Source organism: Xanthomonas boreopolis (assembly GCF_046529185.1).
Lineage (GTDB): Bacteria > Pseudomonadota > Gammaproteobacteria > Xanthomonadales > Xanthomonadaceae > Pseudomonas_S > Pseudomonas_S boreopolis.
On sequence record NZ_CP097162.1, the window covers coordinates 2,661,165 to 2,717,261 of the forward strand.

48 protein-coding genes (1 of these 48 cut by a window edge) are annotated in these 56,097 nt (G+C 70.1%); 16 read left to right on the plus strand and 32 right to left on the minus strand.

Annotation, left to right across the window (positions count from 1 at the left end):
- Nucleotides 1–77 precede the first annotated feature (77 nt).
- The 12 genes from M3M27_RS11920 to M3M27_RS11975 all read right to left on the minus strand — a co-directional run bounded on the left by M3M27_RS11920 (nucleotide 78) and on the right by M3M27_RS11975 (nucleotide 13,833).
- Nucleotides 78–1,991 (minus strand): CocE/NonD family hydrolase, encoded by a 1,914-nt coding sequence (locus M3M27_RS11920; RefSeq protein ID WP_434025767.1) that lies wholly within the window; start codon nucleotides 1,989–1,991, stop codon nucleotides 78–80.
- A gap of 113 nt (nucleotides 1,992–2,104) precedes the next feature.
- Nucleotides 2,105–3,361, minus strand: coding sequence for a glutamate-5-semialdehyde dehydrogenase (locus tag M3M27_RS11925; protein WP_434025768.1), 1,257 nt, complete (start codon nucleotides 3,359–3,361; stop codon nucleotides 2,105–2,107).
- A gap of 114 nt (nucleotides 3,362–3,475) precedes the next feature.
- Entirely contained in the window at nucleotides 3,476–4,630 is a 1,155-nt protein-coding gene (gene proB / locus M3M27_RS11930; RefSeq protein ID WP_434025769.1) for a glutamate 5-kinase, read from the minus strand.
- Between the two features lie 13 nt (nucleotides 4,631–4,643).
- Nucleotides 4,644–4,901, minus strand: a complete 258-nt coding sequence (locus M3M27_RS11935; RefSeq protein WP_140720468.1) for a YciI family protein — start codon at nucleotides 4,899–4,901, stop codon at nucleotides 4,644–4,646.
- A 135-nt stretch (nucleotides 4,902–5,036) separates the two neighbouring features.
- Nucleotides 5,037–6,335, minus strand: coding sequence for an argininosuccinate lyase (argH, locus tag M3M27_RS11940; RefSeq protein ID WP_140720466.1), 1,299 nt, complete (start codon nucleotides 6,333–6,335; stop codon nucleotides 5,037–5,039).
- A gap of 75 nt (nucleotides 6,336–6,410) precedes the next feature.
- The gene (gene argC / locus M3M27_RS11945) at nucleotides 6,411–7,385 is read right to left on the minus strand and encodes an N-acetyl-gamma-glutamyl-phosphate reductase (RefSeq protein WP_434025770.1); all 975 of its coding nucleotides are present in this window, start codon (nucleotides 7,383–7,385) and stop codon (nucleotides 6,411–6,413) included.
- A gap of 144 nt (nucleotides 7,386–7,529) precedes the next feature.
- Entirely contained in the window at nucleotides 7,530–8,855 is a 1,326-nt protein-coding gene (locus M3M27_RS11950) for an acetylglutamate kinase (protein ID WP_140720462.1), read from the minus strand.
- Between the two features lie 34 nt (nucleotides 8,856–8,889).
- On the minus strand, nucleotides 8,890–9,987 hold the full coding sequence (locus tag M3M27_RS11955; RefSeq protein WP_140720459.1) for an acetylornithine deacetylase: 1,098 nt from the start codon (nucleotides 9,985–9,987) through the stop codon (nucleotides 8,890–8,892).
- 7 nt (nucleotides 9,988–9,994) lie between these two features.
- On the minus strand, nucleotides 9,995–10,438 hold the full coding sequence (locus M3M27_RS11960; protein ID WP_434025771.1) for a GNAT family N-acetyltransferase: 444 nt from the start codon (nucleotides 10,436–10,438) through the stop codon (nucleotides 9,995–9,997).
- Nucleotides 10,439–10,584: 146 nt separating this feature from the next.
- Nucleotides 10,585–11,826 carry an argininosuccinate synthase gene (locus M3M27_RS11965; RefSeq protein WP_434025772.1) on the minus strand — a complete coding sequence of 414 codons (1,242 nt, stop codon included), beginning with the start codon at nucleotides 11,824–11,826 and terminating at the stop codon, nucleotides 10,585–10,587.
- 72 nt (nucleotides 11,827–11,898) lie between these two features.
- On the minus strand, nucleotides 11,899–12,918 hold the full coding sequence (locus tag M3M27_RS11970; protein ID WP_140720453.1) for an N-acetylornithine carbamoyltransferase: 1,020 nt from the start codon (nucleotides 12,916–12,918) through the stop codon (nucleotides 11,899–11,901).
- A gap of 387 nt (nucleotides 12,919–13,305) precedes the next feature.
- Complete coding sequence (locus M3M27_RS11975) at nucleotides 13,306–13,833, minus strand: hypothetical protein (RefSeq protein WP_140720451.1); 528 nt, start codon at nucleotides 13,831–13,833, stop codon at nucleotides 13,306–13,308.
- A 360-nt stretch (nucleotides 13,834–14,193) separates the two neighbouring features.
- On the opposite strand from M3M27_RS11975, the gene cysS reads away from it, so the two are divergent.
- From cysS to M3M27_RS11990, 3 genes are all read left to right on the plus strand, one after another.
- The gene (gene cysS, locus M3M27_RS11980) at nucleotides 14,194–15,567 is read left to right on the plus strand and encodes a cysteine--tRNA ligase (RefSeq protein ID WP_434025773.1); all 1,374 of its coding nucleotides are present in this window, start codon (nucleotides 14,194–14,196) and stop codon (nucleotides 15,565–15,567) included.
- A 228-nt stretch (nucleotides 15,568–15,795) separates the two neighbouring features.
- The gene (locus tag M3M27_RS11985) at nucleotides 15,796–16,236 is read left to right on the plus strand and encodes a SufE family protein (protein WP_434025774.1); all 441 of its coding nucleotides are present in this window, start codon (nucleotides 15,796–15,798) and stop codon (nucleotides 16,234–16,236) included.
- The gene (locus tag M3M27_RS11990) at nucleotides 16,233–17,477 is read left to right on the plus strand and encodes an MFS transporter (RefSeq protein WP_434025775.1); all 1,245 of its coding nucleotides are present in this window, start codon (nucleotides 16,233–16,235) and stop codon (nucleotides 17,475–17,477) included. Before M3M27_RS11985 ends, M3M27_RS11990 begins: the two co-directional genes overlap by 4 nt.
- Here M3M27_RS11990 and M3M27_RS11995 read toward each other — a convergent pair.
- The 10 genes from M3M27_RS11995 to M3M27_RS12040 form a co-directional block, all read right to left on the minus strand.
- The gene (locus M3M27_RS11995; protein ID WP_177497580.1) at nucleotides 17,425–17,811 is read right to left on the minus strand and encodes a hypothetical protein; all 387 of its coding nucleotides are present in this window, start codon (nucleotides 17,809–17,811) and stop codon (nucleotides 17,425–17,427) included. The genes M3M27_RS11990 and M3M27_RS11995 overlap by 53 nt on opposite strands.
- Nucleotides 17,808–18,365: a molybdenum cofactor guanylyltransferase gene (locus M3M27_RS12000; RefSeq protein WP_434025776.1), complete on the minus strand. Its 558-nt coding sequence runs from the start codon at nucleotides 18,363–18,365 to the stop codon at nucleotides 17,808–17,810. The genes M3M27_RS11995 and M3M27_RS12000 overlap by 4 nt, the downstream gene beginning before the upstream one ends.
- Entirely contained in the window at nucleotides 18,362–19,615 is a 1,254-nt protein-coding gene (locus M3M27_RS12005) for a molybdopterin molybdotransferase MoeA (protein WP_434025777.1), read from the minus strand. Before M3M27_RS12005 ends, M3M27_RS12000 begins: the two co-directional genes overlap by 4 nt.
- Before the next feature lie 12 nt (nucleotides 19,616–19,627).
- Entirely contained in the window at nucleotides 19,628–20,437 is an 810-nt protein-coding gene (cobA, locus tag M3M27_RS12010) for a uroporphyrinogen-III C-methyltransferase (protein ID WP_140720440.1), read from the minus strand.
- Between the two features lie 36 nt (nucleotides 20,438–20,473).
- A complete protein-coding gene (locus M3M27_RS12015; RefSeq protein WP_434025778.1) occupies nucleotides 20,474–23,401 on the minus strand; it encodes a nitrate reductase in 2,928 nt (975 codons plus the stop codon).
- Complete coding sequence (gene nirD / locus M3M27_RS12020) at nucleotides 23,398–23,757, minus strand: nitrite reductase small subunit NirD (protein WP_434025779.1); 360 nt, start codon at nucleotides 23,755–23,757, stop codon at nucleotides 23,398–23,400. The genes M3M27_RS12015 and nirD overlap by 4 nt, the downstream gene beginning before the upstream one ends.
- On the minus strand, nucleotides 23,754–26,171 hold the full coding sequence (gene nirB, locus M3M27_RS12025; protein WP_434028013.1) for a nitrite reductase large subunit NirB: 2,418 nt from the start codon (nucleotides 26,169–26,171) through the stop codon (nucleotides 23,754–23,756). Before nirB ends, nirD begins: the two co-directional genes overlap by 4 nt.
- Before the next feature lie 49 nt (nucleotides 26,172–26,220).
- Entirely contained in the window at nucleotides 26,221–27,390 is a 1,170-nt protein-coding gene (locus M3M27_RS12030) for a nitrate/nitrite transporter (RefSeq protein WP_434028014.1), read from the minus strand.
- Nucleotides 27,391–27,846: 456 nt separating this feature from the next.
- Nucleotides 27,847–28,899 (minus strand): CmpA/NrtA family ABC transporter substrate-binding protein, encoded by a 1,053-nt coding sequence (locus M3M27_RS12035; protein WP_434025780.1) that lies wholly within the window; start codon nucleotides 28,897–28,899, stop codon nucleotides 27,847–27,849.
- Nucleotides 28,900–28,903: 4 nt separating this feature from the next.
- Nucleotides 28,904–29,476 carry an ANTAR domain-containing response regulator gene (locus M3M27_RS12040; RefSeq protein WP_434025781.1) on the minus strand — a complete coding sequence of 191 codons (573 nt, stop codon included), beginning with the start codon at nucleotides 29,474–29,476 and terminating at the stop codon, nucleotides 28,904–28,906.
- 77 nt (nucleotides 29,477–29,553) lie between these two features.
- On the opposite strand from M3M27_RS12040, the gene M3M27_RS12045 reads away from it, so the two are divergent.
- The gene (locus tag M3M27_RS12045) at nucleotides 29,554–30,549 is read left to right on the plus strand and encodes an NAD(P)-dependent oxidoreductase (RefSeq protein WP_140720429.1); all 996 of its coding nucleotides are present in this window, start codon (nucleotides 29,554–29,556) and stop codon (nucleotides 30,547–30,549) included.
- Nucleotides 30,550–30,590: 41 nt separating this feature from the next.
- On the opposite strand, the gene M3M27_RS12050 is transcribed toward M3M27_RS12045, so the two are convergent.
- Entirely contained in the window at nucleotides 30,591–31,460 is an 870-nt protein-coding gene (locus tag M3M27_RS12050) for a DUF72 domain-containing protein (RefSeq protein ID WP_434025782.1), read from the minus strand.
- Nucleotides 31,461–31,555: 95 nt separating this feature from the next.
- On the minus strand, nucleotides 31,556–32,587 hold the full coding sequence (dksA, locus tag M3M27_RS12055; protein WP_140720425.1) for an RNA polymerase-binding protein DksA: 1,032 nt from the start codon (nucleotides 32,585–32,587) through the stop codon (nucleotides 31,556–31,558).
- A 203-nt stretch (nucleotides 32,588–32,790) separates the two neighbouring features.
- Here dksA and yidD point away from each other — a divergent pair, with 203 nt between their 5' ends.
- From yidD to eutC, 6 genes are all read left to right on the plus strand, one after another.
- A complete protein-coding gene (yidD, locus tag M3M27_RS12060) occupies nucleotides 32,791–33,060 on the plus strand; it encodes a membrane protein insertion efficiency factor YidD (RefSeq protein WP_140720423.1) in 270 nt (89 codons plus the stop codon).
- Nucleotides 33,057–34,409 (plus strand): dihydroorotase, encoded by a 1,353-nt coding sequence (locus M3M27_RS12065; protein WP_434025783.1) that lies wholly within the window; start codon nucleotides 33,057–33,059, stop codon nucleotides 34,407–34,409. Before yidD ends, M3M27_RS12065 begins: the two co-directional genes overlap by 4 nt.
- Nucleotides 34,409–35,257: a M23 family metallopeptidase gene (locus tag M3M27_RS12070; protein WP_434025784.1), complete on the plus strand. Its 849-nt coding sequence runs from the start codon at nucleotides 34,409–34,411 to the stop codon at nucleotides 35,255–35,257. The genes M3M27_RS12065 and M3M27_RS12070 overlap by 1 nt, the downstream gene beginning before the upstream one ends.
- A gap of 752 nt (nucleotides 35,258–36,009) precedes the next feature.
- The gene (gene eat, locus M3M27_RS12075; RefSeq protein ID WP_140720417.1) at nucleotides 36,010–37,374 is read left to right on the plus strand and encodes an ethanolamine permease; all 1,365 of its coding nucleotides are present in this window, start codon (nucleotides 36,010–36,012) and stop codon (nucleotides 37,372–37,374) included.
- Nucleotides 37,371–38,774 (plus strand): ethanolamine ammonia-lyase subunit EutB, encoded by a 1,404-nt coding sequence (locus M3M27_RS12080; protein ID WP_434025785.1) that lies wholly within the window; start codon nucleotides 37,371–37,373, stop codon nucleotides 38,772–38,774. The genes eat and M3M27_RS12080 overlap by 4 nt, the downstream gene beginning before the upstream one ends.
- Complete coding sequence (gene eutC / locus M3M27_RS12085) at nucleotides 38,771–39,577, plus strand: ethanolamine ammonia-lyase subunit EutC (RefSeq protein WP_140720413.1); 807 nt, start codon at nucleotides 38,771–38,773, stop codon at nucleotides 39,575–39,577. The genes M3M27_RS12080 and eutC overlap by 4 nt, the downstream gene beginning before the upstream one ends.
- 166 nt (nucleotides 39,578–39,743) lie before the next feature.
- Here eutC and M3M27_RS12090 read toward each other — a convergent pair whose 3' ends face one another.
- The 5 genes from M3M27_RS12090 to efp all read right to left on the minus strand — a co-directional run bounded on the left by M3M27_RS12090 (nucleotide 39,744) and on the right by efp (nucleotide 44,162).
- Entirely contained in the window at nucleotides 39,744–40,433 is a 690-nt protein-coding gene (locus tag M3M27_RS12090; protein ID WP_434025786.1) for a phytoene/squalene synthase family protein, read from the minus strand.
- A gap of 20 nt (nucleotides 40,434–40,453) precedes the next feature.
- Nucleotides 40,454–41,206, minus strand: coding sequence for a phosphoglycolate phosphatase (locus M3M27_RS12095; protein ID WP_434025787.1), 753 nt, complete (start codon nucleotides 41,204–41,206; stop codon nucleotides 40,454–40,456).
- A complete protein-coding gene (gene ubiG, locus M3M27_RS12100; protein WP_434025788.1) occupies nucleotides 41,203–41,919 on the minus strand; it encodes a bifunctional 2-polyprenyl-6-hydroxyphenol methylase/3-demethylubiquinol 3-O-methyltransferase UbiG in 717 nt (238 codons plus the stop codon). Before ubiG ends, M3M27_RS12095 begins: the two co-directional genes overlap by 4 nt.
- A gap of 126 nt (nucleotides 41,920–42,045) precedes the next feature.
- On the minus strand, nucleotides 42,046–43,392 hold the full coding sequence (locus M3M27_RS12105; RefSeq protein ID WP_434025789.1) for a TRZ/ATZ family hydrolase: 1,347 nt from the start codon (nucleotides 43,390–43,392) through the stop codon (nucleotides 42,046–42,048).
- A 203-nt stretch (nucleotides 43,393–43,595) separates the two neighbouring features.
- On the minus strand, nucleotides 43,596–44,162 hold the full coding sequence (efp, locus tag M3M27_RS12110) for an elongation factor P (RefSeq protein ID WP_140720403.1): 567 nt from the start codon (nucleotides 44,160–44,162) through the stop codon (nucleotides 43,596–43,598).
- Nucleotides 44,163–44,276: 114 nt separating this feature from the next.
- On the opposite strand from efp, the gene epmB reads away from it, so the two are divergent.
- Nucleotides 44,277–45,305 (plus strand): EF-P beta-lysylation protein EpmB, encoded by a 1,029-nt coding sequence (epmB, locus tag M3M27_RS12115; RefSeq protein WP_140720402.1) that lies wholly within the window; start codon nucleotides 44,277–44,279, stop codon nucleotides 45,303–45,305.
- Between the two features lie 190 nt (nucleotides 45,306–45,495).
- Here epmB and M3M27_RS12120 read toward each other — a convergent pair whose 3' ends face one another.
- Nucleotides 45,496–47,607, minus strand: coding sequence for a putative bifunctional diguanylate cyclase/phosphodiesterase (locus M3M27_RS12120; protein ID WP_434025790.1), 2,112 nt, complete (start codon nucleotides 47,605–47,607; stop codon nucleotides 45,496–45,498).
- 232 nt (nucleotides 47,608–47,839) lie between these two features.
- A complete protein-coding gene (locus M3M27_RS12125) occupies nucleotides 47,840–48,610 on the minus strand; it encodes an RNA methyltransferase (RefSeq protein WP_140720400.1) in 771 nt (256 codons plus the stop codon).
- 116 nt (nucleotides 48,611–48,726) lie between these two features.
- Here M3M27_RS12125 and M3M27_RS12130 point away from each other — a divergent pair, with 116 nt between their 5' ends.
- Complete coding sequence (locus M3M27_RS12130) at nucleotides 48,727–49,542, plus strand: inositol monophosphatase family protein (protein ID WP_140720399.1); 816 nt, start codon at nucleotides 48,727–48,729, stop codon at nucleotides 49,540–49,542.
- 125 nt (nucleotides 49,543–49,667) lie between these two features.
- On the opposite strand, the gene M3M27_RS12135 is transcribed toward M3M27_RS12130, so the two are convergent.
- Nucleotides 49,668–50,837 (minus strand): acyl-CoA dehydrogenase family protein, encoded by a 1,170-nt coding sequence (locus tag M3M27_RS12135; RefSeq protein WP_177497602.1) that lies wholly within the window; start codon nucleotides 50,835–50,837, stop codon nucleotides 49,668–49,670.
- Between the two features lie 147 nt (nucleotides 50,838–50,984).
- Here M3M27_RS12135 and M3M27_RS12140 point away from each other — a divergent pair, with 147 nt between their 5' ends.
- The 4 genes in view from M3M27_RS12140 to metH are tightly spaced (at most 7 nt apart) and all read left to right on the plus strand, a layout consistent with a single transcriptional unit that may run on beyond the window.
- Nucleotides 50,985–51,980, plus strand: a complete 996-nt coding sequence (locus M3M27_RS12140; protein ID WP_140720396.1) for an ArsR/SmtB family transcription factor — start codon at nucleotides 50,985–50,987, stop codon at nucleotides 51,978–51,980.
- Complete coding sequence (locus M3M27_RS12145) at nucleotides 51,977–53,107, plus strand: homocysteine S-methyltransferase family protein (RefSeq protein ID WP_140720394.1); 1,131 nt, start codon at nucleotides 51,977–51,979, stop codon at nucleotides 53,105–53,107. Before M3M27_RS12140 ends, M3M27_RS12145 begins: the two co-directional genes overlap by 4 nt.
- A 7-nt stretch (nucleotides 53,108–53,114) precedes the next feature.
- Nucleotides 53,115–53,714 (plus strand): short chain dehydrogenase, encoded by a 600-nt coding sequence (locus M3M27_RS12150; protein ID WP_434025791.1) that lies wholly within the window; start codon nucleotides 53,115–53,117, stop codon nucleotides 53,712–53,714.
- Nucleotides 53,714–56,097: the 5' portion of a methionine synthase gene (gene metH / locus M3M27_RS12155; RefSeq protein ID WP_434025792.1), read on the plus strand. Its footprint extends 385 nt past the window's final position; 2,384 of the gene's 2,769 nt are visible here — the first part of the coding sequence; the start codon lies at nucleotides 53,714–53,716; the stop codon falls past the right edge of the window. Before M3M27_RS12150 ends, metH begins: the two co-directional genes overlap by 1 nt.

The following is a 56,097-nucleotide window of genomic DNA, read 5'->3' on the forward strand; positions in this document are numbered from 1 at the left end:
GCCAGGATGGTGGACATTCGGAACGCCGGAAAGCCTCAGCTTTCCGGCGTTTTTTTGTGCCCGGGCTCCGCCCTCCCTCACAGCACCGGCAACTCGATGAAGCTCGCCCGCTCCGGCGTATGCCACACGCGCTGCGTGGCCTTGCGGTAGTCGCCGGGCTTGGCGAAGTAGATGTTCGGCACGTAGGTCTGCGGATTGCGGTCGTACAGCGGGAACAGGCTGGACTGCACCTGCACCATCACCCGGTGCCCGCGCTGGAACGTGTGGTTGGCGTTGGGCAGGTCGAAGCGGTATTGCAACGGCTGGCCGGCGGCGAGCGGCGCGGGATGCTCGAAGCTCTCGCGATAGCGGCCGCGGAAGATCGCCAGCGATACCGGCAGCTCGTAGCCGGCCATCCTGGGATCGGTCGCGTTCTCTTCGGGATACACGTCGATGAGCTTGACCACCCAGTCGCTGTCGGTGCCGCTGGTCGATGCCTGCAGGTTGACCTTGGGCACGCCGGCGATGCGCATCGGCTCGGCCAGCGGCTCGCTGACGAAGGTCAACACGTCGGGACGCCCGTCGACGAAGCGCTGGTCCTTGACCAGCCAGGTGGTCCACATGTCGCGGTCGCCGAAGCTCACTGGGCGCGGCGCGAACGGCACCGGCTTGGCCGGATCGGACACGTATTCCTCGTATTCGCCCTGCCCGGCCTTCGGCGCGTCGAACGAAAGCGCGCCGCCCGCGGCCAGGTACAGCGGCCGGGCCTTGGCCTGGCATCCCTTCTCGCAGCTCAGTGGCCACTTCTGCAGCCGGTTCCAGCGGTTGGCGCCGGTGTCGTAGACCAGCACCGGGGGCGTATCGGCCTTCGGCGCACCATCGACCAGATACTGGTCGAAGAACGGCTTGAGCACGTCGCGGCGGAACTGCAGCGCGGTGTCGCCGTCGAAGTCCAGCTCGCCGAGCGAGGCGCCGCCGTAGTTCACCTGGCTGTGGCGCCACGGCCCCATTACCAGGTAGTTGCGGTCGTTGCGAGCATCGCGGCCTTCCATCGCCTGGTAGCTGTGGTTGGCGCCGTACATGTCCTCCTGGTCCCACAGGCCTTGCAGCCACATCGTCGGCACCTTCAGCGGCGTCCTCGCCATCACCTTGTCGAGCGCCTGCTGCTGCCAGAATGCGTCGTAGGCGGGATGCTCGGTCAGCTTGTGCCACCACGGCAGCTGCTCCAGGCCCGCGGCCTTGGCGTAGTCCCCGGCCGAACCGGCGGCGAGGAAATTGCTGTAGTCGTCGCGGCCGGCGCGCGGGATCGACGTGCCTTTCCCGCGCTGGGTCAGCTGGCCGGTGAAGTAGTCGAAGTTGACCTGGCGGAACGCGCCGTAGTTGAGCCAGTCGTCGCCCATCCAGCCGTCGATCATCGGGCTTTCCGGCGCGGCGACCTTCAGCGCCGGATGCGGGTCGGTCAGCGCCATCACCACGGTGAAGCCTTCGTACGAGGAGCCGATCATGCCGACCTTGCCGTTGGACTCGGGCACGTGCTTCACCAGCCAGTCGATGGTGTCCCAGGCGTCGGTGGCGTGGTCGACCGGCGTGTCGTTGAGCGGCCCGCGCAGCGGCCGGGTCATGACGTAGTCGCCCTCGGAACCGTACTTGCCGCGGATGTCCTGGAACACGCGGATATAGCCGCCATCGACGAAGACGTCGTCGCCCTGCGGCAGCAGGTCCTTCATGTGCGGCGACAGCAGCCGCTCGGCGCGCCCGTCCGCGTTGTACGGCGTGCGCGTGAGCAGGATGGGCGCGCCGTGGGCGCCCTTGGGCACCACGATGACGGTATGCAGCTTCACGCCGTCGCGCATCGGGATCATCACCTCGCGCTTGACGTAGTCGTTGGCCGCGTCCGGTGCGACGAAAGGCTTGCCGGTGATGTCCGGCGTCATCGGCGAGGTCTGGGCGAAAGCGGCCGGGACCAGGACGGCGCAGGCGAGCGCCAGGGCGAGCGGGCGAAGAACGGGCATGGGCGGACTCCGGTGGGAACCTGCGGAGTCTAGCCAGTCAGAAGCGCATCGTTAGCGTGACGAAAGCCATAGGCGAGCGAGTATCTGCCTGTGGGAGCGGCTCCTACGAGACGCTACTGGATGTTGCGGGTCTGCCCTTCCCCGCGCACCACGAAGCGTTCCACCGTCAGCGCTTCCAGGCCCATCGGGCCATAGGAATGCAGCCGCGTGGTGGAGATGCCGATCTCCGCGCCGAGCCCCAGCTCGCCGCCGTCGGAGAAGCGCGAGGACGCGTTGACCATCACCACCGCCGAGCGCAAGGCCTGCACGAAGGCCTCGGCATTGCCGGCATCGCCGGTGGCGATCACTTCGGTGTGGTCGGAGCCGTAATGGCGGATATGGTCGATGGCGGCCTGCAGGCCGGGCACGACGCGCACGGCCAGTACCAGGTCCAGGTACTCGGCGGCGTAATCCTCGTCGGTGGCCGGCGCGATGCCCGGCACCAGCGCACGCGTGGCGTCGTCGCCGCGCAGCTCCACCTTGTAGCCCCGCAGCGCCTCGGCGGCCCTGGGCAAGAACGCGGGCGCGATGTCGGCATGCACCAGCAGCGTTTCCAGCGAATTGCAGGCCGCCGGGCGCGACACCTTGCCGTCCACCAGCAGCCGCACCGCCAGGTCGATGTCGGCCGAGGCGTCCACGAACAGGTGGCACACGCCCTTGTAGTGCTTGATCACCGGCACGCGCGCATGCTCGGCGACGAAACGGATCAGCCCCTCGCCGCCGCGCGGGATCGCCAGGTCGACGATGTCGTTGAGCTGCAGCAGCTCCAGCATGGTCTCGCGGCGCAAATCGGTGACCAGCGTCAGCGCGGCCTCCGGGACACCGGCCGCGGCCAGCGCCCGCTTCAGCGCCGCGGCGATCGCGGTATTGGAATGGATCGCCTCGGAACCGCCGCGCAGGATCACGCCGTTGCCGGCCTTGATGCACAGCGCTGCCGCGTCGGCGGTCACGTTCGGGCGCGCCTCGTAGATCATCGCTATCACGCCCAGCGGGACGCGCACCTTCTGCACGCGGATGCCGTTGGGGCGCACGTCCTCACGCGTCACCAGGCCGACCGGATCCGGCAGCGCCGCGACCTCGCGCAGCGCGGCGGCGATGCCGGCCAGCCGCTTCGGGTCGAGCGCCAGGCGATCCAGCATGGCGTTGCCGGTGCCCTTCTCGCGCGCCGCATCCAGGTCCTTCGCGTTGGCGGCCAGGATCGCATCGGCATCGTCCTCCAATGCCGCGGCCATCGACTCCAGCAAGGCCCGCTTGGCATCGGAAGACAGCGTGGCCAGCGTCTGGGCCGCGTCGCGGCATTGCAGGGCGAGGGTCTTGATGTCTGAGGTCATGGGAATACCCGGAATCGTTCCAAGGGGAGCAGCTGCGGTGGCGGGAGGGACTTCAGTGCCGGCCGACATTATCGAAAAAGCGTCGGGACTGGAGTCCCGCCCACGGGGGAACCATCACAGCAATACCAGGTCGTCGCGATGGATCACGTTCTCGCCGTAGTTGTAACCGAGCAGCGATTCGATGTCGCGCGAATGCCGGCCGGCGATGCGGCGGATGTCCAGCGCGGAATACTGGGCGACCCCGCGTGCCAGGCGTTGCCCGCCCTCTTCGCTCACCCGCACCTCGACCATGTCGCCCCGGCGGAAGTCGCCTATCGCGCCGAGCACGCCCCCCGGCAGCAGCGAAGCGCCTTTCTCGCGCAATGCCGCGGCAGCGCCCGCGTCGACCAGGATCGCGCCCGGTTCGACCGGCGCATGCCGCAGCCAGTACTTGCGCGCGGCGATGCGGGTGCTCGCCGCGCGGATGCGGGTGCCGCGCAGCCGGTCCTGCGCCAACCCGCGTACCACGTCGCTGCTGCGGCCGTTGAAGAGGTAGGTCTCGATCCCCGCCGCGCCGGCCTTGGCCGCGGCCTCCAGCTTGGTGCGCATGCCGCCGGTGCCGACCTTGCTGCCGCTGCCGCCGGCCATCGCCAGCACCTCGCCGGTCAGCTCGGGCACGTCCTGCATCGGCCGCGCCTGCGGGTCGGTGCGCGGATCGGCGGTGTACAGCCCGTCGATGTCGGTGGCGATGAACAGCGCATCGGCATCGACCAGCGCGGCGACGATCGCCGCCAGGTTGTCGTTGTCGCCGAGCTTGAGTTCGTCCACCGACACCGTGTCGTTCTCGTTGACCACGGGCAGCGCGCCGAGCGCCAGCAATTCGGTCAGGGTGGCGCGCGCGTTGAGATAGCGGCGGCGGTTGCGCAGGTCGTCGTGGGTCAGCAGCACCTGGGCCACCGGGCGCTCGAAGAAGCGCTGCCACAACGCGATCAGCTGCGCCTGCCCGAGCGCGGCCAGGGCCTGCCGCGCCGCCATCGCCGCGCCGGCTTCGGCCGCCCTCGGCAGGATCGCGCGCCCGGCCGCGACCGCGCCGGAGGAGACGATCACCAGTTCGCGCCCGGCCGCCAGGTTCGCCGAGACGAACTGCGCCAGCCCCAGCGCGAAGCGCGGCGTGAGCCCGCCGCCATCGGCCGCCAGCAGGCTGCTGCCGACCTTGAGCACCGCGCGCCGCCACGGCGGCAACGGTTGCTCGGCGAAGCATGCGGCGGCATGGGCGGTGGCGTCGGTCATGGCGTTTCCCGGCTCAACGAGCGTTCCATTCGTGCACGGTGAGTTCGGACGAACCGCGCACCGCCAGCGGATCGGTGGCGACGATCGCCCGGGCCTCGTCCAGGCTGCCCACGTTCTTCAGCACGTAGGCGCCGCCGCTCTTGTCGCTGAAGCCGCCGGTCAGCACCAGCAGCCCGCGTGCGCGCAGGTCGTCGAGAAAGGCCTGGTGCGGGGCGACGACGGCTTCGTCGAAGTCCGGTTTGCGCATGGCCAGTACGAGATAGTGCTTCATCGAATCGTTTTCCGTAGATCAATCGATTTTTGTGGGAGCGGCTTTTTGTGGGAGCGGCTTCAGCCGCGATCAGGTTTTACTGGCAAAGCCTCATCGCGGCCGAAGCCGCTCCCACAAAAAACCGCTCCTACAGGGTCAAAAGCTCAATGCATCCCAACGTGCCCGCAGCGCGTCGAGCTGCAGGTCGGCGGCCGCGCCCGGCGACACGCGCGCGGCCAGGCTGCCTTCCGGCGTGCGTCCCTGCCCCGCCGTGTCGGAGGCGGCGGCGGCGGCCTTGTAGGCCTCGCGGAACGGCACGCCGGCGACGGCCGCTTCCACGGCGACGTCGGTGGCGTACATGCCCGAGTCGATCGCCGCGCGCAGCCGGTCCTCGCGCCAGTCGAGGTTGGACAGCAGCGCCGGCAGCAGTTCCAGCGCGGCCAGGCCGCGGCCGAAGCCGTGGAAGATCGCGCCCTTGCTGGCCTGCAGGTCGCGGTGGTAGCCCGACGGCAGCGACAGCAACTGCTCGATCTCGGTGCGCGCGGCCGCGACGCTGGCGTGCGTGGCGCGCATCAGCTCGATCACGTCCGGGTTGCGCTTGTTCGGCATGATCGAGCTACCGGTGGTGTACTGCGCTGGCAGCGCGACGAAGCCGAACTCGGCGCTGGTGAACAGCGACAGGTCCCAGGCGATGCGGCGCAGGTCCAGCGTGGCGCTGCCGAGCGCCTCCAGCGCGGCCAGCTCGAACTTACCGCGCGAGAGCTGCGCATAGATCGGCGAGACCTGCATGCGCGCGAAACCGAGCGCGGCGGTGGTGTGGCCACGCTGCAGCGGCAGGTTGACGCCGTAGCCGGCGGCGGTGCCGAGCGGATTGCAGTCGACCAGGGCGAGCGTGTCGGCCGCGCGGATCGCGTCGTCGATGAAGGCCTCGGCCCAGCCGGCCCACCACATGCCCGCCGAAGACACCACGGCGCGCTGAATGTGGGTATAGCCCGGCACCGGCAGGTCCTTCTCGGCGCCGGCGCGGTCCAGCGCGACCTTGGCGGCCTCGCGGCTCAGCTCGAAGACGCGCTTGAGCTTGTCCTTCAGCCACAGCCGGGTAGCGACCAGGATCTGGTCGTTGCGGCTGCGGCCGGTGTGGATCTTGCGGCCGGCATCGCCGAGGCGCTCGGTGAGGCGGAACTCGATCGCCGAATGGCAGTCCTCGTACTGCTCGTCGAGCACGAACGCACCGCTGCGGTAATCGCCGGCCAGCGCGTCCAGCTCGCGCAGCAGCCCGGCCAGTTCGTCGGCGGAGAGGATGCCGATGCGCTGCAGGCCCTCGGCATGCGCCTTGCTCGCGGCGATGTCGTAGAGGAAGAACTCGCGATCCAGGATCACGTCGTCGCCGGCCAGGAAGGCCTGGATCTTGGCATCCACGGCAACGCCGGGTTTCTGCCAGAGGAGATTGCTCATGGTTTTTTTCTCGGGATTGGTGATTCGGGATTCGGGATTGGCGAAAGCGGATCCGCTTCGGCGGTGAGAGGGCGCTTACGAATCCCCAGCCGCCGATCCCGAATCCCGGATACTCATCAGCTCGTCCAATCCCAGCGCACGGTTCAGATTCTGCATCGCCTGGGTCGCCGCGCCCTTGAGCAGGTTGTCCAGGGTCGACACCACCACCACGCGCTTGCCGTCCGGCGCCATCGCGAACGCCCCGATCTGCACTCCGTGCCGGCCCGCGACACGGCTGACCCAGGGCGCCTCGTCGATCACCTCCACCAGCGGCTCGTACGCATAGCGCGCCTCATACAGCGCCTTGACCTGCTCGCGCCTGCGCGGCTGCTGCAGCCACAGGTTCACGGTCATCGTGATGCCGCGGAAGTGCGGCGCCACGTGCGGCATGAACTCCACCGGCACGCCCAGATGCGCGCTGACCTCGCGCTCGTGCATGTGGTTGGTCAGCGAGTACGGCATCAGGTTGTCGCGCAGCAGCTCGACGTCGTTCTTGTCCGACGGCGTGGTGCCTGCGCCGGAGTAACCGGACACGCCGAAGCACTGCGGCGGGCCGGCCAGCTGGTCCAGCAACGGCGCGATCGCCAGCTGCATCGCGGTGGCGTAGCAGCCCGGATTGCTGATGCGCTTCTGGCCGGCGTAACGCTCGCGGGTCAGCTCCGGCAGCCCGTAGTACCAGCCCGGATCGAACCGGTAATCGGCCGAGAGGTCCACGATCACCGTCTGCGGCGCGGCGTTCTCCAGCGCCTCCACGAACGGCGCGGCCTTGCCGTTGGGCAGCGCCAGGATCACCGCGTCGGCGCCCTTGGCCGCCACCGCGTCGGCGTCCAGGTTCTCGAAGCGCAGCTCGCCCGCGTAGGCGGCGTTGTGCTCGGCCACGCGCCGGCCGTCCAGCTCGCGCGAGGACACGAACGCCAGTTCGATGCGCGGGTGCGCGGCGACCAGCTTGATCAGCTCGCTGCCGGTGTGGCCGCGCGCGCCGACGATGCCCAGGGTGTATTGCTTGCTCATGCGTGTGCTTCCAGGCGGGACGGCACGCGGCGGGCCACCGCCGCGCGTCCCGCATCGAGGGTGGAGAAAACCGCGGCGGCGCATGGGCGCCACGCGATCGCGCGGGACGCCCCTGTGCTCGGCGGCAGCCGGCCCGGTGCCATCTCAGCCCACCAGCGTCGGCTGCCGCGTCGCGCAGTGCGCCACGCAACGCTGGATCTGCTCGAAGTCGTCCATCCCGTACCAGAACACCTTCCATTTCTCCTGCTTGAAGCAGCCGTCCGACTCGGCGTAGTAGAAGATGTTGACCTGGTTGTTGTGGCGAGAGCGCCAGAACAGGTCCGGGGTCTCCTCGCGCATCACGTTCCAGACCGCGCGCCCCAGGCCTTCGCCCTGGGCGTCGTCGAGCACCGCGAACTTGTCCAGGTACACGCCCTCGGCCTCGTCGGTGAGGATCACCGCGGCGCGGTAGTTCTCGCTGACGTAGGCGCGCAGCAGCCGGGTCCGCTCGAAGTAGTCCGGCAGCAGCTCGCGCCCGAAGCTGGATTCGACCAGGTTCTTCAGCCGCGGCAGGTCCAGCTCGTTCCACGCGGTGGCGCGCAGCACGCGCTCGCCGCGCCGCACCAGCGTGCCCGAGCCCTTGTGGGTGAACAGCTCCTTGGCCAGGTCGGCCGGGCGCGTGATCGAGACCGACGACTCCAGCGGCAGCTTGTCCAGCAGGTCCTTGATCTGCTCGATCTTGACCTTCATGCCGCCATGGATCCACGGCTGCTGGATCAGGTGTTCGTACTCGGTGGACAGGTTGATCGAGTCGATCACCTTGCCGTGCTCGTCGAGCAGGCCGCCGGTGCCGGTCAGGAAGATGATCTTGTACGGCTGCAGTTCGCGCACCAGCTCGTTGGCGGCGAAATCGGCGTTGATGTTGAGGATCTGGCCGCTGGCGGTCTCGCCCAGGCTGGTGATCACCGGGATCGAGCCGGCCTTCAGGCTGGCCTCGATCGGCGCCAGGTTGACCGCCTTGACCTCGCCGACCAGCCCGTAGGTGGCCTGGTCGAGGTAGCCGGCCTCGAACACGCCGCCGGTGATCGAGGTCGCGCGCGCGCCGTTCTGCTGCAAGGCCTCGACCAGGCGCAGGTTGGACGCCTGGAACACCTTGCGCACGATCGCCAGCGCCTCCGGCGAGGTCACGCGCAGGCCGTTGACGGTCCGCTTCTCGATGCCGGCCGCCGACAGCTCCAGGTCCAGCTGCGGGCCGGCGCCGTGCAGCACGATCGGCGTGAGGCCGACTTCCTGCAGGAAGGTCAGCGAGGACGTCAGGTCCTCGAGCTCGTCGCGCAGCACCGCGCCGCCGACCTTGACGACGGCGAAACGCTTGGCGTCCAGCTGCGAGAAGCGCTTGAGGTACTGGCTGATCTCCTTCGCGCTGGCCATGCTCGAAAGCAGGCGCACGATGGTCTGGCGGGTCTGTTTGGTGGCGGCGGGCAGCGACATTTCGATGTTCATGCGGATGGAGGAAGGACGCGGCTCAGCCGGCGCCGTTGATGATGCGGTGGACCGACGCGGCGTAGCGCTGCAGTTGCTCCAGCGTCACGAACTCGTCGGCGGTATGCGCCTGGGCGATGTCGCCCGGGCCGTAGACCAGCGCGGTGTAGCCGCCGGCCGAGAACAGCGAGGCCTCGGTCCAGAAATCGACCGCGTTGCCGATCGGCAGCTCCAGCGCGTCGGCGACGTCGCGCGCGGCCAGCCGGCGCTCCTCGGCACGCGCAATGTCGCCGGACGGCAGGCTCGGGCCGCGGAAGGTTTCCTCGAAATGCGCCGCGGCCGGCTCGGCGAAGCCGGCGAAGGTCGCCAGCAGCGCATCCACGTCCATCGACGGCAGCGGCCGGAAGCCGAAGCGCAGCTCGGCGGCCGGCGCGATCATGTTGGCCTTGATCCCGCCCTCGATCCGGCCGATGTTGAAGCGCAATCCGGTCAGGCCGCCGAAACGCGCGTGCGCCAGCGACTCGACGTGGTCCAGCGCGCGATCGCCCCAGCGGATCGCCTGGTGCAGCGCGCTCGCCGAAGGATCCTGCTTGCCGGACGCATGGCCGGCGCGGCCGGCGAACTTCATCAGCACCGAACTGATGCCGCGATGCGCCAGCACCGCCTCGCTCATCGTCGGCTCGGCCACCAGCACCGCCTCGTAGGGGATGCCGCGCGCCAGGAACGCCGCGATGCAGCGCGGATCGTTGGCCTCCTCGTCGGATGAGAACAGGAACGCCGCGTCGCCGTCGCCGGCGTTGGCCGCGGCGATCAGCGCGGCGGCCGCGCCCTTGATGTCGCACACGCCCAGGCCGACCACGCGGTCGTCGAGCCGGCGCATCGCGTGCGGGTCGGCGGTCCAGGCCGGCGAGTCGGGCACCGTGTCCAGATGCACGTTGAACAGATACTTCGGCTTGCCGCGCACCGCGTACAGGCTGACCGCGCCGGCGCCGTGGTCGACCACCTCGACCGCGAACCCCGGCAGTTGCCCGCGGATGTAGTCGAAGATGCCATCGGTCCCGATCGCGCGCGGCGGATTGCGGGTGTCGAAGGACACCAGCTTGTCCAGGTGCGCCAGGGTGTGTTCGAGCAGTTCGGTCATAAGGGGATCAGTGGGCCGCGTCGGCGGCCTGGTAGATGTCGGGACGCGAGATTTCCATCAGCGACTGCGGCCTGGCCGGCGCGGCGAAACCGAACTGCGCGTACAGCCCGTGCGCGTCGGAGGTCGCCAGCATGAAACGGCGCAGGTCCTGCAGGCGAGGATGCGCCATGATCGCGGCCACCAGTTGCTTGCCGTAGCCACGGCCGCGATGCTCCGGCAGCACGAACACGTCGGCGAGATACCCGAAGGTCGCGCCATCGGTGATCACCCGCGCGAATGCCACCTGCCCCGCGCCCTCGGCATAACCGCCGAAGCACAGCGCGCCGTCGATGGCGCGCTCCACCGTCGCGCGCGGGATGCCGCGGCTCCAGTAGGCTTCGGTCGAGAGGAAGCGGTGGACCAGGTCCACGTCCAGCTCGTGCTTGTCGGTGCTGATGCGTAACCGGCTCATCTTCCAGACCAGACGAAAATGTTCCCTTCCCCCGCCTGCGGGGGAAGGTGCCCGAAGGGCGGATGGGGGCGACTTCTTGCCGACATAGGGCCCTCATCCGGCGCTGCACGCCACCTTCTCCCGCGAGCGGGAGAAGAAAGCGGGCTTCAGCGGTTGACCTGCGCGTACAGCGTCGAGCTCATCCCGAACAGCTTGATGAAGCCCTCGGCCTCTTCCACGCCCCAGTCGGCCGATTGCGCGTAGGTCGCGCCCTTGGCGTTGAGGATGTGCGGCGAACGCACCGCCACCGCATCGACGCGGCCGCCCCGGGTCTCCAGCACCACCTCGCCGTTGACCTTGGCCTGCGAGGACTTCAGGAACGCCTCCAGGTCGGTCTTCAGCGGATCGTGGTAGAAGCCTTCGTACACTAGCTCCACCCACTTGCGCGCGACGTCCGGCTTGAAGCGGTTCTGCTGCTTGGTCAACACCGCGTCCTCCAGCGCGCGGTGCGCGGCCAGCAGCGAGACCAGGCCCGGCGCCTCGAACACGATGCGGCCCTTCAGGCCGATCACGGTATCGCCGGTGTAGACGCCGCGGCCGACGCCGTACGGGGCGAACAGCTTGTTGAGCCTGGCCAGGATCTGCTCGCCCGGCAGCGCCTTGCCGTCCAGCTCGACCGCCTCGCCCTCGACGAACTTGAGCGTCACCGTCAGCGGCTCGACCGGCCACGCGCTGCGCGGCGCGCACCAGCCGCGCGCGCCCTCGCCCGGCGCTTCCCACTTGTCGATCTCGCCACCGGACATGGTCACGCCCAGCAGGTTCTCGTTGATCGTGTAGGCCTTCTGCTTGGCGCGCACGCCGAAGCCGCGCTCCTCCAGGTACTTCTGCTCGTAGGCGCGGGTCTGGGTGTGCTCCTTCTGGATCTCGCGGATCGGCGCCACGATCCGGTAGTCGCCCTGCGCCTTGACCGCCAGGTCGAAGCGCACCTGGTCGTTGCCCATGCCGGTGCAGCCGTGCGCGATCGCGTTGGTGCCCAGCTCGGCGGCGCGCTTGAGCACGGCATCGACGATCAGGTAGCGGTCGGACACCAGCAGCGGATACTGGCCCTGGTAGCCCTCGCCGGCCCAGACGAACGGCTTGACGAAGCCGGCCCAGATCGCCGGGCCGCCGTCGACGGTGACGTGGCTGGCCACGCCCAGCTCGGCGGCGCGCTTCTCGATGAACTCGCGCTCCTCGTCGTCCACGCCGCCGGTGTCGGCGAACACGGTGTGCACGTTCCAGCCGCGCTCCTGCAGGTAGGGCACGCAGAAGCTGGTGTCGAGGCCGCCACTGAAAGCAAGCACGATGTGCTTGCTTTCGTGATTGGCGATTGGTGATTGGTGATTCGAAGAAGCGGTTTGCTGCGACATGGGGGTATCTCTCTACGATTGAACAGTTAAGGGCAGGAGTCGGGCTTGCCTTTACGAATCACCAATCCCGAATCACGAATCACGGCCGCGCACCAGCGCGGCCATGATCGCCTTCTGGACGTGCAGGCGGTTCTCGGCTTCTTCGATGGCGATGCAATTGGGTGAATCCATCACCGCGTCGGTGGCCTTGACGTTGCGGCGCAGCGGCAGGCAGTGCGAGAACACGCCGTTGTTGGTCAGCGCCATCTTGCGTTCGTCGACGATGAAGTGCTTGTACCGGTCGCGGATCGGCTTCTCCGGCTCCCAGTTGCCGAAGTACGGCAGCGCGCCCCAGCTCTTGGCGTAGACCACGTCGGCGCCGGCGTAGGCGCTGTCGATGTCGTGGCTGACCTGCAGCGAACCGCCGCTCTCGGCGACGTTCTGCCGGGCCCAATCCATGTAGCGCTCGTCCAGGATGTAGTCCGGGGTCGGGCACAGCAGGGTCACGTCCATGCCCAGGCGGGTGGCGATGGTCAGCGCCGAGTTGGCGACCGCGGTGTTGAGCGGCTTGGGATGGTAGGTCCAGGTCAGCACGTACTTCTTGCCGCGCAGGTCGGAGGTGCCGAAGTGCTCCTGCAGCGCCAGCGCGTGCGCCAGCTCCTGGCACGGATGGGTGATGGTCTCCATGTTGATGACCGGCACCGGCGAGTACTTGGCGAAGGACTTCAGCACGATGTCCTCGCGGTCGTACTTCCAGTCGACGAACTTCGGGAACGCGCGCACGCCGATCAGGTCGACGTAGCGGCCCAGCACCCGGGCGACCTCTGCGATGTGCTCCTCGGTGTCGCCGTCCATCACCGTGCCCAGGTTGAACTCGATCGGCCACGCGTCCTTGCCCGGCTGCAGCACCACCGCATGCCCGCCCAGCTGGAACGCGCCCAGCTCGAAGCTGGTGCGGGTGCGCATGGACGGGTTGAAGAACACCAGCGCGATCGATTTGCCCTTCAACTCGTTGCCGAGCCTGTTCTGTTTGAACAGCGCGGCCTGGGTCAACAGCGCGTCGAGTTCGGCGCGGCTCCAGTCCTGGGTGTTCAGGAAATGCTTGAGGGACATCGATCGATCCTTTGTTGCGTGGGGCCGACGCGGCTGCGGCGGGTGCGCGGGATGCGCGGTTTTATTGCGGTTGAAACCTTGCCGGCCCGAAAACGAAAAAACCCAGCCTCAGGCTGGGTTTTCCGAACGGACAGCACGACGCTCCGGTTACCCAGCGGAAATGTGGGGTTCCGGTCGACGCGCGCGCGAGGTCATGCCGGAGGCCATCCGGGCGGCGCTGGTGTCGTGCTGGTAAGCGGTCGGCTTCATAGGGCGCGAATCCTCGCACGCATGGCGGGCGGGCGCAAGCGCCAGCCGGATCTCTTCACATGGAAACGCGGCTCTCGGAGGGGCTCGCCGTTCAAACCCCGGCGCATGGCTGTGCCGTGCCCTCGCGAGGGACTCGCCCTACCGCGCCGGCGCCAGGATCGCGTCGGGGATGTAGGGCGTCACCGACACCCGCACCCGCAGCCGGTTGCCCGGGTCCTCGGGCAGGCGCGAGCGGTACTTGGTGCCCTTGTAGACATAGTCCACGTCGTAGGCGATCGGCCGGCGGAACTCGCGGGGGACTTCGACGATCTTGCAGTTGCGCCGGGTGCTGGTCGGCGGCGGGGCCGGCGACTGCGCCGGCTCGGGCGTCGTGGGACGCTTGCTGAAGATGTCCTTCACCGAATCCATCATCCGCGAGAACCGGCCCTCTTCGGCCGGCGCCTGCCTGGCCTGGACCTCGGGCTCGGGTTCGCACTGCTCTTCGGTGCGCGTCGCGCGCAGGGTCTGGTAGACCGGCTCGACGTTGAGCACCTGCGCGTAATCCAGCTTGACGTTCTCGACCACCACCACCCGGTTCTTGACCGCATCGTCCTGCCCCGCCGCCCAGGCGCAAAGCGGTAGGCAGGCCAGCGAGCAGAGCATGAGGAGCAGGATGGAAGAACGCATCAGCACCGGCAGGCGGATGTAAGTAATTCCTTAAGTGTAGGGACGGACCCGCGCCCGGGGCTGAACGCCACCCGTCCGGGGGCACCAACCCGGCGCGGAGTGTGCTATGGCACGGCATCGCGACGGCACACGCCGGGACCAAGGGGAAACGAGCCGCTCCTCCACGACCGTGCGACTACGGTGCGGACACGCGCGGCGGTCCGCGGGTTGGAAGATCCCCAACCTGGCCGCGCGGCTCGTCCCGGCGGCCAGGCCGGCCTGCCCCCGCAGGGCTCCGGGCCCGGCGCGAACCGCTCCGGGAGCGATGGCATGCCCCAGCCCCTTCCCTGAGCGTAGAATCGTCGGGCTTTTCCACCCCCGATGCCGATGAGCCTGCGCCTGCACAACAACCTGACGCGGCGGGTCGAACCGTTCGCGCCGCTCGATCCCGCCTGCCCCACGATGTACGTCTGCGGGCCTACCGTCTACAACTACGTCCACATCGGCAACGCCCGCGGCCCGGTGGTGTTCGGCGTGCTGGCCGCGCTGCTGCGCCGGCGCTACGGCGCGCTGCGCTACGCGCGCAACATCACCGACGTGGACGACAAGATCAACGCCGCCGCCAAGGAACAGGGCGTGCCGATCTCGGCGATCACCGAGCGCTTCGCCGCCGCCTACCGCGAGGACATGGCGGCGCTCGGCGTGGCCCCGCCGGACATCGAGCCGGAAGCCACCGCGCACATCCCGCAGATCGTGGCGATGATCGAGGGCCTGATCGAACGCGGGCACGCCTATGCCGCCGAGGGCCACGTGCTGTTCTCGGTCGCCAGCTTCGACGGCTACGGCAAGCTGTCCCGGCGCGATCCGGAGGAGATGCTTGCCGGCGCGCGGGTGGAAGTCGCCCCCTACAAGAAGGACCCGGGCGACTTCGTGCTGTGGAAGCCGTCCTCCGACGACCTGCCCGGCTGGGATTCGCCCTGGGGCCGCGGCCGCCCGGGCTGGCACATCGAGTGCTCGGCGATGGCCGCCGCGCACCTGGGCGAGACCATCGACATCCACGCCGGCGGCGTCGACCTGCAGTTCCCGCACCACGAGAACGAGGTCGCGCAGAGCGAATGCGCCCACGGGGGCAAGACCTTCGCGCGGTTCTGGCTGCACAACGGCATGCTCAACTTCGGCGGCGCCAAGATGAGCAAGTCGATCGGCAACATCGAGCGCGTCCACGACCTGGTGCGCAAGCATCCGCCCGAGGCGCTGCGCTACGCCCTGCTCTCCGCGCACTACCGGCAGCCGCTGGACTGGTCGGACGCGCTGATCGAGCAGTCCAGGAACACGCTGGACCGGCTCTACGGCACCTTGCGCGACCTCGCCGGCGCACCGGCCGAGCCCGCCATCCCGGCGTCGGTCGAGGCGGCGCTGGACGACGACCTCAACACTCCGCAGGCATTGGCCGAGGTCGCCCGCATCGCCGCGGAAGCGCGCAAGGCCGAGGACGCGGAAGAAAAGGCGCGGCTGAAGTCGCAACTGCTGGGCGCAGGCCTTGCGCTCGGCCTGCTGCAGCAGGCGCCCGAAGCCTGGTTCAACCGTGGTGCCTCCGGCGAGGACGACGCCCGCATCCAGGCCTTGATCGACGAGCGCGCCGCCGCCAAGAAGGCACGCGACTTCGCCCGCGCCGACGCGATCCGCGAGCAGTTGGCCGGCGAAGGCGTTGTGCTGGAGGACACGCCGCAGGGCGTACGCTGGAAGCGTGCTTGAAGCTGTTGCCTTCTCCCCCTGGGAGAAGGTGCCCCGCGGGGGCGGATGAGGGTACGGGCGAAGCCTAGTGCAGTTCAGCAGTAGGGGCTGCGCCCTCGTACCCTCACCCCCACCCGTGCACCGGCCCGCGCCACTGGCGCTCCCGGGCACGCACGCCAGTGGCGCGCAAACCGTGCCTTCTCGCCCCAAAGGGAGAGGGGCCCAGATCGCAAGATTCCGAGTTTTCCAATGACCGATTCCCCCTTCCCGCTCGAACCCACCGCCGCCGAGGCCCAGGCCGCCATCGCCGAGGAATTCTCGTTCTTCGGCGACTGGTCCGAGCGCTACCAGTACCTGATCGACCTCGGCCGCAAGCTGCCCGCCTTTCCCGACGAGTGGAAGACCGAGGAACACCGCCTGCACGGCTGCCAGTCGATGGTGTGGATCGTGCCGGAGGGCAACGCCGAGCGGCTCGTGTTCCATGCCGTCAGCGACTCGGCCATCGTCTCCGGGCTGATCTACCTGGCGCTGCGCGTCTACTCCGGGCGCAGTGCGGCGGAGATCCTCGCCACCGAGCCGAGCTACATCGCCGACATCGGCCTGTCCAAGCATCTCTCGCCGACCCGCAGCAACGGCGTGGCCGCGATGTTGGGCTTCATCCGCGATACCGCCCAGGCGCAGGCCCGGTGAGCGGGGCGGCCCCCGCCGACGGCGGCATCCGTGGCCTGCTCGCCCATCCCGGCTTCGTGCTGGTGCTGGCCTACCGCATCTGCGGCATGCTCTCGTACCAGATCGTCGCGGTCACGGTCGGCTGGCACATCTACCAGATCACCGGCAACCCGTTCTCGCTGGGGCTGATCGGGCTGGCGGAGATCCTGCCGTTCTTCTGCGTGGCGCCGTTCGCCGGCTACCTGGTCGACCACCTGCCCCGGCGCCGGCTCGGCATGGCCGCCACGCTGGGGCTGGTCGCCACCGCCGCGATCCTGCTGGCGGTCGCCCGGGGATGGATCCCGATACGGGGAGTCTGGCCGATCTACGCGGCGATCGCGCTGACCGGCATGGTGCGCTCGTTCCTGAGCCCGATCTACAACGCGCTGTTCGCGAAGACGCTGCCGCGCGAGGCCTACGCGCGCGGCGCCAGCCTGGGCAGCGTGGTGTTCCAGGCCGGCATGGTGATCGGCCCGGCGCTGGGCGGCGTGCTGGTCGGCTTCGGCGGCAGTGCGCTGGCCTATGCGGTCGCGGCGGGCGTCGCGCTGGCGGCGATGCTGGCGTTGCTGTTGCTGCGGATCGAGGAACCGGCGCACTCGGGCACGCGCGCGCCGATCTTCCGCAGCATCGCCGAGGGCGCGCGCTTCGTGTTCTCCAACCAGATCATGCTCGGCGCGATGGCGCTGGACATGTTCTCGGTGCTGCTCGGCGGCGCGGTGTCGATGCTGCCGGCCTTCATCCACGACATCCTGCACTACGGGCCGGAAGGGCTGGGCATCCTGCGCGGCGCGCCCGCGCTGGGCTCGGTGCTGGTCGGCCTGTGGCTGGCGCGGCATCCGCTGCAGCGCAATGCCGGCCGGGTGCTGCTGTGCGCGGTGGCGGGCTTCGGCCTGTGCACGATCGCGTTCGGCCTGTCGCGGCATTTCTGGCTGTCGGCGGCGATCCTGCTGGCCTACGGCATGTGCGACGGCGTCTCGGTGGTGGTGCGCCAGACCATCCTGCAGTTGGCCACGCCGGACGAGATGCGCGGCCGGGTATCGTCGATCAACGGCATCTTCATCGGTTCGTCCAACGAGCTGGGCGCGTTCTACGACGGTACCATGGCGCGGCTGATCGGCCTGGTGCCGGCGGTGGTGCTGGGCGGCTGCGTGACCCTGGCCGTGGTCGCGGTCACGGCCTGGAAGGCGCCGAGGCTCCGCCGCCTCGACCTGCGCGACCTGTAGCGGGGGCTTGCCGCGGCAGGCGCTTGCGCGCGCTGTCGCGCACGTCCACCTCGAACGCCAGCGCGAGACCCTGGACCTGGTACTCCAGGCCGTCGCGGCACGGCAGCCGCGCGACGTAGGCTTCCACGTCCGCGCGCGGCAGGCTCAGGCGCCAGTGGCCGGCACCGCAGTCCAGCGCCGGCGCGGATCGCGCGCCCAGGACGAGGGACTGCACGAGCTCGCCGGCGCCGGGCAGCACCGTCCGGTTGACCGCCTCGGTCCCCGCCAGCAGGGCGGCAAGCTCGGCCTCGTCGATGCGGAAACGCACGCCCTGCCCTTGCATCTGTACTTTCATGCGCGAAGCGCCTCCCATTGCTCCGGGGTATTGCAGTTGGCCAGCGCGGCTTCGGCACCGGCGTCGAGCGCGAGTTCGGCGCATCCCAGCGCCTGCTGCAGCGCGCGCAGCGAACGTTCGCGTTCCGCGACCGCGACCAGGCGGTCCAGCGTCGCGCGGCTCGCCTCGTCCAGCCGCATCCGCATCGGCAGGCGCTGCCCGGAAAAGACCGCGCACTCGGCCGGCGCGGCCAGCAGGCGGCACAGCAGCGCGGTCGTCAGCCTCGGCATGTCCACCGGCACCACCAGCAGCGTTCCGTCCGGCAACGCCGCCGCGGCGCTGTGCAGGCCGCCCAGCGGGCCCAGGCCGGGCCGCCGGTCGGCGATCGCGTCGTACTGCGGATAGTCGCCGCTGACCACGACCCGATGCGCGCCGGCGCTGCGCAGGAGGTCCTGCATGTGCTCGATCAGCGGCCGCCCCTGCCAGTCCAGCCCGGCCTTGTCGCGGCCCATGCGCGTGGAACCGCCGCCGGCCAGCACCAGCCCGGTCCAGGCTTGCCGGTCCGGCAGGCTCATGCGTGCGACTCCTGGAACCGCACCGGCTGCCAGTGCCCGGGCCCGAAGACGTCCACGCAATCGCCCTCGGCGGCTTCGGCCACGCCTTCGGGCAAGGCCGCCCAGGCATTGGCGGCCAGCATCGGCATCAGCCGGAACGACTCCTGCCCCGGCAGGACGCCGACGCGCAGTTGTCCCCCGTCGTCGCAGCGCAGGTGCGCGCGCGCGTAGAAACGCAGGCCCTCGCGCTTGCCCACGCGCCCTTCCAGGCGCGCGCGCAGCGGCGTTTCCGCAGGCAGGCCGAGCATCTCGCGCAACGCCGGTTCGACGAAGAAGCGCGATCCCACCGCGCTGGCGACCGGGTTGCCCGGCAGGCCGAAGAACAACGGGCCTTCGTCCAGTTCGGCGAACAGCAACGGCTTGCCGGGCCGGATCGCGACCTTGTGGAAGCCGATCCGCGCGCGCCGGGCGCGCAATGCCTCGGGCACGAAGTCGTAATGCCCCATCGAGACCGCGCCGGTGCTCACCACCAGGTCCACGCCCAGCGCCAGCACGCGGTCGAGGATGCGCTGGAACGCCGGCGCGTCGTCGTCGACCACGCCGTGCCATGCCACGTCGGCGCCGGCCGCCTGCAATTGCGCGACCAGGAAAGGCCGGTTGCTGTCGCGGATCTGGCCTGGCTGCAGCGCCGCCGCCGGATCGGCCACCAGCTCGCGGCCGGTGGCGATCACCGCGACCCGCGGCCGCCGCCGCGCGGCCACCTGCGCCACGCCCAATGCCGCGAGCAACATCAGCTGCGGCGCGAGCACGCGCGTGCCGGCATCGATCACGGTACTGCCGGCGGCCACGTCCTCGCCGCGCCGGCGCAGGTGCTGGCCCGGCGTCGCCGGGTCCAGCAGCCGGATCGTCCCCGGGCCGGCCCCGGTCTGCGCCAAGACCTGCACGCGCTCCACCGGCACCACCGTATCGAGGCCGTCCGGCAACTGCGCCCCCGTCATGATTTCCCATGCGCCGCCGGTGGCGGCACGCCCGCGGTCGCCGGCCGCCTGGCGGCCGTCCACGCGCAGCTCGGTGCCCGCCGGCACCACCAGCCCACGGGCCTGCAGCGCGAAGCCGTCCATCGCGGCGTTGTCGAACGGCGGCAACCAAGCGCCGCTGACCACCGGTTCGGCCAGTACCCGGCCCTGCGCCTCGGCCGGCGCCAGCGATTCCGCCGGCATGCGCGGCGCGGCGCGGCGCACGATCGCCAGCGCTTCGTCGCAGCCGATCATCGGCGGTCGGCGTCATCGCGCCCGTGCAAGGCCTGTCCGGACCGCTCGTTCCTCGCCTGCAACTCCATCGTTCTCCTCCGATCGCATCGCCAGCGGCCACGCCTGCGCCAACGCGCCCCCTACCAGGATCACGCCGGGCGAGCCGGTGTCCAGCCCTTCGGCCAGCGCCGCCAATCCGTCCAGCGTGGTCAGGTGCGCCTGCTGGTCGGGCCGGCTGGCATTCTGCACCACCGCCGCCAGAGTGCTGCCCGGGAGATGCCGGCGCAAGCCGTCGGCCACGGCGCCGGCGCGGCGCATGCCCATGTAGATCGCCAGGGTGGTGCCGGTGGCGGCCAGCACGCCCCAGTCCGGCTCGCCATGGTCCTGGGTATGCGCCGTGACGAAGGTGACGCCATGGCAATGCTCGCGATGGGTCAGGGAGATGCCGAGCCCGGCGGCGGCGGCGAACGCCGCGCTGACGCCGTTGACGATGCGCACCCCGATGCCGGCGCGGCGCAGGAACTCGATCTCCTCGCCGGCCCGGCCGAACATCAGCGCATCGCCGCCCTTGACCCGCACCACGCGCAGTCCCTGCAGGGCATAGCGGCGCATCAGCCGGCAGATGAAGTCCTGCGGCGTGGAACGGCAGCCGCCGCGCTTGCCGACGCGGATCACCCGCGCCCGGGGCGCCAGCTCGACGATCTCCGGATCGACCAGTTCGTCCAGCAGCAGCACCTGCGCCGCGGCCAGCGCCTTGGCCGCCTTGAGCGTGAGCAGTTCCAGGTCGCCGGGGCCGGCGGACAGCAGCACGACCTCGCGCGGACGGGATTCGGTGATCGGCATGGCGTTATTCCTGGCGTAGGGGCTTGGACTTGGGGATCAGGCCGGCTGGGCCTGCTGCTGGTACATCCGTGCGAGTTGCGGGACGCAGGAGCCGCAGACGCTGCCGCAGCCCAGGCGTTGCTTGAGCGCGGCGACATCCGCGCCGCGCTGCAGTTCGGCCTGGATCGCCGATTCGGTGACCTGGCGGCAGCTGCACACGACCGGGTCGCGGCGCGCGCCGGCGCCCTGCGAGAACACCGACAGCCGTGTGCCTTGCCATGGCTGCCCGGACAGCGCGGCGTCGAGCAGGCCCTGGCTGGCGGCGCTGCGCTGGGGCTCGGCCAGCAGCAGGCCGTCGATATGGCTGTGGCCGTCGTGCACGCGCCAGCCGACGCGGCGGATCAGGCCGCGGCGCGCGTCGCGGTATTCCAGCGTGTCGGGGCCGGCCGGCAGGTCCAGCGCATCCACCAGCCGCTGCATCCAGGCCGCATCCGGCGCCGTGGCGCAGGCCGCGCGCAGCACCGTCCAATGGCCGAGCTCGGGCGCGCCCGGCTCGGCATGCAGGCCCAGGCCGGCGTAGCCGCACTCGCGCAGCAGCGGTTGCAGCGCGCGTTGCAGCGCCAGCGCGTCGCCGCGCCGCGCCGCCAGCAGGTGCCAGCCGAACTCGGCCTTTTCCACGCGCACTGCCGCATGCTTGAGCTCGGGCTGTTGCGAGCGCGCGTCCACCGCCGGGATGCTGACCTCGTTGATGCCGCCGCTGGACAGGAATTGGCCGCTCCAATGCATCGCGGCGAACACGCACCCCGAGCGCACCTCGTCGGACAGCTCCAACGGCAGCACCAGTTCGCCGCGCTTGCTGCTCACGCGCACCAGTTCGCCGGCCTGCAACCCGCGTCGCGCAGCGTCCTCCGGGTGCATGCGCAGGCCCGGCTCGGGGCTGTGCGCGAACAGCGCCGGCACGCGCCCGCTGCGCGACATGCCGTGCCACTGGTCGCGCAGGCGGCCGGTCAGCAGGCGCAGCGGATAGCGTGCGGAGGTCGCCTCGGCGACCGGACGGTAGGCGGTGGCGTGGAAGCGCGCGCGGCCGTCGGCGGTGGCGAAGATCCCGTCGGTATAGCGGCGTGCCAGGCCCTGGCGGGCGCCGGCGGGGAACGGCCACTGCTGCGGGCCGTCGCTCTCCAGCCTGGCGTAGTCGAGCCCGCCGATGTCGAGGTCGCGGCCGAGGGTGAGGCTGCGGTGTTCTTCGAAGATCGCGGCGGGCGTGTCGAAGCCGAACAATGTCGGCGCGGCTGAGGTGCCGTCCCACGAATTTCTGGTCTCGTCATTCCCGCGAAAGCGGGAATCCATGGACGTTGGCGCCTTGCAAGTGAAGTCCATGGATGCCCGCTTTCGCGGGAATGACGAAGAAGAAGCATTGGGGTTCTCCAGCTTCGCCTCCATCCGCCGCGCCACTTCGCGCGCGATCCACCAGTCCGCGCGCGCCTGCCCCGGCGGCGCGACCGCGGCGCGCACGCGGGTGATGCGGCGCTCGGAGTTGGTCACCGTGCCCTCCTTCTCGCCCCAGCTCGAGGCCGGCAGCAATGCATCGGCGTAGGGCACGGTGTCGGTGCCGGCGAAGGCCTCCTGCACCACCACGTATTCGGCCCGTTGCAGCGCCTCGCGCACGCCGGCGATGTCCGGCATCGAGTGCACGGGGTTGGTGCAGGCGATCCAGACCGCCTTGATGCGCCCCTCGCGCAAGCCTTCGAACAGCTTCACCGCGGCCGCGCCCGGCCGCGGCGAGATCCGTCCTTCGGGCAGGCCCCACAGGCGTTCCAGCTCGGCGCGGTCCGCGTCGCTGCCGATCTCGCGGTGCGCGGCCAGCATCGTCGCCATCCCGCCGACCTCGCGCCCGCCCATCGCGTTGGGCTGGCCGGTCAGCGAGAACGGCCCGGCGCCCGGCTTGCCGATCTGGCCGGTGGCCAGGTGCAGGTTGATCAGCGCCAGGTTCTTGTCGGTGCCGTGGGCCGATTGGTTCAGGCCCATGCAGTACAGCGACAGCGCCGCGGGGCTGCGCCCGAACCATTCCGCCGCCTGGACCAGGTCTTCCGGCGGGATGCCGCAGATCTCCGCGCTCATGCGCGGGGTGTAGTCCCGCAGCAGGCGCTTGAGGTCGGCGAACCCTTCCGTATGCGCGGCGACGAATTCCGCGTCCACCAGGCCCTCCCAGACGAGGTGGTGCAACATGCCGTTGAACAGCGCGACATCGGTGCCCGGCTGGATCGCCAGGTGCAGGTCGGCCATCGCGGCGGTGTCGGTGCGGCGCGGATCGACCACGATCCAGCGCACCTGCGGATCCTCGGCGCGCGCCTGCTCCAGGCGGCGGAACAATACCGGGTGGGCATAGGCCATGTTGCTGCCGGCGAACAGCACGGTCCGGGCCCGCTCCAGGTCCTCGTAGCAGGTCGGCGGGCCGTCTGCGCCGAGCGCGAGCTTGTAGCCGGTCACCGCGCTGGACATGCACAGCCGCGAGTTGGTGTCGATGTTGTTGGTGCCGACCAGGCCCTTGGCCAGCTTGTTGAAGACGTAGTAGTCCTCGGTCAGCAGCTGGCCGGAGAGATAGAACGCGACCGCGTCCGGCCCGTGCCGGCGCACGATGCCGGCCAGCCGCGCCGCCACCGTGTCCAGCGCTTCGTCCCAGTCGACCGGCCGCCGCGGCGCCTGGCGCTGCGAACGCAGCTCCGGCACCAGCACCCGCCCGGCGTGGCCGTCGACGGTCTGCGGCAGGCTGCGGCCCTTGCTGCAAAGCCGGCCATGGTTGGCCGGGTGCTGCGGGTCGCCTTCGATCCCGACGATGCGCTCCCCCTGCGCATCGGCCTCGCTGTGGATCAGCACGCCGCAACCCACGCCGCAGTAGCAGCAGGTCGAGCGCGTGGTGCGGCGGACCGCGACCGCCTCCCCTACGGCCGCCTCCGGCGGCGCTGCCGGCGTGGCGCCTTCGCTCATGCCGGTTCCAGCGCCTGCGGCTGCAGCGCTTCGCGCGGCACGATCCACACCGCGCCGTGCTCGACCTTCACCGGGTAGCGCGGCGTGCAGCCCACGTCCGGCGCGCAGGCCTGGCCGCTGTCCAGCCCGATGTTCCAGCCGTGCAGCGGGCAGGTCACGCTCTCGCCGCTGACGATGCCCTGCGACAGCGGCCCGCCCTTGTGCGGGCAGCGGTCGCGCAGCGCGAACACCTTGTCGCCCGCGGTGCGGAACAACGCGATCGGCGCCATTCCCTCGATCTCCAGCACGCGCGCGCCCAGCGGCGGCAATTCGTCCAGCGCGCACACGCGTATCCAGCGGCCCGTGCCCATGCTCATTCCTCCACCGTCGCGGCCGGTGCGGCGATCCGCAGCGGCTGGTATTCCCGGTTGCGCTCGCCGGCGACGCGCGCGCTCCACGGATCGGCCAATCCGTCCAGCGAATACAGCAGGCGCTCGTAGAGCGCGCGCCGGCTCCCGGCGTCGTCGACCACCTTCTGCTTGATGTAATCCAGCCCCACCCGCGCGATGTAGTGCACGGTACGGTCGAGGTAGTACGCCTCCTCGCGGTACAGCTGCAGGAACGCCCCGGTGTACTCCTTCACTTCCTCGGCGGTCCTGACCTTGACCAGGAAGCGCGCGACCTCGGTCTTGATGCCGCCGTTGCCGCCGACGTGGATCTCCCAGCCCGAGTCCACCGCGATGATGCCCACGTCCTTGATGCCGGATTCGGCGCAGTTGCGCGGGCAGCCGGACACCGCCAGCTTGACCTTGTGCGGGCTCCACATGTTGGCCAGCATCGTCTCCAGGTCGATGCCCATCTGCGTGCTGTTCTGGGTGCCGAAGCGGCAGAACTCGCTGCCCACGCAGGTCTTCACCGTGCGGATCGACTTGCCGTAGGCGTGCCCGGACTTCATGCCGAGGTCGCGCCAGACGTCGACCAGGTCCTCCTTCTTGACCCCGAGCAGGTCGATGCGCTGGCCGCCGGTGACCTTGACCATCGGGATCGCGTACTTGTCGGCGACGTCGGCGATGCGGCGCAGCTCGGAGGGGTTGGTCACCCCGCCCTTCATCTGCGGCACCACCGAGAACGTGCCGTCCTTCTGGATGTTGGCGTGCGCGCGCTCGTTGATGAAGCGCGACTGCGGGTCGTCCACCGCCTCGTGCGGCCACGTCGAGAGCATGTAGTAGTTCAGGGCCGGGCGGCAGGTCGCGCAGCCGTTGGGCGTGCGCCATTCCAGGAACGCATAGGCCTGGACGTGGCTGAGCAGCCGGTGCTCGCGCACGGCCTTGCGCAGTTCGCCGTGGCTCAGGTCGGTGCAACCGCACACCGCCTTGGTCTTGGGCGTCTCCTGGAAGTTCGAGCCCAGGCAGTTCATCAGGATCTGCTCGACCAGGCCGGTGCACGAGCCGCACGAGCTGGCGGCCTTGGTGTGCTTCTTGACCTCGTCCACCGTGAACAGGCCCTGCTCGCGCACCGCCTTGACGATCGTGCCCTTGCACACGCCGTTGCAGCCGCAGACCTCGTCGCCGTCGGCCATCGCGCTGGCGCGGTCCTGGCCGGCGGTGCCGGCATCGCCGAGCGCGGTCTCGCCGAAGATCAGCTGGTCGCGCTGGTCCTGCACCGGCGTGCCGTCCTTGAGCAGCTTGAAGTACCAGCCGCCGTCGCCGGTGTCGCCGTACAGGCAGGCGCCGACCAGTTTGTCGTCGCGGATCACCAGCTTCTTGTAGACGCCGCCGGCCGGGTCGGACAGCACGATCTCCTCGGCGCCGTCGCCGCCCATGAAATCGCCGGCCGAGAACAGGTCGATGCCGGTGACCTTGAGCTTGGTCGAGGCCACCGAGCCCTTGTAGATGCCGATGCCGAACTGCGCCAGGTGGTTGGCGCAGACCTTGGCCTGCTCGAACAGCGGCGCGACCAGCCCGTAGGCGATGCCGCGGTGATTGGCGCACTCGCCGACCGCGTACACGCGCGGGTCGAAGCTCTGCAGGCTGTCGTTGACCACGATGCCGCGCGAGCAATGGATGCCGGCCTCCTCGGCCAGCCGGGTGTTCGGACGGATGCCGGCGGCCATCACCACCAGGTCGGCCGGGATCTCGCTGCCGTCGGCGAAACGCACGCCGACCACTTCGCCGGCCTCGTTGCCGAGGATCGCGCTGGTGGACGTCTCCAGGCGGAAACGCAGGCCGCGCTCGCTCAAGGATTTCTGCAGCAGGCCGCCTGCGACCGGATCGAGCTGGCGCTCCAGCAGCCAGCCGGCCAGGTGCACGACGGTCACGTCCATCCCGCGCAGCTTCAGGCCGTTGGCGGCCTCCAGCCCGAGCAGGCCGCCGCCGATCACCACCGCGTGGCGCTTGCTGCGCGCGGTCTCGATCATGGTGCGGGTGTCGTGCATGTCGCGGTAGCCGATCACGCCCTTCAGGTCCTTGCCCGGCACCGGCAGCACGAACGGCAGCGAGCCGGTGGCGATCAGCAGGCGGTCGTACTCGGCCTCGGTGCCGCCGGCGGCGATCACCCGCCGGCGCACCCGGTCGATCCGCACGACCTCCTTGCCCAGGTGCAGGCGGATGCCGTTCTCGGCGTACCACGACAGGGGGTTGAGCACGATGTCGTCGAAGTCCTGCTCGCCGGCCAGCACCGGCGAGAGCAGGATGCGGTTGTAGTTCGGGTGCGGCTCGGCGCCGAACACGGTGATGTCGTACATGCCCGGCGCGAGCTTGAGCAGCTCCTCCAGCGTGCGGATGCCGGCCATGCCGTTGCCGATGACGACCAGTCTGGGTTGTTTCATTGGCGTCCTCACCTCAGACCCGCGCCGCGCCGGCGGCGGCCCACTGGCTGCGCCATTCGCGCTTCACCCCGGCCAGCAACGCCCAGCCGCCGAGCGCGAACAGCGCGAACAGCCACATGCCGGGCGCGTAGCTGCCGGTGTGCTGCTTGAGCACGCCGAGCCCGGCGGCGAGCGCGAAGCCGCCGATGCCGCCGGCCATGCCGATCAGCCCGGTCATCACCCCGATCTCCTGCCCGAAGCGCTGCGGCACCAACTGGAACACCGCGCCGTTGCCTGCCCCCAGGCACAGCAGCGTGAGCACGAATAGCGCGAGGGTGATCCATGCGCCGCCGACGCCGAACCCGGCCAATGCCACCAGCACGGCCACCAGCAGGTAGACGCCCAGCAGCGACCGCGTGCCGCCCACGCGGTCGGCGATCACCCCGCCCAGCGGCCGCATCACCGAACCGGCCAGCACGCAGGCGGCGGTGGCCCAGCCGGCATGCTTGGCATCGAAGCCGAACTGGTCGTGGAAGTAGCCCGGCAGCGCACTGGCGAATCCGGCGAAGCCGCCGAAGGTGATCGCATAGAAGAACATGAAGCGCCACGAATCGCGGTTGCCGACCAGTACCCTGCCGTAGTCGGCCCAGTGCTTGCGCGCCACCGGCACCGGCGCGTCCTTCGCCGTCAGCACGAACACCAGCAACGTCAGCGCCAATGGGATGCAGGCCAGTCCGAACACGTCGCGGTAGCCGAACATCGCCGCCAGCACCGGTGCGAACAACGCGGCCAGCACCGTGCCGGAGTTGCCCGCGCCGGCGATGCCCATCGCCGTGCCCTGGTGCTCCGGCGGATACCAGCGCGAGGCAAGCGGCAACGCCACCGCGAACGACGCGCCGGCGATGCCCAGCAGCATGCCCAGCACCACCACCTGGCCCAGGCTGTGGACGCCGAGCTGCCATGCGCCCAGCAGGCTGGCGATCACCGCCACTTGCGCCAGCACGCCGGCGCGCTTGGCGCCGATGCGGTCGGCCAGCATGCCCAGGAACAGCCGCAGCACCGCGCCGCACAGGATCGGCACGGCGACCATGAAGGCGCGCTGCTGCGTATCCAGCCCCAGCGCCTCCGCGATCGGGACCTGCAGCGGACCGAGCAGGTACCAGACCATGAAGCTCAAGTCGAAGTACAGGAACGACGCGAACAGCGTGGGCGTATGCCCCGATCGCCAGAAAGAGCGATTCATGCATGCATCTCCGGATCAGCGTTGGCGAAAAAAAAGGCGCCCCTCCGGTTCGCACCGGAAGGACGCCGTTGTCCTGGACACCCCGGACCGCCGTTGGCCTGGTGCGTCGAATGGTTTGTATGCGCAGACGCCGTTGCCTGCGCAGGACGTATCAAGCAATCAGCGTGCCAAGTTTTCGCGCCTTGGCGGCAGCGGCTCAATTCGTTGATTCACAAGGCTTTCAAGATGCCTCTCTGAATCGGCCAGCATGTTTCGCCTGCATTCCACGCCCCGTATTCGGGCTAACGCACCATATTTGTGCGCCGCAGAATGGCAGCCCCGTGTGCTTCCGCCCCCGGCACGCTCGAACTCGTCATTCCCGCGAAAGCGGGAATGGCGAATCAAAGTTTTCTGTGAATCGCCTCAAGCCAGACACGATCAATTAACCCAATCGAACAACCGCACCACCCGCCTTTCCTCATTCGGCACGGCCACCCCCACGCGCTCGGCAGCATGTCGATAGTTTTCCAATCGATGGATATCGCGCAGCAATCCATCTTCGTCCAGCAACGGACCACACCAGCCCCAGCGCCGGAACTGAGCCAGGAACCATTCGCCGTCCGAAAGCCACGGCATGTTCACCCTGCCGCCACGATGGAACGCCAATGCCGCCGGGTCGTCACCGCCCACCAGGCAGGCGGCCAGATGCTCCACCGGCCGGCCGATGACCTCCGCCTCGGAAAGCCACTGTGCGCAACGCACGCGATTGGCCGGATCGGCATCCAGCCAGCGGCAGGCCGCCAGTACACAGGCCGTCAGACGTTCGACCAGCTCCGGCTGCAGCGCGGCGAAATCGCGCCGGCAAGCCAGTACTTTTTCTGGATGCCCCGGCCAGAGTTCGCCGCTGCGGATCACCCGCCGGCCCACGCCCTGCATCTCCGCGACCGCAGCCCACGGCTCGCCCGAGCAATAGCCGTCGATCGCACCCGCCGCCAGCGCTCCAGGCATCTGCGGCGGCGGGATCGTCACCACCTCGACGTCCCGCATCGGCGCCACGCCCGAGGCTGCCATCCAGTAGTACAGCCACAGCGCGTGCGTGCCGGTGGGAAAGGTCTGCGCGAACACCGCCGGCCGGCCCAGGTCCCGCAGCGCCTGCGGCAAGCTACGCCCGGCCGCCAGCGCATCCGCCAGTCCCGAGGACAGCGTGATCGCCTGGCCGTTGTGGTTGAGCGTCATCAGCAGCGCCATCGGCGCACGCGGCCCGGCCACGCCCAGTTCGATGCCGTAGACCAGGCCCGCCAGCGCATGCGCCGCCTCGACCTCGCCGGACAGCAGGCGGTCGCGCACCGCGGCCCAGGAGGCCTGGCGGTGCAGTTGCAGGCGCAGGCCCTGGGCGCGGTCCAGACCGAGCCGGCTGGCCGCCACCAGGGGCGCGCAGTCGATCAACGGCATGTAGGCCACGCGCAGCAGGGGCAGATCGATTTCGCTCATGTCCTCATCCCAACAGGTCGGCCATGGCCACGATGCGGCGCGCCACCTCGGCCAACTTGAGTCCTTGCTGCATCGCCTGCTGGCGCAGCGCCGCGTAGGCATCGGCCTCGGACAGGCCGCGCTTGTGCATCAGCAAGCCCTTGGCGCGCTCGATCAGCTTGCGGTCCTCCAGCGCCTGCTGCACCTCGTCCAGGCGGCGGCGCATGCCGCTTTCCTGCTCGAAGCGCGCCAGGGCCACCTGCACCACCGGCGCCAGCCGCGCCGGCGACAGGCCGTCGACCACGTAGGCCGTCACGCCGGCGCCGACGGCGGCGCGGATCAGCTGGTCGTTGCCGTCGCCGGAGAACATCACCACCGGACGCGGCGCATGGCTGTGCAGCATCGCCAGTTGCTCCAGGGTGTCGCGCGAAGGGGATTCCACGTCGATCACCACCACGTCCGGCTGGCACTGCTGCACCGCGTGCAGCAGCGCGGCCGTGGTCGCGACGTCCTCCAACACCTCGTAGCCGGCCCGCTCGAGCGCCTCGCGCAACTGCCCGATCGGCTTTTCGGTATCGTTGACCAGCAGGACACGCATTGGCGAAGGGCGGAGGCGTGGACGTCGCTCGATGGTGCCATGCAACATAGCGTCCGCGCGAGCACCCCGGAGTCCGCATGCCCCTGTTTCCCCTCTTTGCCGACCTGCGCGGCCGCACCGTGCTGGTGATCGGCGGCGGCGAGGTCGCCAGCCGCAAGATCAAGGCGCTGCTGCACGCAGGCGCGCACGTCGTGGTGCATGCCCGCGAGTGGATCCCCGAACTGCAGGACCTGCTCGACCGGCGGCAGTTGCAGCGCCTGGACGGCGAGTTCGATCCGGCCTGGATCGACGCGGCCTGGCTGGTGGTGGCCGCGACCGACGACGCCGCGCTCAACCGCCGGGTGGCCGAGGCCGCGGGCGCGCGCAGGCGCTGGGTCAACGTGGTCGACGACGCCGAGCTGTCCAGCTACCAGGTCCCGGCGATCGTCGACCGCGACCCGATCCTGGTCGCCATCTCCTCCGCGGGCGCCGCGCCGATGCTGGCGCGGCGCCTGCGCGAGCGGCTGGAGACCGAGCTCGACCATTCGCTGGGCGCGCTGGCCGAACTGTTCTCCCGCCATCGCGCGCGCATCCGCGAGCGCCTGCCGGACATGGCGCTGCGCCGGCGCTGGTTCGAGCGGGTGCTCGACGGCGAGGTGCCCGTGCTGTTGCGCAATGGCGACGCCGAGCGGGCGCGGCAAGCCTTCGAGGCCGCCCTGGACGCTGCCGGCGACCTGCCCGTGCGCGGCAGCGCGGCACTCGTGGGGTGCGGCGACGGCGATCCCGGCCTGCTGACCTTGAAGGCGCTGCGCCAGTTGAACCTGGCCGACCTGATCCTGGCCGCTCCCGACGTCGCGCCCGCGATCCTGGACCTGGCGCGGCGCGATGCCGAGGCGCATCGCGTCGCCCCTGACGCGGCGACGCTGCTGCCGCAGGTGCTGGCCTCGGTCGAGGCCGGCCGCAAGGTGGTCTGCCTGCGCGCGGGCGCCGGCTTCGTCGACGAAGCCGGCCGTGGCTTGCTGCTCGCCCTGCAAGAGCGCGGCATCGCCTGCGAACTCGTGCCCGGCGCGGCCGGACCGGCCACGATCGATTGAGACGGCTCCCGGCCTTCGGTCCCTTGCGAAGGCCGGCGCGTTCAGAGCAGGCTCGGCTGCACCGCCGACGAAGGCGCCGTCAGTTCCGCCAACCCCGGCAGGCGCTCGCGCAGGCCCGCGTGGAAACGCAGCGCCTGTTCGGCGGCGCGATGGTTGTCGGGCGTATGCAGGAACACGTAAGGGCAACGCCCCTCCTCGATCCAGCCGGCCACCTTGTCCAGCCACGGTTCCAGCCAGGGCTGGTTCGCGTCCAGGTCGGGGCCGCCGATGAAGCGCACCTGCGGCAACGTACCGAAAGCCGCCGCGCGTACCGGCAGCCTCGGCTTGCGGGCCTGCGCATGCGCCACCGCCGGGTCTTCCGGGCTGCACGCGAACAGCGCGCGCGAATCGAAGCAAATGCGTTCCACGCCACGCGCATGCAGCATGCGGTTGAGCGCCCGCTCCTCGTCGCCGCGGGCATAGAACGCGGGATGGCGCACTTCCACCGCGAGCGCATGCGCGGCGAAACGGTCGAGCCAGGCCGCCAGCTCGTCCAGCCGCGCCGGGCCGAACCCGGCCGGCAGCTGCAACCACAACGGCGCCACCCGCGCTCCCAGCGGCGCCAGCAATGCCAGGAACCGCTCCGTCGCCTCGAACCGCTCGCGCAGGTCGCCCTCGTGGCTGACGTCCCGCGGCAGCTTGGCGCAGAAGCGGAAATCCCCCGGCATGGTCGCCGCCCAGCGCTGCACGGTGGCCGCTGCCGGCCTGGCATGGAAGGTGGTGTTGCCTTCCACCGCGTTGAAGGTGTGCACGTAGTGGCCGAGGCTATCGGCCATCCGCAGGCCGGCCGGGTAGAGGCTGCCGCGCCAGGCCGGCTCGTTCCACGACGGGCAGCCGAGGCGGTAAGGCAGGCTATCGGGGGCGTCGGGCACGGCGAACGGTGGGCTGGATCGAGCCTGGGATCATCCTGCAACGAAAAAGCCCCGCGCAAGGCGCGGGGCTCGGTTGTACCGCAGCGACGGCGCGATCAGTCGCCCTGCTGCTTCTGCATGTGCTCCCAGCGTTCCTGCGCGTCGATGGTGCGCTCGGCGGTCAGGCGCGCTTCCAGGCGCTCCAGGCCGATTTCCTCGCCGGTGTCGACGCAATAGCCGTAGTCGCCGGCATCCAGGCGCTTGAGCGTGCTGTCGATCTTGCCGATCAGCTTGCGGTAGCGGTCGCGGGTACGTAGTTCCAGCGAGTTCTCGGTCTCGCGGGTCGCGCGCTCGGCCTCGTCGCCGATGTCGCGCACTTCCTCGCGCAGGTTCTCGATGGTCTGCTTGGACTCCTCGACCAGGTCGGCGCGCCACTGCAGCAGCCGCTGGCGGAAGTACTCCTGCTGCAGCGGGCTCATGTATTCCTCGTCCGGCGCGGGCTTGTAGCCGGCGGGGAGGATCGGACGGCCGGTGGCCTCGTCGATCTTGTACTCGACCACCCTGAACTTGCTGGGCCGGGCCGGGGTATTGGGCTTGGAGGTCACCGCGACGGCGACCTTGCCGACCGGACGGGTCGCGGCGGGCTTGGCGGACGATTCGGTCTTGCTGGGGGTTTTCGCTGAGGATTTCGAAACAGGCACGGGATTCTTGCTTGAGGGGGTTGCAGGCTTGGCGGACGGCTTGGCGGCTTCGACCGCCTTGGGAGCCGGGGCGGGAGCCTTGGCCGGAACGGACTGGACCGGCGCAGGCTTGCTGGCCGGCTTCGGTGCGGGTTTGGCAGCCACCGGCTTGGCGATGGTAGCCGGGGCCGGTGTCGCCTTCTTGACCGCCGGCTTCTTGGCGGCGGGGGCGACCTTGGTCGCGGTCTTCTTTACGGGCTTGGCCGGTGCGGCCGCCGCCTTCTTGGCGGGAGCGGCCTTCTTCGCAGGCGCCTTCTTGGCGGCCGGTTGCTTGGCGGCAGCCGGCTTCTTGGCCGCCTTGGCGACCGGCTTGGAAGCGGACTTCACCGCCGCGACCTTCTTCACAACAGGCTTGGCGGGCTTCTTGGCGGCCTTGGCGGCCTTCTTTGCAGGTGTTTTAGCAGCCACGAAACGCTCTTCCTTGTTTCCCCCGGGGCCCGGGAAAGCGGGACTTTATAGCCCACCGCGAGCAGTGACGGCAACCTCGCATTTAGAGCGTGTTGCGGAATCCCGCGCCGGCCACCGGCGCCGCGGCGGCGGCCGCGCACGCCTGGTCCCGACGCGCCCCGGCCCGCTCGCGGCGGCCCCGGAGTCCATGACGCGCTGCGGGAGTGGCATATCATGGCGCGGTGATCGCTCGCCTGCTCATCGCCCTGCTGCGTTTCTATAAACGCTTCATCAGCCCCCTGCTGGGGCCGCGCTGCCGTTTCGAGCCGAGCTGCTCCCAGTACGCGATGACCGCCATCGGCCTGCACGGGCCGCTGCGCGGCAGCTGGCTCGCCGCACGCCGCCTGGCGCGCTGCCACCCGTTCCACCCGGGCGGCTTCGATCCGGTACCCGAGCATCTTCCCCCTTGCCGCTGCACAGGAAAACACCCATGACCCGCACTCTCATCCTCAATGCCCGGCTGGTCAACGAAGGCCGGCAGTTCGAAGCCGACCTGCGCATCGGCCGCGACGGCCGGATCGAGCGCATCGATTCGCAGATCACGCCCGGCCAGGACGACGTCGTGGTCGACGCCGGCGGGCGCTGGCTGCTGCCCGGCATGATCGACGACCAGGTGCACTTCCGCGAGCCCGGCCTCACCCACAAGGGCGACATCGCGACCGAGTCGGCCGCGGCGGTCGCCGGCGGCCTGACCAGCTTCATGGACATGCCCAACACCAACCCGCCCACGCTCGACGCCGCCGCGCTGCAGGCCAAGTACGACGCCGCGGCCGGCCGCGCCTGGGGCAACTACGGCTTCTACCTGGGCGCCAGCAACGACAACCTGGCGGCGATCCAGGCGCTGGACCCGAAGACCGCGCCCGGCATCAAGGTGTTCATGGGCGCCTCGACCGGCAACATGCTGGTGGACGATCCCGAGACGCTCGACGCGATCTTCCGCGACGCGCCGACGCCGATCATCACCCACTGCGAGGACACGCCGACCATCGACGCCACGCTGGCCGCGTTCAAGCAGAAGCACGGCGACGCGCTGACCCCGGACATGCACCCGGACATCCGCTCGCGCGAGGCCTGCCTGAAATCCTCGCAGCTGGCCACTTCGCTGGCGAAGAAGCACGGCACCCGCCTGCACGTGCTGCACATCTCCACCGCCGACGAACTGGCCCTGTTCGAACGCGGCCCGCTGGTGGACGGCAACGGCAAGCTGCGCAAGCGCATCACCGCCGAGACCTGCATCCATTTCCTGCGCTTCGACCGCGCCGACTACGCGCGCCTGGGCAACCTGATCAAGTGCAACCCGGCGATCAAGGACGCCGCCGACCGCCAGGCGCTGACCGCCGCGCTGGCCGAGGACGTGATCGACGTGCTCGCCACCGACCACGCCCCGCACACCTGGGAAGAGAAGCAGAAGCCCTACGTGCAGGCGCCGTCCGGCCTGCCGCTGGTGCAGTACGCGCTGGTCGCCGCGCTGGAGCTGGTGCACGAGGGCAAGCTCGACATCGCCACGGTGGTGCGCAAGTTCGCGCACGCGCCGGCGCAACTGTTCGACGTGGCCGAGCGCGGCTTCCTGCGCGAGGGCTACTGGGCCGACCTGGTGCTGGTGGAGGACATCCCGTTCACGGTGAAGCGCGAGGACGTGCTGTCCAAGTGCGGCTGGTCGCCGTTCGAGGGCACCACGTTCCGGTCGCGCGTGGCCTCCACCTGGGTCAACGGCCAGCAGGTCTGGAACGGCCGCGAACTGGTCGGCGCGCCGGCCGGGCAGCGCCTGACGTTCGCGCGTTGATGCGCCGCCGGTTCGTGCTGGCCGCGCTGGCGGCCGCGACGCTGGCCGCTCCGCTCGCACCCGCCGTCCATGCGCAGGTGGCGCCGGCCGACGCGCGCGTGGTGTTCCCGGCCAGCGCGTCGCAGGGTGCGCTGGTGATCGGCAAGGTACCGCCCGGCAGCCGGGTCGAATACGCCGGCCGCAGCCTGCGCGTGAGCGGCTATGGCAGCGTCGTGTTCGGCATCGGCCGCAACGAGCAGGGACCGGTGCAGGTGCGCATCGTCCGTCCCGACGGCGGCAGCGAGACCGCCAGCATCGCGGTCGCGCCGCGCGACTGGCCGGTCGAGTACGTCAACGGCGTGCCGCCCAAGACGGTCAATCCGCCGCCGGAGATCGCCGAGCGGATCCGCCGCGAGCAGGCCCAGGTCACCGCGGCGCGCGAGCGCGACGACGCGCGCACCGACTTCGCCCAGCCGTTCATCTGGCCGGTACGGGGCCGGATCAGCGGCCGCTTCGGCAATGCGCGCGTCTACAACGGCCAGGCCGCCGGTTCGGGACACTCGGGCATGGACATCGCGGCGCCGGCCGGCACGCCGGTGAAGGCCCCGGCCGCCGGCGTGGTCACCTTCGCCGCGCCCGACCTCTACCTGACCGGCGGCACGCTGCTGCTCGACCACGGCTTCGGCGTCAGCTCCAACTTCCTGCACCTGTCGCGCATCGACGTGAAGGTCGGCGACCGTGTCGAACAAGGCCAGGCGATCGGCGCGGTCGGCGCGACCGGGCGCGCGACCGGGCCGCATCTGCATTGGGGGATGAATTGGTTCGATGTCCGAATCGACCCTTTGCTGGTGCTGGAACGCACCAAGTAACCGTTCACCATCGCGGCGCGCGGCGGCGCGTTCATCATCCCCATCGCCATACCTCTGCCTGGCGCGGTTCGATGTCCGAATCGACCCTTTGCTGGTGCTGGAACGTACCAAGTAACCGTTCACCATCGCGGCGCGCGGCGGCGCGTTCATCATCCCCATCGCCATACCTCTGCCTGGCGCGGTTCGATGTCCGAATCGACCCTTTGCTGGTGCTGGAACGCACCAAGTAACCGTTCACCATCGCGGCGCGCGGCGGCGCGTTCATCATCCCCATCGCCATACCTCTGCCTGGCGCGGTTCGATGTCCGAATCGACCCTCTGCTGGTGCTGGAACGCACCAAGTAACCGTTCACCATCGCGGCGCGCGGCGGCGCGTTCATCATCCCCATCGCCATACCTCTGCCTGGCGCGGTTCGATGTCCGAATCGACCCTCTGCTGGTGCTGGAACGCACCAAGTAACCATTCACCATCGCGGCGCGCATTTGTGGGAGCGGCTTCAGCCGCGATGAGGCTTACTCATTGAACCCCAGCACAGGGATGTGCAGGCTGTTGCAGAGGGAAGCCGCTCCCACAGACTTCCGCCCCCTACCCGCCTCTTCCGGACCTACCCGCCGGCGCCGGCATCCTGCGCCCATAGCGGGCTTATAAGCGAGGGGTTGCCTTCACGCGGCAATGACCAAGTCCGTATCTCGGTGGCGAACCCGCGCCCCGCATCGGAATGCGTCCCCACCGTCCGCCGGAGATCCGCACGATGACCCTCGAAAAGCTCAAGCCCACCCTCGGCACCTGGCAGTTGTGGGGCATCGCCGTCGGCCTGGTGATCTCCGGCGAGTACTTCGGCTGGAGCTACGGCTGGGGCACCGCCGGCACGCTGGGCTTCCTGGTCACCGCGCTGATGGTGGCGGTGATGTACACCTGCTTCATCTTCAGCTTCACCGAGCTGACTACCGCGATCCCGCACGCCGGCGGGCCGTTCGCCTACAGCCTGCGCGCGTTCGGCAGGACCGGGGGCATGGTCGCCGGCATCGCCACGCTGATCGAGTTCGTGTTCGCCCCGCCGGCGATCGCGATGGCGATCGGCGCCTACCTCAACGTGCAGTTCCCGGGGCTCGACCCGCGCGTGGCCGCGATCGGCGCCTACGCCGTGTTCATGACCCTCAACATCCTCGGCGTGGCGATCGCCGCGACGTTCGAGCTGGTCGTCACCCTGCTGGCGGTGATCGAGCTGCTGGTGTTCATGGGCGTGGTCGCGCCCGGTTTCAGCTTCGCCAACTTCGCCGCCAACGGCTGGGCCGGCAGCGACGCGTTCGGACCGGCGGCGATCGGCGGCATCTTCGCCGCGATCCCGTTCGCGATCTGGTTCTTCCTGGCCATCGAAGGCGCGGCGATGGCCGCCGAGGAGGCCAAGGATCCCAAGCGCACCATCCCGCGCGCCTACATCGCCGGCATCCTGACCCTGGTCGCGCTGGCGATCGGCGTGATGGTGTTCGCCGGCGGCGTCGGCGACTGGCGCCAGTTGTCCAACATCAACGATCCGCTGCCGCAGGCGATGAAGGCCGTGGTCGGCCACGGCTCGGCCTGGCTGCACATGCTGGTGTGGATAGGCCTGTTCGGCCTGGTCGCCAGCTTCCACGGCATCATCCTCGGCTACTCGCGGCAGTTCTTCGCCCTGGCGCGGGCCGGATTCCTGCCGCACGGGCTGGCCAGGCTGTCGCGGTTCCGCACGCCGCACCGGGCGGTCCTGGCCGGAGGCGTGATCGGCATCGCGGCGATCCTCAGCGATGGCGTGGTACAGATCCAGGGCATGTCGCTGACCGCGGCGATGATCACCATGTCGGTGTTCGGGGCGATCGTGATGTACGTGATGAGCATGCTGAGCCTGTTCAAGCTGCGCCGCAGCGAGCCCGGCCTGGAACGCAGCTTCCGTGCGCCCGGCTACCCCGTGGTGCCGGGGATCGCGCTGGCGCTGGCGCTGGTCTGCCTGGCGGCGATGGTCTGGTTCAACCCGCTGGTGGCGGCGATCTTCGCCGGGCTGATGCTGCTGGGCATCGGCTGCTGCGCGATCAGCCTGCGCCAGGACGCGCCGGTCGTCGCCGAGGCCACCGAGCCGGCATGAGTTTCGTCCATGCCGTCGGCGGCGAGCGTTTCGCGTTCGCCGACCTGAAGGACCTGCTGGCCAAGGCCTCGCCGGCGCGCTCCGGCGACGCCCTGGCCGGGATCGCCGCCGACAGCGCCCGGCAGCGCGTCGCGGCGCAGATGGCGCTGGCCGACCTGCCGCTGCGGCACTTCCTCGACGAGGCGGTGATCCCCTACGAGGACGACGAGGTCACCCGCCTGATCGTCGACGGGCACGACGCGGCGGCATTCGCCCCGGTCGCCCACCTCACCGTGGGCGGCCTGCGCGACTGGTTGCTGGGCGAAGAGGCGGACGAAGCGGCCCTGGCCGCGCTCGCGCCCGGCCTGACCCCGGAAATGGCCGCGGCCGTGTCCAAGCTGATGCGGGTCCAGGACCTGGTGCTGATCGCGCGGAAGATCCGCGTGCGCACCGCGTTCCGCAACACGCTCGGCCTGCGCGGACGGCTGAGCACGCGCCTGCAGCCCAACCACCCCACCGACGATCCGGCCGGCATCGCCGCCAGCGTGCTGGACGGCCTGCTGTACGGCAACGGCGACGCGGTGATCGGCATCAATCCGGCCAGCGATTCGCTGCCGGCCACCTGCGAACTGCTGCGCCTGCTCGACGGCGTGATCCAGGGCTACGGCATTCCCACCCAGGCCTGCGTGCTGGCGCACGTGACCACCACCATCGAGGCGATCGCGCGCGGCGCGCCGGTCGATCTGGTGTTCCAGTCGATCGCCGGCACCCAGGCCGCCAATGCCAGCTTCGGCATCGACCTGGCGCTGCTGCGGGAAGGCCACGAGGCCGGGCTGTCGCAGCGGCGCGGCAGCGTCGGCCAGAACGTCATGTACTTCGAGACCGGCCAGGGCAGCGCGCTGTCGGCCGGCGCGCATTTCGGCGTGGACCAGCAGACCTGCGAGGCGCGCGCCTACGCGGTGGCGCGCCGGTTCGAGCCGCTGCTGGTCAACACCGTGGTCGGCTTCATCGGCCCGGAATACCTGTACGACGGCAAGCAGATCGTCCGCGCCGGGCTGGAGGACCATTTCTGCGGCAAGCTGCTCGGCGTGCCGATGGGCTGCGACATCTGCTACACCAACCATGCCGAGGCCGACCAGGACGACATGGACGTGCTGCTGACCCTGCTCGGCACGGCCGGGATCAACTTCATCATGGGCATCCCCGGCTCCGACGACGTGATGCTCAACTATCAGACCACCTCGTTCCACGATGCGCTGTATGCGCGCCAGGTGCTGGGACTGCGGCCCGCGCCGGAATTCGAGGCGTGGCTGGAGAACCACGGCATCCTGCGCCTGCAGGATGGACGCTTCGAGCTGGGCGGCAGCCTGCCGCCGGCGTTCCGCCAGGCGTTGCAGCGCGGCGAGGACGAGGCCGCATGAACCCGCGCCCCGATCCCTGGACGCGCCTGCGCCGGCTCACTCCCGCCCGGATCGCGCTCGGCCGTGCCGGCACGAGCCTGCCGACCGCCGCGCACCTGGACTTCCAGCTCGCGCATGCGCAGGCGCGCGATGCGGTGCACCTGCCGTTCGATCCGCAACCGCTGTGCGAGGCGCTGCAGGCCCGCGGGCGGCCGTACCTGCGCCTGCACAGCGCGGCGGCGGACCGCCACGCATACCTGCAGCGTCCCGACCTGGGCCGGCGGCTGGACGCGGCGTCGGTCGAGGAACTGCGCGCCCACGTGGCCCTGCGCGGCGGCGGCGCCGACCTGGCGGTGGTGGTGGCCGACGGGCTGTCCGCGCTGGCCGTGCACCGGCATGCGCCGGCGATGTTGGAACGGATCGAGGCGCTGGCCGCGCGCCGCGGCTGGTCGCTGGCGCCGGTGGCGCTGGTCGCCCAGGGCCGCGTCGCGGTCGGCGACGAGATCGGCGAGCTGCTGGCGGTGCGCGCGACGGTCGTGCTGATCGGCGAGCGCCCCGGCCTGAGTTCGCCCGACAGCCTCGGGCTCTATCTCACCTGGGCACCGCGCGTGGGTTGCAACGATGCGCTGCGCAACTGCATCTCCAACATCCGCGGCGAAGGCCTGGGCCATGCGGAGGCCGCGCACAAGCTCGACTACCTGCTGTGCGAGGCATTCCGGCGCAAGCTGTCCGGCGTGCAACTGAAGGACGAGGCGAGCGCGCCGATGGCGGCGCTGGAAGGCGATGGCGCGCGCGCGGGCAATTTCTTGCTGCCGGATTTCTGATTCCCGAAGATCGCGGTCACCTTCCAGATCGTCATCCCCGCGTAGGCGGGGATCCAGGGACTTTCAACCCGACCGCCAGGCCGTCGCGGGAGTCGCTGGATCCCCGCCTGCGCGGGGATGACGTGGATGGATATCCGGATCGTGGAGACGACGGCGGAAACCGCTGCTACGCCCCACCACTGCCTGCACGCCAGCTATGCCACAGCTGCGACAACGGCGGCGCGAACGGCGGCTTGCCATCACGCTCGCGCTGCAGCCGCAGCCGCGCCAGCCGCGACCAGATGCGATGCGGCTGGGCGATGGCGGGCTTGGCCGGCCATGCCTTCAGCAACTGGCCGCGCCATTCGGCCTCGCCGACGCCGGCCGGACGTGCCGCCGGGCCGGCCGCCGCATGGCGCGCCTGCAGCCACTGCACCGCGATCGCGCGCGCGTCGTCGCGCGGCGAGCGGCGCTCGAACAACGCCCGCTCCACCGCGGCCGCGGCCCCGGCGAACGGCAGCAGGAGCTGCACGGCCTGCTCCAGCGAGGCCGGTGGCGTGCGCGCCTCCTGCACCGCCGGCAGGGCTTCGGCCAGTTCCGCCCACGGCGCCCGCACCGGCTCGAGCATCCGGCCCAGCGGATGGCGCGAGCGCTGGTTGCTCCAGTCGCGCAGTTCCTGCTGCCACCAGGCCAGCTTGGCGTCGGCCGGCAGCGGATCGCCGGCGATGTTCATGATGTCCTCGAATTCCTGCAGCAGCGCGAACCAGGCCAGCGCCAGCTTGCGCCGGGGTTCGGGCACGAACGGCTCGGCCACTTCCCACTCGGGCCAGCGGCTGCGCCATTTGTCGAGGAAACTGTCGAGTGCGGATTGGCTCATGGCGGGTCCGTAGGCGTCGATCAGGCGCGATCGGCCACGGCCGGCCAGGCTTCCGGCCGCAGCAACTGCGACGGTCGTTCGGCGAGCACGTCGGCGCGCCACGCCAACGGATCGTCCCCGTCCAGCCGGTAGCCCCACAGCGCCGCCACCGACGGCATGCCGGCCGCCTGCGCGGCCAGGACGTCGCGCTCGTCGTCGCCGACGTAGACGCACTCCCCGGCCGCCATGCCGATGCGCTCGGCGGCGACCAGCAGCGGCAACGGATGCGGCTTGCGCTCGGCCAGCGTGTCGCCGCCGATCAGCACCGCGCAGCGTGTCTCCCAGCCCAGTTGCGGCAGGATCAGCCGGGCCAGGTACTCGGGCTTGTTGGTGACGATGCCCCAGGTCGTCCCGTGCGCTTCCAGCGCATCGAGCATCGCCGCCACGCCGTCGAACAGCACCGCGTGGCGGCCGAGCAGCGCCTCGTAGCGGTCGAGGAACTCCGGCACCAGCGCGTCGCGCTCGTCCTGCGGCAACTCGGGGAACGCCACGCCGAGCATCGCCCGCGATCCCTTGGACACCACCGGCCGCAGCCGTTCCAGCGCCAAGGGCCCGCGGCCGCGCTCGGCGAGCATCAGGTTGGCGGTCGCCAGCATGTCCGGCGCGCTGTCGAGCAGGGTGCCGTCGAGGTCGAACAGCGCCGCGCGGGGAAAACCGGGGCCCGGACCGGCCAACGCCTGGGCCGGGAGGTCGCCGCGCCCGCCTTCGCCCGGCTTCCCGGGACTCGGCTTCATGCCTTCACCGCGCAGGCCAGATAATTCACCTCGGTGCGCGACGACAGCCGCGCGCGGTTGCGCCACGGCTCGTAGGCCATGCCGCTGACGTCCTCCAGCTGCAACCCGGCCTGGCGCAGCCAGGAGGCCAGCTCGGCCGGCTTGATGAAGTCCTGGTAGCGGTGCGTGCCCTTCGGCAGCAGCCGCGCCACGTACTCCGCGCCGACCACCGCCAGCGCGAACGCGGCCGGCGTGCGGTTGATCGTCGACAGGAACAGGCGTCCGCCGGGCTTCAGCAGGTGCGCGCAGGCATCGACGATCGAAGTCGGGTCCGGCACGTGCTCGAGCATCTCCATGCAGGTGATCGCATCGAACGAGGCCGGCTCGGCGGCGGCCAGTTCTTCCACCGCCTGCACGCGGTAGTCGACCTGCACGCCCGATTCCAGCCCGTGCAGGCGTGCGACCTTGACCAGCTCGGGCGCCAGGTCGATCGCGGTCACCTGCGCGCCCTGCCGGGCCAGCGCCTCGCTGAGCAGGCCGCCGCCGCAGCCGACATCGAGCATGCGCGCGCCGGGCAGCGCCACGCGCCCGGCCACGTACTGCAATCGCACCGGGTTCAGCGCGTGCAGCGGTTTCTGCGGGCCGTCCTCGTCCCACCAGCGGTTGGCCAGCGCGGCGAATTTGTCGAGCTCGGCCTGGTCGAAGTTGGCGCTATGGGAATGAGGGCTGTTCATTTCGTCATTGTTCTCTTGGTTCGTCATTCCCGCGAAAGCGGGAAGCCATGGACTTCCGCGACGGCTTCCGGCGATCTGCACGAACGTCCATGGCTTCCCGCTTTCGCGGGAATGACGAGAATTGGTTCAACTCGCCCGGATCGTAGCAATCCGCGCCCGCCACTGGCGTGCATTGGCGACCAGCGCCGCCACGTCCATGCCGACCAGCTCGCGCCGGTCCAGCTTGCGCTTGCCGGCGATCCAGACGTCGCTGACCTGCTGGCGGCCGGTCGCGTAGACCAGCTGCGAGAGCACGTGGTGCAACGGCTGGGTCTCCAGCGCGGACAGGTCGACGCAGACCAGGTCGGCCTGCTTGCCGACCTCGATCGAACCGATCCTGCCGTCGAAGCCGAGCGCGCGCGCGCCGCCCAGCGTGGCCGCGCGCAGCGTGGTGGCCGCATCCAGCGCGGTGGCGTCGTTGGCCACGGCCTTGGCCAGGATCGCCGCGGTGCGGTTCTCGCTGAACATGTCCAGGTCGTTGTTGCTGGCGCAGCCGTCGGTGCCGATCGCCAGGTTCACGCCGGCGCGCACCAGCGCACAGGCCGGGCAGAAGCCCGAAGCCAGCTTCAGGTTGGATTCCGGGCAGTGCACGACGTGCACGCCGCGCTCGGCGCACAGGTGGATCTCGCCCTCGGTCAGCTGGGTCATGTGCACCGCGATCAGGCGGTCGTTGACCAGGCCGAGCCGGTCCAGGCGCGCCAGCGGGCGCTGGCCGTGCTGGCCGAGCGAATCGGCGATCTCCTGGGCGGTCTCGTGGGTGTGCAGGTGCACCGGTATGTCGAGCTGGTCCGACAGCATCCGCACCCGCTCGAAATTGGCATCGCTGACGGTGTACGGCGCGTGCGGCGCGAACGAGGTGCCGATCAGCGGGTCGCCGCGCCACTGGTCGTGCAGTTCGGCGGCACGGTCGAAGTACTCGTCGTCGGACTTGGCCCACGCCGTGGGGAAATCGATGATCACCGCGCCGACCAGCGCGCGGAAACCGTGCTTCTTGTAGACGGCCGCCTGCACGTCGGCGAAGAAGTAGTTCTCGTTGGCGCAGGTGGTGCCGCCGCGCAGCATCTCGGCGATCGCCAGGGTGGTGCCGTCGGCGACGAATTCCGGCCCGATCACCGCGGTCTCGACCGGCCAGATGTGCTCGCGCAGCCAGGTCATCAGCGGCAGGTCGTCGGCGACGCCGCGCAGCAGCGTCATCGGGTTGTGGGTATGCGCGTTGACCAGGCCCGGGATCAGCGCCGCCTCGGGACGCGACACCGTCTCGGCCGGCGCGAAGCGCGCGCGCGCCTGTTCGCGCGGCAACAGCGCGACGATCTCGCCGCCGCGCACGGCCACCGCATGGTCTTCCAGCACCACCGCATGCGGCTCGACCGGGACGACGTAGCCGGCCTCGATCAGCAGGTCGCAGGGCTCGGGAATGCTGTGCGGTTCGGTCATGCTGGGGCCATCGGTTGTGGGAGAGGCCGCCGCCGGAAACCGGCGGGGCGATGCGTCCACCGGCGCCCCCGCGCAGGCGGGGGCCCAGGGACTCCTGCTTCAGGGCTTGCGGAACGGCTGCTCGGCGGCAGCGACGCAAGTCCCCGGGGCCCCGCCTGCGCGGGGACCGCGATCCGGCAAAACCGCGGCCGCGGGCCGGATCGTCACTTCACGCGCGAGACGTACTCGCCGGAGCGGGTGTCCACGCGGATCACTTCGTCCTGGCCGACGAACAGCGGCACGCGCACGACCGCGCCGGTCTCCAGCGTGGCCGGCTTGCCGCCGCCGCCCGAGGTGTCGCCGCGGACGCCGGGGTCGGTCTCGGTGATCTTCAGCTCGACGAAGTTCGGCGGCTGCACGGCGATCGGCGTGCCGTTCCACAGCGTCACCACGCACTCCTCCTCGCCCTTGAGCCACTTCTCGGCGCCGCCCATGCCGGCCTTGTCGGCCTGGACCTGCTCGAAGGTCTCCTGCTGCATGAAGTGCCAGTACTCGCCGTCGCTGTACAGGTACTGCATGTCGGTGTCGACCACGTCCGCCGCCTCGACCGAGTCGGTCGACTTCATGGTGATTTCCTGCACGCGGCCGCTCTTGATCAGGCGGTACTTCACGCGGGTGAACGCCTGGCCCTTGCCCGGCTTGACGTACTCGGTGTCGGTGATGATCGCGGGTTCGCCGTTGATCAGGATCTTCATCCCGTTCTTGACGTCGTTCATGCCGTAACTGGCCATGCTGTAGCTCCTCGGATAAGCAAAACCGCCGCGGGGAGCGGCCGGCCGGATGGGAATTGTTTAAACTCAGCGCCAGCCCGCCGCGACCGGCGGGCGTTCGTTTTCTGACCGCACATGATAACCGCAGCCCCGATTTCCTTGCAGCCTTCCCCGCTCCGCGCCGCCGCCAGCCGTTGGCAGCAGGCCTGGCGCGAGGCCGTGCGCGACCCGCGCGAACTGCTCGGCATGCTGGGCCTGGACGCCGCGGCGGCGGGCATCTCCGACGAAGCGGCGGCCCAGTTCGCGCTGCGGGTGCCCCGCGGCTTCGTCGCGCGCATGCGCCATGGCGACCTGAACGACCCGTTGCTGCGGCAGGTGCTGCCGGTGGTCGAGGAGACGCGGGTGGTCCCGGGCTTCGCCCTCGACGCGGTCGGCGACGGCGCGGCGAAGAAGGCCACCGGCGTGATCCAGAAGTACCGCGGCCGCGCCCTGCTGGTCGCCACCGGCAGCTGCGCGGTGCACTGCCGCTATTGCTTCCGCCGGCACTTCCCGTATGCGGAGGAGACCGCCGCGCGCGACGGCTGGCGCGAGGCGGTGGCCGCGATCGCCGCCGATCCCGGCATCGACGAGGTGCTGCTGTCCGGCGGCGACCCGCTGTCGCTGGCCACGCCGAAACTGGCCGAGCTGACCGAGGCCCTGCGCGCCATCCCGCACCTCAAGCGCCTGCGCATCCACAGCCGCTTGCCGGTGGTGCTGCCCGAGCGCGTGGACGGCGCGCTGCTGGACTGGCTGTCCGCGCTGCCCTGGCCGGTGGCGTTCGTGATCCATGCCAACCATGCCAACGAGTTCGACGGTTCCGTCGACGCCGCGCTCGCGGCGCTGCGCGGCACCGGCGCGCAGTTGCTGAACCAGGCGGTGCTGCTGCGCGGCGTCAACGACGACGTGGAGGCGCTGGCCGCGCTCAGCGAGCGCAGCTTCGCCGCCGGCGTGCTGCCCTACTACTTGCACCAGCTCGATCGCGTCGCCGGCGTCGCGCACTTCGAGGTCGACGACGAACGCGCGCGCGCGCTGCACGCCGAACTGGCCGCGCGCCTGTCCGGCTACCTGGTGCCGCGGCTCGTGCGCGAGATCCCCGGCGACACCGGCAAGCGGCCTCTGGCGTAGGGCTGCCGGGATTCGGGATTCGGGAAAAGCATCTTTGCCCGGCTCCAGTCGTCAGGCGGCCCGGCGCTTTTCGCGGGTTCTTGCTTCCTGTTTCCCGTAGGAGGGACCCCAGTCCCGACAGGGCCTTGCCGGCCATCCGTCGGGACAGAAGTCCCTCCCACAACACGGCCCCAGACCCGGGCCCCGCCCGCTACGACAGCAGCCGCACCAGCTCGCCGTTGCTCAGCGGATGGCTGAACCAGTAGCCCTGGCCGAGGTCGCAGCCGCGTTCGCGCAGCAGGTCGAACTGGCCTTCCCGCTCGATGCCCTCGGCCACCACGGTGATGCCCAGCGAGTGCGCCATCGCGATGATCGCGGTGGTCAGGGCCAGGTCGTCCGGGTCGCGTTGCAGGTCGGCCACGAAGCTCTTGTCGATCTTCACCCCGTCCACCGGCGCCTGGCGCAGGTGGCTGAGGCCGGAGAAGCCGGTGCCGAAGTCGTCCAGCCAGACCTTGACCCCGGTGCGGTGCAACTGGTCGAGCAGGCTGGCGGCCAGCATCTCGTCGCCGATCAGCGCCGTTTCGGTCAGCTCCAGGTGCAGGCGCGAAGGCGGCAGGCCGGACTCGGCGAGGCAGCGCGCCACCATGTCGGTCAGGTCGCCGCCGCGCAGCTGGCGCGACGACACGTTGACCGAGATGAACAGGTCCGGCAGGCCCGGCCGCTGCGGCCAGCGCACCGCATCCAGGCAGGCCGCGCGCAGCACCTTCAGGCCGATCTCCTCGATCAGCCCGCTCTGCTCGGCGACGTCGATGAAGGTGGACGGCGGGATCATGCCCAGCGCCGGATGCTTCCAGCGCAACAGCACCTCCGCCCCGACCATGGCGCGGTCGGAAGTGCGGTGGATCGGCTGGTAGACCAGCCGCAGCTCGCCGCGCTCCCACGCGCCGCGCAGCTCCTGCTCCATGTGCACGCGGCGCTCGAGCGCGTGGTCCATCGCGCGGCTGTAGAAACGATGGCAGTTCTTGCCGGCCATCTTGGCCTGGTACATCGCGATGTCGCCCTTCTTCAACAGCGCGGTGGCGTCGTGGGCGTCGTCCGGGAACAGCGCGATGCCGATCGAGGTGCCCAGGAACACCTCGCGCTCCTGCACCTGCAGCGGCTTGCGCAATTCCTGCACCAGGCGCTCGGCCAGCCGTGCCGAGGCCGCCTGCGCCTTCCCGGTCCCGACCAGCATCACGAACTCGTCGCCGCCGAAGCGCGCGAGCACCGCGTCCTCGCCGCCGATGTCGCTCACCGCGGCGCCGATGCGGGCGGCGAACTGCAACAGCACTTGGTCGCCGGCCTCGTGCCCCAGGGTGTCGTTGACCCGCTTGAAGTCGTCGATGTCGGCGAACAGCAGCGCCAGCTGGCCGCCGCAGGCGCGTGCGGCCTCCAGCCGCAGGTCCAGCGACTGGCGGAACGCCAACCGGTTGGATAACCCGGTCAACGCATCGGTGTAGGCCATCCGCCGCACTTCGCGATCGTGGCGCTCGATGCCCTCGCTCATCCGCCCGAACGCGCGCAGCAGCTCGCCCAGCTCGTCGCGGCGCGACGTCGTCCACGGCTTCACCGAGTAGTCGCCGCTCTCGATCCGCCGCGCCGCGCCGGCCAACCAGCGGATCGGCGCCACCAGCGTGCGCTGGACATAGAACGCGACCGCCACGCCGCCGGCGACCAGCCCCGCCAGCAACAGCAGCAACCAGATCATGTCGCGCTTGCCGACTTCGTCCAGGCGCCGGCGCAGGCGCTCGTTGGCCTCGGCCTCGATCTGCGCCGCCTGCGCCAGCGACATGCCGACCCGCACGCAGCCGATCAGGCGCTTGCCGCCCAGCACCGGCACCGCCACGTCCAGCACGTCGCCCACGGGGCGCACCTGCTGCTGCCGGTCCACCATCGCCGACAGGGCCAGCGGGTCCGGCAACGACGGCTCCACCGAGCGTCCGCTCTCGTCGATGAGCAGGCGGCCTTGCGCGTCGTACAAGCGCGCGTAGCTCACCAGGCGCTGCCGCGCCGCGTTGTGGACCAGCCGCCCGGCCTCCTTCATGTTGGATTCCAGCAACGGATCGTCCATCACCTCGGCCAGCGCATTGGCGATCGACTCGCCGCGCGCGCGCAGGCCGTGCTCGAACAATTCGTGGATGGTGCCGCCGCTGAGCGCGCGCACCTCGCGCTGCATCGAGGCCTGGCGCTGCAGCAGCAGCGCCAGGATCCCCGCCAGCAGCACGAAGCCCAGGCCCATCCCCAGCAGGAAGCGGGCCTGCATGCCGAACCGGAACCGGGTCATCGCACCTGCGCCGTCAAGCATCGACGCCGCCGGCGCATGTCGTCGGGACAGCACGGGCCGCACCTGGCCGCCCGCTCAATCGTGGAACCAACAAGAGCGATATCCCCCCGGAAAAATCCGCCAGAGCCTAGCGGAAACCCGATGGCGGTGGAACGGCAAAGGAGCGCGCAGCCTTCGCTTCCCCGTGCGCAGGCGTTCCGTACCCGGCCGCATTCGACGCCGAGGCCGCCGCCTATTCCTCGGAAGGCATGTACTTGCGCGCCAGTCCCGCCATGCGCTGGGCGTCGGACAGGATGCCCCGCAGCAACCGGACTTCCTGCTCGGTCGGCTCGGCCTTGGCGAACAGCCTGCGCAGCTTGCGCATCGCCGAGTCCGGCGAGCGGCCCTTGTGGAAGTCGATCTCGTCGAGCGTTTCGCCGAGCTGGCCGAACAGGCCTTCCATCTGCGCATGGCTGGCCGGGCCCTCGCGGAACCCGGGCTCGCTCGCCTGCACCGGCGCGTCCGCGGCCGCCAGCATCGCCAGCCGCACCTCGTAGGCCAGCACCTGGACCGCCGCGGCCAGGTTGAGCGAGCTGAAGTCCGGATCGGAGGGGATGTGCACCGCCAGGTGGCACAGCTGCAGTTCCTCGTTGGTCAGGCCGGTGCGTTCGCGACCGAAGACGACCGCGACCTCGCCGCCGGCCTGGGCCCGGTCCACGGCCCGCTTGCCCGCCACCGCCGGCAGCAGCTCTTCCAGTTGCACGCGCCGCGAACGCGCGGTGCAGCCGAGCACCAGGGTGCAATCGGACACGGCCTCGGCCAGGGTCGCGAACACCGGCGCGTCCCCGAGCAGGTCCTCGGCCCCCGCCGAGCGCCGGTAGGCCTCCTCGTCCGGCAGGCGCTCGGGCGCCACCAGCACCAGCCGCGCCAGGCCCATCGTCTTCATGGCCCGGGCGGCGGCGCCGATGTTGCCCGGGTGCTGGGTGCCGACGAGGACGAAACGGATGCGACGCGAGACAGACATGAACGGCCATTCGGGAGCGGATCGGCCGTAGATGGTAAACTGCGCGGCCGGCCCCGCGCCGGACCGCTCTTTTCCCCCGCCAGTCCTGTCCTTCTGCCTTCACGGGAGTCTTCGCCATGCAGAAACCCGCCGTCACCGTCATGGTCAAGGCCGCCCGCCTCGCCGGCAACGTCCTGTTGCGCAACATCAACAAGCTCGAAGCCCTGAACGTGGTGCAGAAGGGACGCATGGACTACGCCAGCGAGGTGGATGCCGACGCCGAGAAGGTGATCGTCAAGGAACTCAAGCGCGCCTACCCCGACTACGGCATCTTCGGCGAGGAAGGCGGCCTGCAGGGCAACGGCCGGCAGATGTGGGTGATCGACCCGCTCGACGGCACCAGCAACTACCTGCGCGGCTTCCCGCACTACTGCGTCTCGATCGCGCTGGTCGAGAACGGCGAGCCGACCGACGCGGTGATCTTCGACCCGCTGCGCAACGAGCTGTTCACCGCCAGCAAGGGCGCCGGCGCGGTCCTCAACGACCGCCGCATCCGCGTCACCGAACGCAAGGACCTGGAAGGCACCGTGATCAACACCGGCTTCCCGCCGCGCGAGCGGGCCCGGGCCAGCGCCCAGCTCAAGTGCGTGGACGCGCTGCTGGCGCACGCCGAGGACATCCGCCGCACCGGCTCGGCCGCGCTCGACCTGGCCTATGTCGCCTGCGGCCGCGCCGACGCCTACTTCGAGGCCGGCGTGAAGGCCTGGGACATCGCCGCCGGCGTATTGCTGGTGCGCGAGGCCGGCGGCCGCGTCTGCGATTTCAAGGGCGCCGCGCCGGCGCGGATGGACAACAAGGGTCCGGAAACGCGCCAGATCGTGGCCGGCAACATCAAGGTCGCCGATGCGCTGCAGAAGGTGATCGTCAACAGCGGCTACGCGCGCGAGTTCTGAGGGGCACGGGATTCGGGATTGGGGATTCGTAAAAGCGATGCCCGGTCCCTGTAGCAGGAAGGCCGCCACGAGGGCGGCCTTCCTGCCTTTACCGAATCTCGAATCCCGGATCCCCAATCCCAGTCTCACCGCAGCCCGGTCTCGTTGCGCGCGATCACCAGGCGCTGGATCTCCGAGGTGCCTTCGTAGATCTCGGTGATCTTGGCGTCGCGGAAATAGCGCTCCAGCGGCATTTCCTTCGAATAGCCCATGCCGCCGTGGATCTGCACCGCTTGGTGGGTGATCCACATCGCCGCCTCCGAGGCCACCAGCTTGGCCATCGACGCCTCGGTGCCGAACTTCCGCCCCTGCCCCTTCAGCCAGGCCGCGCGCAGCGTCAGCAGCAGCGCCGCGTCGAGCTTGCACTTCATGTCGGCGATCTTGGCCTGGGTCATCTGGAAGCTGCCGATCGCCTGCCCGAAGGCCTTGCGGTCCTTCACGTATTCCAGCGTGGCCTCGTAGGCGGCGCGGGCGATGCCCACCGCCTGCGAGGCGATGCCGATGCGGCCGGCGTCGAGCACGCTCATCGCGGTCTTGAAGCCCTCGCCCTCCGCGCCCACCACGTCCTCCGGACGGGCCACGTAGTCGACGAACTCGATCTCGCAGGTGGCCGAGGCGCGGATGCCGAGCTTCGGCTCGGTCTTGCCGCGCGAGAACCCCGGCCGGTCGGTATCGACCATGAACGCGGTGATGCCGCGCGAGCCCTTCTCCGGCTCGGTCATCGCGAACAGGATGATGTACTTGGCGACCGGGCCGGAGGTGATCCAGCTCTTCTTGCCGTTGATGACGAAGCTGCCGTCGGCCTGCTTCACCGCCCGGCAGCGCATCGCCGAGGCGTCCGAGCCCGATTGCGGCTCGGTCAGCGCGAACGCGCCGACGTGGGCACCCTCGGCGATCGCGCGCACGTAGGTCTGCTTCTGCGCCTCGGTGCCGTTCTTGAGGATGCCGGTGCAGAACAGCGAGTTGTTGACCGACATGATCGTCGAGTGCGCGGCGTCCCCGGCGGCGACCTCCACCATCGCCAGCACGTAGCTGACCGGGTCCATGCCGGCGCCGCCGTACTCGACCGGCACCTCGATGCCCATCAGGCCGTTCTCGCCGAGCAGCCGGATGTTTTCCAGGGGGAACTCGCCGGTCCGGTCGAAATGCTCCGCGCTCGGCGCGATCTTCTCCTGGGCGATCCGGCGCGCGACGTCCTGGATCATCAATTGTTCTTCGGTAAAGCTGAAATCCACGTGGGGACCCTCCCGGGGCATGGGCGACGACCCCGCTCGAGCCGCCCATGGAGGCGCCGCCCTGCGGGGAGGCCGCAATTCTAACCACAACCATTCGCATGCGTATGTAGGTTGACCCCGGCCGCCTGCCCCGCGAAAATATCTCGATATCGCGATACAGAGATATTTATGGACCTGGAAGACTGGTCGACCCGCCTGAAGGTCTTCGCCGACGCCACCCGCGTGCGCCTGCTGGCCCTGCTCGAGCAGGAGGAGCTGACCGTGGCCGAGCTGTCGGCGATCACCCGCCTGGCGCAACCGCGCGTGTCCACCCATCTCGCCAAGCTCAAGGAAGCCGGCCTGGTCCGCGACCGTCGCGCCGGCGTCTCGGCCTACTACCGCTTCGACGAGGCCCAGCTCGACCCCGCCCAGCGCGCGCTTTGGCAGGCGCTGAGCACCGGCAGCGACGATCCGCTGCTGCGCCAGGACGCCGAGCGCGTCCCCGCCGTGCTGGCGATGCGCGCGGCCGACCAGAACTGGGCCGACACCGTGGCCGGCGACATGGAGCGCCACTATTCGCCGGGCCGGACCTGGGAGGCGCTGGCGCGCACCGCGCTGCCGCTGCTGGAGACCGGCGACGTGCTCGACATCGCCTCCGGCGACGGCGTGCTGGCCGAACTGGTGGCGCCGCATTCGCACCGCTACGTCTGCATCGACACCAGCGCGCGCGTGGTCGCCGCCGCCAGCGAGCGCCTGCGCAAGCTCAAGAACGTGGAGGTGCGCGAGGGCGACATGCACGCGCTGCCGTTCGCCGACCGCAGCTTCGACCTGGTGGTGCTGATGCACGCGCTCACCTATGCGGCCAAGCCCGCCCAGGCCGTGGCCGAGGCCGCGCGCGTGCTGCGCCCCGGCGGCCGGTTGCTGCTGTGCTCGCTGGCCAAGCACGAACACCGCGCCGCGGTGGAGGCCTACGGCCACGTCAACCTCGGCTTCACCGACAAGGAACTGCGCAAGTTCGTGGACAAGGCCGGGCTGGAGGTCTCCAGCCTGGAGACGGTCACGCGCGAAAAGCGCCCGCCGCACTTCGAGGTGATCTCGCTGATCGCGGTGAAGCCGGGACCGGGGAACGGGGATCCGGGACTCGACAGAGGCAAGAGCGGTTCGCCGCGGAGATCGGGATCATGACGCCCTCCCCTATCCCCGATCCCCAATCCCCAATCCCGGCTTCTCCGCCCTGGCTGCAGCCGCGGCGCGCCGAGAAACTGATCCAGGCACTGGGCGAACGCATCCTGGTCATCGACGGCGCGATGGGCACGATGATCCAGCGCTACCGGCTGGAGGAAGCCGACTATCGCGGCGAGCGCTTCGCGCACGGCTACGACGGCGCGCACGTCCATGGCCCTGGCTGCGACCATGCCCCGCAGGGCCATGACCTGAAAGGCAACAACGACCTGCTGCTGCTGACCAGGCCGGAGCTCATCGCCGAGATCCATCGCGCCTACCTGCAGGCCGGCGCCGATCTGGTCGAGACCAACACCTTCAACGCGACCTCGATCAGCCAGGCCGACTACCACCTCGAACACCTCGTCTACGAGCTCAACAAGGCCGGGGCCCGGGTCGCGCGCGCCGTCTGCGACGAGATCGAGGCCGCCACGCCGGACAAGCCGCGCTTCGTCATCGGCGTGCTCGGCCCGACCAGCCGCACCGCCTCGATCAGCCCGGACGTCAACGATCCCGGTTGCCGCAACACCAGCTTCGACGAACTGCGCGCCACCTATCGCGAGGCCATCGAAGGCCTGATCGACGGCGGCGCGGACACGCTGATGGTCGAGACGATCTTCGACACGCTCAACGCCAAGGCCGCGCTGTTCGCGATCGAGGAAGTCTTCGACGAGCGCGGCGGGCGGCTACCGGTCATGATCTCCGGCACGATCACCGATGCCTCCGGCCGCACCCTGTCGGGGCAGACCGCCGAGGCGTTCCACGCCTCGCTCGCGCACGCCCGGCCGCTGTCGATCGGGCTGAACTGCGCGCTCGGCGCCAAGGACCTGCGCCCGCACGTGGAAACGCTGGCCACGGTCGCCGACTGCTACGTCAGCGCGCACCCCAACGCCGGCCTGCCCAACGCCTTCGGCGAGTACGACGAAAGTCCGGAGGAAATGGCCGCGACGCTGAAGGAATTCGCGCAGTCCGGCCTGCTCAACCTGGTCGGCGGCTGCTGCGGCACCACGCCGGACCACATCCGCGCGATCGCGCAAGCGGTGGCGGGCATCGCGCCAAGGCATCCCGCCGCCCTCTCCCATGCAGCATGAGGTAGCCATGAAGATCCTCCTCGTCGGTGCCAGCGGCACCCTCGGCCAGGCCGTCGCCGGCCTGCTCTCGCGCAAGCACGACGTGATCGCGGCCTCGCGCCGCAGCGAAACCCATCCGGTGGACCTGCGCGACGACGCCAGCGTCAGGGCGCTGTTCGAAAGGACCGGCCCGCTTGACGCCATCGTCGCCACCACCGGCAACGTCCACTTCGGCCCGCTCGACGCGATGGACGCCGCCCAGTTCGACGCCGGCCTGCAGGACAAGCTGCTCGGGCAGGTGCGCCTGGCGCTGGTCGGCCAGCACCATCTCCGCGACGGCGGCTCGATCACGCTGACCACCGGCATCCTCGCCGAACAGCCGATCGCGCACGGCGCCAACGCCACCGCGGTCAACGCCGCGGTCGAGGGCTTCGTGCGCGCGGCAGCCTGCGAGCTGCCGCGCGGGCTGCGCATCAACGCGGTCAGCCCGAACGTGCTGCAGGAAGCCTGGGACGCCTACGCCGACTATTTCCCCGGCTTCGAGCCGGTATCCGCCGCGCGCGCCGCGATCGCCTACCAGCGCAGCGTCGAGGGCATACAGAGCGGCCAGGTATTCAAGGTCTGGTGATGTCCTCCGCGAACGCCGTCCCCCGCTACACCCGCCTGTCCGGCCTGGAACCGCTGGTCATCACCCCGGACCTGCTGTTCGTCAACGTCGGCGAGCGCACCAACGTCACCGGCAGCGCGCAGTTCCGCAAGCTGATCAAGGAAGAACGCTACGAGGAAGCCGTGGAGGTGGCGCGCCAGCAGGTCGCCAACGGCGCGCAGATCCTCGACGTGAACATGGACGAGGGCCTGATCGATTCCGAGAAGGCGATGACGCGCTTCCTCAACCTGATCATGTCCGAGCCGGACATCGCCCGGATCCCGGTGATGGTCGACTCGTCCAAGTGGAGCGTGATCGAGGCCGGGCTGAAGTGCCTGCAGGGCAAGAGCGTGGTCAACTCGATCTCGCTCAAGGAAGGCGAGGACGTCTTCGTCGAACACGCGCGCAAGGTGCTGCGCTACGGCGCGGCGGCGGTGGTCATGGCGTTCGACGAGGCCGGCCAGGCCGACACCTGCGCGCGCAAGGTCGAGATCTGCACGCGCGCCTACCGCATCCTGACCGAGCGGGTCGGCTTCCCGCCGGAAGACATCATCTTCGACCCCAACATCTTCGCGGTCGCCACCGGCATCGAGGAGCACGACAACTACGCGGTGGACTTCATCGAGGCCACCCGCATCATCAAGCGCACGCTGCCGCACTGCCACGTTTCCGGCGGCGTCTCCAACGTCTCGTTCTCGTTCCGCGGCAACGAGCCGGTGCGCCAGGCGATCCACTCGGTGTTCCTGTACCACGCCATCGCCGCGGGCATGGACATGGGCATCGTCAACGCCGGCGCGATGCCGATCTACGACGAACTCGATCCGGAGCTGCGCGAGCGCGTGGAGGACGTGATCCTCAACCGCCGCAAGGACGCCACCGAGCGCCTGCTGGAGATCGCCGAGCGCTACAAGAAGGCAGGTTCCCGGGACTCGGGTTCCGGGGCCCGGGAAAAGCTGGCCTGGCGCGAGAAGCCGGTACGCGAGCGCCTGTCGCATGCGCTGGTGCACGGCATCGACGAGTTCATCGAGGCCGACACCGAGGAAGCGCGGCTGCAGGCCGCGCGCCCGCTCGACGTGATCGAGGGCCCGTTGATGGACGGCATGAACGTGGTCGGCGACCTGTTCGGCGCCGGCAAGATGTTCCTGCCGCAGGTGGTGAAGTCGGCGCGGGTGATGAAGAAGGCGGTGGCCTACCTGCTGCCGTTCATCGAGGCGGAGAAGCTGCGCACCGGCGATTCGGGCAAGTCCAACGGCAAGATCGTGATGGCCACGGTCAAGGGCGACGTGCACGACATCGGCAAGAACATCGTCGGCGTGGTGCTGGCCTGCAACAACTTCGAGGTGGTGGACCTGGGCGTGATGGTGCCGGCGCAGACCATCCTCGACCGGGCCCGCGCGGAGAACGCCGACATCGTCGGGCTGTCCGGGCTGATCACGCCGTCGCTGGAGGAAATGAGCCACGTCGCGCGCGAGATGCAGCGGCAGGGATTCGACATCCCGTTGATGATCGGCGGCGCCACCACCTCGCGCGCGCACACCGCGCTGAAGATCGACCCGCACTACGCCGCGCCCACGGTATGGGTGAAGGACGCCTCGCGCGCGGTCGGCGTGGCGCAGTCGCTGATCTCGCGCGACCTGCGCGAGGCCTTCGTCGCCGCCAACGATGCCGACTACGCCGAGATCCGCCAGCGCCACCGCAACCGGGGCGACGCCAAGCGGCTGGTGCCGCTGGCCCAGGCGCGCGCGCAGAAGTTCGACGGCGGCTGGGACGCCTACGTCCCGCCGGAGCCGAAACGCCCCGGCCTGCACGTGTTCGACGACTACCCCTTGCAAGAGCTGGTCGAGTACATCGACTGGACCCCGTTCTTCCAGGCCTGGGAGCTGGCCGGCAAGTTCCCGGCGATCCTGGACGACGAGATCGTCGGAACCCAGGCCAGCGAGCTGTACCGCGACGCGCGCGCGATGCTGGAAAGGATCGTCGCGGAGAGATGGCTGACCGCGAAGGCGGTGTTCGGGATCTGGCCGGCGAACAGCGTCGGCGACGATGTGGAGGTGATCCTGGCGGATCACCGGGATTCGGGATTCGGGATGGGGGATTCTCAAAACCAGAATCCCGCCTCTCCCGGATCCCGGCTCCTCCTGCACTTCCTGCGCCAGCAGGTCGACAAGCCCGTCGACCGCCCGGACTTCTGCCTGGCCGACTTCATCGCGCCGAAGGATTCCGGCGTGCGGGACTGGATCGGCGCGTTCGCGGTCACCGCCGGCATCGGCATCGAGCCGCACGTTGCGCGCTTCGAGGCGGCCCACGACGACTACAACGCGATCCTGCTCAAGGCCCTGGCCGACCGCCTGGCCGAGGCATTGGC

What these genes read in the sequence shown, in the direction of transcription:
- cysS (WP_434025773.1), top strand. Translation starts at nt 14,194, where the DNA reads ATGCCGATGAGCCTGCGCCTGCACAACAACCTGACGCGGCGGGTCGAA.
- M3M27_RS12015 (WP_434025778.1), bottom strand. Translation starts at nt 23,401, where the DNA reads ATGAGCGAAGGCGCCACGCCGGCAGCGCCGCCGGAGGCGGCCGTAGGG.
- M3M27_RS11975 (WP_140720451.1), bottom strand. Translation starts at nt 13,833, where the DNA reads ATGCGTTCTTCCATCCTGCTCCTCATGCTCTGCTCGCTGGCCTGCCTA.
- M3M27_RS12065 (WP_434025783.1), top strand. Translation starts at nt 33,057, where the DNA reads ATGACCCGCACTCTCATCCTCAATGCCCGGCTGGTCAACGAAGGCCGG.
- cobA (WP_140720440.1), bottom strand. Translation starts at nt 20,437, where the DNA reads ATGCCGATCACCGAATCCCGTCCGCGCGAGGTCGTGCTGCTGTCCGCC.
- nirB (WP_434028013.1), bottom strand. Translation starts at nt 26,171, where the DNA reads ATGGCCGGCATCCGCACGCTGGAGGAGCTGCTCAAGCTCGCGCCGGGC.
- eat (WP_140720417.1), top strand. Translation starts at nt 36,010, where the DNA reads ATGACCCTCGAAAAGCTCAAGCCCACCCTCGGCACCTGGCAGTTGTGG.
- M3M27_RS12095 (WP_434025787.1), bottom strand. Translation starts at nt 41,206, where the DNA reads ATGAAGCCGAGTCCCGGGAAGCCGGGCGAAGGCGGGCGCGGCGACCTC.
- M3M27_RS11995 (WP_177497580.1), bottom strand. Translation starts at nt 17,811, where the DNA reads ATGAAAGTACAGATGCAAGGGCAGGGCGTGCGTTTCCGCATCGACGAG.
- epmB (WP_140720402.1), top strand. Translation starts at nt 44,277, where the DNA reads ATGATAACCGCAGCCCCGATTTCCTTGCAGCCTTCCCCGCTCCGCGCC.
- M3M27_RS12145 (WP_140720394.1), top strand. Translation starts at nt 51,977, where the DNA reads ATGACGCCCTCCCCTATCCCCGATCCCCAATCCCCAATCCCGGCTTCT.
- M3M27_RS12120 (WP_434025790.1), bottom strand. Translation starts at nt 47,607, where the DNA reads ATGACCCGGTTCCGGTTCGGCATGCAGGCCCGCTTCCTGCTGGGGATG.
- M3M27_RS12040 (WP_434025781.1), bottom strand. Translation starts at nt 29,476, where the DNA reads ATGCGTGTCCTGCTGGTCAACGATACCGAAAAGCCGATCGGGCAGTTG.
- M3M27_RS12135 (WP_177497602.1), bottom strand. Translation starts at nt 50,837, where the DNA reads ATGCCCCGGGAGGGTCCCCACGTGGATTTCAGCTTTACCGAAGAACAA.
- nirD (WP_434025779.1), bottom strand. Translation starts at nt 23,757, where the DNA reads ATGAGCATGGGCACGGGCCGCTGGATACGCGTGTGCGCGCTGGACGAA.
- M3M27_RS12090 (WP_434025786.1), bottom strand. Translation starts at nt 40,433, where the DNA reads ATGAGCCAATCCGCACTCGACAGTTTCCTCGACAAATGGCGCAGCCGC.
- M3M27_RS12080 (WP_434025785.1), top strand. Translation starts at nt 37,371, where the DNA reads ATGAGTTTCGTCCATGCCGTCGGCGGCGAGCGTTTCGCGTTCGCCGAC.
- M3M27_RS12000 (WP_434025776.1), bottom strand. Translation starts at nt 18,365, where the DNA reads ATGAGCCTGCCGGACCGGCAAGCCTGGACCGGGCTGGTGCTGGCCGGC.
- M3M27_RS12140 (WP_140720396.1), top strand. Translation starts at nt 50,985, where the DNA reads ATGGACCTGGAAGACTGGTCGACCCGCCTGAAGGTCTTCGCCGACGCC.
- eutC (WP_140720413.1), top strand. Translation starts at nt 38,771, where the DNA reads ATGAACCCGCGCCCCGATCCCTGGACGCGCCTGCGCCGGCTCACTCCC.
- argH (WP_140720466.1), bottom strand. Translation starts at nt 6,335, where the DNA reads ATGAGCAATCTCCTCTGGCAGAAACCCGGCGTTGCCGTGGATGCCAAG.
- M3M27_RS12125 (WP_140720400.1), bottom strand. Translation starts at nt 48,610, where the DNA reads ATGTCTGTCTCGCGTCGCATCCGTTTCGTCCTCGTCGGCACCCAGCAC.
- M3M27_RS11955 (WP_140720459.1), bottom strand. Translation starts at nt 9,987, where the DNA reads ATGACCGAACTGCTCGAACACACCCTGGCGCACCTGGACAAGCTGGTG.
- M3M27_RS11965 (WP_434025772.1), bottom strand. Translation starts at nt 11,826, where the DNA reads ATGTCGCAGCAAACCGCTTCTTCGAATCACCAATCACCAATCGCCAAT.
- M3M27_RS11935 (WP_140720468.1), bottom strand. Translation starts at nt 4,901, where the DNA reads ATGAAGCACTATCTCGTACTGGCCATGCGCAAACCGGACTTCGACGAA.
- M3M27_RS12005 (WP_434025777.1), bottom strand. Translation starts at nt 19,615, where the DNA reads ATGATCGGCTGCGACGAAGCGCTGGCGATCGTGCGCCGCGCCGCGCCG.
- M3M27_RS11920 (WP_434025767.1), bottom strand. Translation starts at nt 1,991, where the DNA reads ATGCCCGTTCTTCGCCCGCTCGCCCTGGCGCTCGCCTGCGCCGTCCTG.
- M3M27_RS11960 (WP_434025771.1), bottom strand. Translation starts at nt 10,438, where the DNA reads ATGAGCCGGTTACGCATCAGCACCGACAAGCACGAGCTGGACGTGGAC.
- proB (WP_434025769.1), bottom strand. Translation starts at nt 4,630, where the DNA reads ATGACCGACGCCACCGCCCATGCCGCCGCATGCTTCGCCGAGCAACCG.
- M3M27_RS12130 (WP_140720399.1), top strand. Translation starts at nt 48,727, where the DNA reads ATGCAGAAACCCGCCGTCACCGTCATGGTCAAGGCCGCCCGCCTCGCC.
- M3M27_RS11925 (WP_434025768.1), bottom strand. Translation starts at nt 3,361, where the DNA reads ATGACCTCAGACATCAAGACCCTCGCCCTGCAATGCCGCGACGCGGCC.
- M3M27_RS12035 (WP_434025780.1), bottom strand. Translation starts at nt 28,899, where the DNA reads ATGAGCGAAATCGATCTGCCCCTGCTGCGCGTGGCCTACATGCCGTTG.
- M3M27_RS11985 (WP_434025774.1), top strand. Translation starts at nt 15,796, where the DNA reads ATGACCGATTCCCCCTTCCCGCTCGAACCCACCGCCGCCGAGGCCCAG.
- M3M27_RS12070 (WP_434025784.1), top strand. Translation starts at nt 34,409, where the DNA reads ATGCGCCGCCGGTTCGTGCTGGCCGCGCTGGCGGCCGCGACGCTGGCC.
- M3M27_RS12150 (WP_434025791.1), top strand. Translation starts at nt 53,115, where the DNA reads ATGAAGATCCTCCTCGTCGGTGCCAGCGGCACCCTCGGCCAGGCCGTC.
- M3M27_RS11970 (WP_140720453.1), bottom strand. Translation starts at nt 12,918, where the DNA reads ATGTCCCTCAAGCATTTCCTGAACACCCAGGACTGGAGCCGCGCCGAA.
- M3M27_RS11950 (WP_140720462.1), bottom strand. Translation starts at nt 8,855, where the DNA reads ATGTCGCTGCCCGCCGCCACCAAACAGACCCGCCAGACCATCGTGCGC.
- argC (WP_434025770.1), bottom strand. Translation starts at nt 7,385, where the DNA reads ATGAGCAAGCAATACACCCTGGGCATCGTCGGCGCGCGCGGCCACACC.
- M3M27_RS12045 (WP_140720429.1), top strand. Translation starts at nt 29,554, where the DNA reads ATGCCCCTGTTTCCCCTCTTTGCCGACCTGCGCGGCCGCACCGTGCTG.
- M3M27_RS12105 (WP_434025789.1), bottom strand. Translation starts at nt 43,392, where the DNA reads ATGACCGAACCGCACAGCATTCCCGAGCCCTGCGACCTGCTGATCGAG.
- ubiG (WP_434025788.1), bottom strand. Translation starts at nt 41,919, where the DNA reads ATGAACAGCCCTCATTCCCATAGCGCCAACTTCGACCAGGCCGAGCTC.
- efp (WP_140720403.1), bottom strand. Translation starts at nt 44,162, where the DNA reads ATGGCCAGTTACGGCATGAACGACGTCAAGAACGGGATGAAGATCCTG.